The sequence below is a fragment of the Pseudomonas entomophila genome, from assembly GCF_029193575.1.
GTDB lineage: Bacteria > Pseudomonadota > Gammaproteobacteria > Pseudomonadales > Pseudomonadaceae > Aquipseudomonas > Aquipseudomonas entomophila_G.
In genome coordinates, this window is sequence record NZ_JARGCS010000022.1 from 169,631 (window position 1) to 225,692 (window position 56,062).

At 65.0% G+C, this 56,062-nt stretch carries 48 protein-coding genes, 2 tRNA genes, 2 rRNA genes and 1 pseudogene (2 of these 53 cut by a window edge); 27 read left to right on the plus strand and 26 right to left on the minus strand.

Going from position 1 to position 56,062, the window contains the following annotated elements; translation table 11 throughout:
• The 9 genes from P0Y43_RS10765 to P0Y43_RS10805 form a co-directional block, all read right to left on the minus strand.
• Positions 1–72 carry the start of a ligase-associated DNA damage response DEXH box helicase gene (locus tag P0Y43_RS10765; RefSeq protein ID WP_275637275.1) on the minus strand. The gene continues 2,379 nt to the left of window position 1, outside the view, so only the first 72 of its 2,451 coding nucleotides appear in the window; its start codon is at positions 70–72; its stop codon lies beyond the left edge, outside the window.
• 65 nt (positions 73–137) lie between these two features.
• Positions 138–1,253, minus strand: coding sequence for a succinylglutamate desuccinylase/aspartoacylase family protein (locus P0Y43_RS10770; protein ID WP_275637276.1), 1,116 nt, complete (start codon positions 1,251–1,253; stop codon positions 138–140).
• A gap of 139 nt (positions 1,254–1,392) precedes the next feature.
• Positions 1,393–3,051 (minus strand): ATP-dependent DNA ligase, encoded by a 1,659-nt coding sequence (locus P0Y43_RS10775; protein ID WP_275637277.1) that lies wholly within the window; start codon positions 3,049–3,051, stop codon positions 1,393–1,395.
• Positions 3,048–4,058 (minus strand): ligase-associated DNA damage response exonuclease, encoded by a 1,011-nt coding sequence (locus P0Y43_RS10780; protein ID WP_275637278.1) that lies wholly within the window; start codon positions 4,056–4,058, stop codon positions 3,048–3,050. The genes P0Y43_RS10775 and P0Y43_RS10780 overlap by 4 nt, the downstream gene beginning before the upstream one ends.
• A gap of 132 nt (positions 4,059–4,190) precedes the next feature.
• Positions 4,191–6,629, minus strand: a complete 2,439-nt coding sequence (locus tag P0Y43_RS10785; RefSeq protein WP_275637279.1) for a penicillin acylase family protein — start codon at positions 6,627–6,629, stop codon at positions 4,191–4,193.
• 171 nt (positions 6,630–6,800) lie between these two features.
• A complete protein-coding gene (locus P0Y43_RS10790; protein WP_029613223.1) occupies positions 6,801–6,998 on the minus strand; it encodes an SEC-C metal-binding domain-containing protein in 198 nt (65 codons plus the stop codon).
• Positions 6,999–7,004: 6 nt separating this feature from the next.
• Positions 7,005–7,478, minus strand: coding sequence for an LEA type 2 family protein (locus P0Y43_RS10795; protein WP_275637280.1), 474 nt, complete (start codon positions 7,476–7,478; stop codon positions 7,005–7,007).
• A gap of 2 nt (positions 7,479–7,480) precedes the next feature.
• Entirely contained in the window at positions 7,481–7,957 is a 477-nt protein-coding gene (locus P0Y43_RS10800) for a YchJ family protein (RefSeq protein ID WP_275637281.1), read from the minus strand.
• Positions 7,958–7,961: 4 nt separating this feature from the next.
• Positions 7,962–8,456 carry a DUF6231 family protein gene (locus P0Y43_RS10805; RefSeq protein WP_275637282.1) on the minus strand — a complete coding sequence of 165 codons (495 nt, stop codon included), beginning with the start codon at positions 8,454–8,456 and terminating at the stop codon, positions 7,962–7,964.
• Between the two features lie 159 nt (positions 8,457–8,615).
• On the opposite strand from P0Y43_RS10805, the gene P0Y43_RS10810 reads away from it, so the two are divergent.
• The 4 genes from P0Y43_RS10810 (at position 8,616) to P0Y43_RS10825 (ending at position 11,240) form a co-directional block, all read left to right on the plus strand.
• The gene (locus P0Y43_RS10810; protein ID WP_275637283.1) at positions 8,616–9,311 is read left to right on the plus strand and encodes an OmpA family protein; all 696 of its coding nucleotides are present in this window, start codon (positions 8,616–8,618) and stop codon (positions 9,309–9,311) included.
• Between the two features lie 88 nt (positions 9,312–9,399).
• Entirely contained in the window at positions 9,400–10,119 is a 720-nt protein-coding gene (locus P0Y43_RS10815; protein ID WP_275637284.1) for an OmpA family protein, read from the plus strand.
• A gap of 94 nt (positions 10,120–10,213) precedes the next feature.
• Positions 10,214–10,489 (plus strand): DUF1145 domain-containing protein, encoded by a 276-nt coding sequence (locus P0Y43_RS10820; RefSeq protein ID WP_275637285.1) that lies wholly within the window; start codon positions 10,214–10,216, stop codon positions 10,487–10,489.
• Positions 10,482–11,240, plus strand: coding sequence for a collagen-like protein (locus P0Y43_RS10825; protein ID WP_275637286.1), 759 nt, complete (start codon positions 10,482–10,484; stop codon positions 11,238–11,240). Before P0Y43_RS10820 ends, P0Y43_RS10825 begins: the two co-directional genes overlap by 8 nt.
• Before the next feature lie 52 nt (positions 11,241–11,292).
• Here the strand turns inward: P0Y43_RS10825 and P0Y43_RS10830 are convergent, their stop codons facing one another.
• Positions 11,293–11,757, minus strand: a complete 465-nt coding sequence (locus tag P0Y43_RS10830) for a CopD family protein (protein ID WP_275637287.1) — start codon at positions 11,755–11,757, stop codon at positions 11,293–11,295.
• 98 nt (positions 11,758–11,855) lie between these two features.
• Between P0Y43_RS10830 and dinG the strand changes: the two genes are divergently transcribed.
• From dinG to P0Y43_RS10860, 6 genes are all read left to right on the plus strand, one after another.
• Positions 11,856–14,000, plus strand: a complete 2,145-nt coding sequence (gene dinG / locus P0Y43_RS10835) for an ATP-dependent DNA helicase DinG (protein ID WP_275637288.1) — start codon at positions 11,856–11,858, stop codon at positions 13,998–14,000.
• An 82-nt stretch (positions 14,001–14,082) separates the two neighbouring features.
• On the plus strand, positions 14,083–16,317 hold the full coding sequence (locus tag P0Y43_RS10840) for a beta-galactosidase (RefSeq protein ID WP_275637289.1): 2,235 nt from the start codon (positions 14,083–14,085) through the stop codon (positions 16,315–16,317).
• A gap of 147 nt (positions 16,318–16,464) precedes the next feature.
• Positions 16,465–17,610 carry a serine hydrolase domain-containing protein gene (locus P0Y43_RS10845; RefSeq protein WP_275637290.1) on the plus strand — a complete coding sequence of 382 codons (1,146 nt, stop codon included), beginning with the start codon at positions 16,465–16,467 and terminating at the stop codon, positions 17,608–17,610.
• 99 nt (positions 17,611–17,709) lie between these two features.
• Positions 17,710–18,690: an OmpA family protein gene (locus P0Y43_RS10850; protein WP_275637291.1), complete on the plus strand. Its 981-nt coding sequence runs from the start codon at positions 17,710–17,712 to the stop codon at positions 18,688–18,690.
• 18 nt (positions 18,691–18,708) lie between these two features.
• Positions 18,709–19,356, plus strand: a complete 648-nt coding sequence (gene pdxH, locus P0Y43_RS10855) for a pyridoxamine 5'-phosphate oxidase (protein ID WP_275637292.1) — start codon at positions 18,709–18,711, stop codon at positions 19,354–19,356.
• 189 nt (positions 19,357–19,545) lie between these two features.
• Entirely contained in the window at positions 19,546–20,010 is a 465-nt protein-coding gene (locus P0Y43_RS10860; protein WP_275637293.1) for a glycine zipper 2TM domain-containing protein, read from the plus strand.
• A gap of 62 nt (positions 20,011–20,072) precedes the next feature.
• Here P0Y43_RS10860 and nhaA read toward each other — a convergent pair whose 3' ends face one another.
• The 8 genes from nhaA to P0Y43_RS10900 form a co-directional block, all read right to left on the minus strand.
• The gene (nhaA, locus tag P0Y43_RS10865; protein ID WP_275637294.1) at positions 20,073–21,275 is read right to left on the minus strand and encodes a Na+/H+ antiporter NhaA; all 1,203 of its coding nucleotides are present in this window, start codon (positions 21,273–21,275) and stop codon (positions 20,073–20,075) included.
• A gap of 287 nt (positions 21,276–21,562) precedes the next feature.
• A complete protein-coding gene (locus P0Y43_RS10870; protein WP_275637295.1) occupies positions 21,563–23,170 on the minus strand; it encodes an NAD(P)/FAD-dependent oxidoreductase in 1,608 nt (535 codons plus the stop codon).
• Between the two features lie 103 nt (positions 23,171–23,273).
• A complete protein-coding gene (locus tag P0Y43_RS10875; protein WP_275637296.1) occupies positions 23,274–23,948 on the minus strand; it encodes a COG3650 family protein in 675 nt (224 codons plus the stop codon).
• A gap of 248 nt (positions 23,949–24,196) precedes the next feature.
• Positions 24,197–24,898 (minus strand): ABC transporter ATP-binding protein, encoded by a 702-nt coding sequence (locus P0Y43_RS10880; RefSeq protein ID WP_275637297.1) that lies wholly within the window; start codon positions 24,896–24,898, stop codon positions 24,197–24,199.
• Complete coding sequence (livG, locus tag P0Y43_RS10885) at positions 24,899–25,666, minus strand: high-affinity branched-chain amino acid ABC transporter ATP-binding protein LivG (RefSeq protein ID WP_275637298.1); 768 nt, start codon at positions 25,664–25,666, stop codon at positions 24,899–24,901.
• The gene (locus P0Y43_RS10890) at positions 25,663–26,919 is read right to left on the minus strand and encodes a high-affinity branched-chain amino acid ABC transporter permease LivM (protein WP_275637299.1); all 1,257 of its coding nucleotides are present in this window, start codon (positions 26,917–26,919) and stop codon (positions 25,663–25,665) included. Before P0Y43_RS10890 ends, livG begins: the two co-directional genes overlap by 4 nt.
• Positions 26,916–27,839: a high-affinity branched-chain amino acid ABC transporter permease LivH gene (gene livH, locus P0Y43_RS10895; RefSeq protein ID WP_275637300.1), complete on the minus strand. Its 924-nt coding sequence runs from the start codon at positions 27,837–27,839 to the stop codon at positions 26,916–26,918. The genes P0Y43_RS10890 and livH overlap by 4 nt, the downstream gene beginning before the upstream one ends.
• Before the next feature lie 235 nt (positions 27,840–28,074).
• Positions 28,075–29,190, minus strand: coding sequence for a branched-chain amino acid ABC transporter substrate-binding protein (locus P0Y43_RS10900; RefSeq protein WP_275637301.1), 1,116 nt, complete (start codon positions 29,188–29,190; stop codon positions 28,075–28,077).
• 357 nt (positions 29,191–29,547) lie between these two features.
• Here P0Y43_RS10900 and P0Y43_RS10905 point away from each other — a divergent pair, with 357 nt between their 5' ends.
• Positions 29,548–29,853: a DUF2288 domain-containing protein gene (locus P0Y43_RS10905; RefSeq protein WP_275637323.1), complete on the plus strand. Its 306-nt coding sequence runs from the start codon at positions 29,548–29,550 to the stop codon at positions 29,851–29,853.
• Between the two features lie 201 nt (positions 29,854–30,054).
• Here P0Y43_RS10905 and P0Y43_RS10910 read toward each other — a convergent pair whose 3' ends face one another.
• Positions 30,055–32,226, minus strand: a complete 2,172-nt coding sequence (locus P0Y43_RS10910; RefSeq protein WP_275637302.1) for a hypothetical protein — start codon at positions 32,224–32,226, stop codon at positions 30,055–30,057.
• Between the two features lie 196 nt (positions 32,227–32,422).
• Here P0Y43_RS10910 and P0Y43_RS10915 point away from each other — a divergent pair, with 196 nt between their 5' ends.
• Positions 32,423–33,310, plus strand: a complete 888-nt coding sequence (locus P0Y43_RS10915) for an NAD(P)-dependent oxidoreductase (protein ID WP_275637303.1) — start codon at positions 32,423–32,425, stop codon at positions 33,308–33,310.
• On the opposite strand, the gene P0Y43_RS10920 is transcribed toward P0Y43_RS10915, so the two are convergent.
• Both P0Y43_RS10920 and rapA read right to left on the minus strand, forming a co-directional pair.
• A complete protein-coding gene (locus P0Y43_RS10920; RefSeq protein ID WP_275637304.1) occupies positions 33,210–35,474 on the minus strand; it encodes a putative bifunctional diguanylate cyclase/phosphodiesterase in 2,265 nt (754 codons plus the stop codon). The two genes, P0Y43_RS10915 and P0Y43_RS10920, sit on opposite strands and share 101 nt — an antisense overlap.
• Before the next feature lie 259 nt (positions 35,475–35,733).
• Positions 35,734–38,580: an RNA polymerase-associated protein RapA gene (gene rapA / locus P0Y43_RS10925; protein ID WP_275637305.1), complete on the minus strand. Its 2,847-nt coding sequence runs from the start codon at positions 38,578–38,580 to the stop codon at positions 35,734–35,736.
• Positions 38,581–38,696: 116 nt separating this feature from the next.
• On the opposite strand from rapA, the gene P0Y43_RS10930 reads away from it, so the two are divergent.
• The 7 genes from P0Y43_RS10930 to P0Y43_RS10955 all read left to right on the plus strand — a co-directional run bounded on the left by P0Y43_RS10930 (position 38,697) and on the right by P0Y43_RS10955 (position 43,607).
• On the plus strand, positions 38,697–39,395 hold the full coding sequence (locus tag P0Y43_RS10930) for a M949_RS01915 family surface polysaccharide biosynthesis protein (protein WP_275637306.1): 699 nt from the start codon (positions 38,697–38,699) through the stop codon (positions 39,393–39,395).
• A 106-nt stretch (positions 39,396–39,501) separates the two neighbouring features.
• Positions 39,502–39,831, plus strand: coding sequence for an aspartate-semialdehyde dehydrogenase (locus P0Y43_RS10935; protein WP_275637307.1), 330 nt, complete (start codon positions 39,502–39,504; stop codon positions 39,829–39,831).
• Between the two features lie 67 nt (positions 39,832–39,898).
• Positions 39,899–40,060, plus strand: a complete 162-nt coding sequence (locus P0Y43_RS10940) for a hypothetical protein (protein WP_275637308.1) — start codon at positions 39,899–39,901, stop codon at positions 40,058–40,060.
• Positions 40,061–40,194: 134 nt separating this feature from the next.
• Positions 40,195–40,311, plus strand: a complete 117-nt coding sequence (gene ccoM / locus P0Y43_RS26940; RefSeq protein WP_345774561.1) for a cytochrome c oxidase subunit CcoM — start codon at positions 40,195–40,197, stop codon at positions 40,309–40,311.
• Between the two features lie 233 nt (positions 40,312–40,544).
• Positions 40,545–42,533, plus strand: a complete 1,989-nt coding sequence (locus P0Y43_RS10945) for an FUSC family protein (RefSeq protein ID WP_275637309.1) — start codon at positions 40,545–40,547, stop codon at positions 42,531–42,533.
• Positions 42,520–42,726 (plus strand): DUF1656 domain-containing protein, encoded by a 207-nt coding sequence (locus P0Y43_RS10950; RefSeq protein WP_275637310.1) that lies wholly within the window; start codon positions 42,520–42,522, stop codon positions 42,724–42,726. The genes P0Y43_RS10945 and P0Y43_RS10950 overlap by 14 nt, the downstream gene beginning before the upstream one ends.
• Positions 42,727–42,737: 11 nt before the next feature.
• The gene (locus P0Y43_RS10955; RefSeq protein ID WP_275637311.1) at positions 42,738–43,607 is read left to right on the plus strand and encodes an efflux RND transporter periplasmic adaptor subunit; all 870 of its coding nucleotides are present in this window, start codon (positions 42,738–42,740) and stop codon (positions 43,605–43,607) included.
• Between the two features lie 119 nt (positions 43,608–43,726).
• On the opposite strand, the gene P0Y43_RS10960 is transcribed toward P0Y43_RS10955, so the two are convergent.
• Positions 43,727–44,455, minus strand: a complete 729-nt coding sequence (locus P0Y43_RS10960; protein ID WP_275637312.1) for an SDR family oxidoreductase — start codon at positions 44,453–44,455, stop codon at positions 43,727–43,729.
• Positions 44,456–44,556: 101 nt separating this feature from the next.
• Between P0Y43_RS10960 and P0Y43_RS10965 the strand changes: the two genes are divergently transcribed.
• Entirely contained in the window at positions 44,557–45,333 is a 777-nt protein-coding gene (locus P0Y43_RS10965) for a LysR family transcriptional regulator (RefSeq protein ID WP_275637313.1), read from the plus strand.
• Here P0Y43_RS10965 and P0Y43_RS10970 read toward each other — a convergent pair.
• On the minus strand, positions 45,330–46,088 hold the full coding sequence (locus P0Y43_RS10970; RefSeq protein ID WP_275637314.1) for an SDR family NAD(P)-dependent oxidoreductase: 759 nt from the start codon (positions 46,086–46,088) through the stop codon (positions 45,330–45,332). The genes P0Y43_RS10965 and P0Y43_RS10970 overlap by 4 nt on opposite strands.
• A 114-nt stretch (positions 46,089–46,202) precedes the next feature.
• Here P0Y43_RS10970 and P0Y43_RS10975 point away from each other — a divergent pair.
• A pseudogene (locus P0Y43_RS10975) lies at positions 46,203–47,093 on the plus strand (LysR family transcriptional regulator).
• A gap of 114 nt (positions 47,094–47,207) precedes the next feature.
• Entirely contained in the window at positions 47,208–47,528 is a 321-nt protein-coding gene (locus P0Y43_RS10980) for a DUF2025 family protein (RefSeq protein ID WP_275637315.1), read from the plus strand.
• A 105-nt stretch (positions 47,529–47,633) separates the two neighbouring features.
• Here the strand turns inward: P0Y43_RS10980 and P0Y43_RS10985 are convergent, their stop codons facing one another.
• Together P0Y43_RS10985 and P0Y43_RS10990 are read right to left on the minus strand one after the other, a co-directional pair.
• Entirely contained in the window at positions 47,634–50,201 is a 2,568-nt protein-coding gene (locus tag P0Y43_RS10985) for a bifunctional diguanylate cyclase/phosphodiesterase (RefSeq protein ID WP_275637316.1), read from the minus strand.
• 56 nt (positions 50,202–50,257) lie between these two features.
• Positions 50,258–51,334: a diguanylate cyclase gene (locus P0Y43_RS10990; RefSeq protein ID WP_275637317.1), complete on the minus strand. Its 1,077-nt coding sequence runs from the start codon at positions 51,332–51,334 to the stop codon at positions 50,258–50,260.
• 128 nt (positions 51,335–51,462) lie between these two features.
• Here P0Y43_RS10990 and P0Y43_RS10995 point away from each other — a divergent pair, with 128 nt between their 5' ends.
• The gene (locus P0Y43_RS10995) at positions 51,463–52,557 is read left to right on the plus strand and encodes an MBL fold metallo-hydrolase (protein ID WP_275637318.1); all 1,095 of its coding nucleotides are present in this window, start codon (positions 51,463–51,465) and stop codon (positions 52,555–52,557) included.
• Between the two features lie 3 nt (positions 52,558–52,560).
• Here P0Y43_RS10995 and P0Y43_RS11000 read toward each other — a convergent pair whose 3' ends face one another.
• Positions 52,561–53,445, minus strand: coding sequence for a formate/nitrite transporter family protein (locus P0Y43_RS11000; protein ID WP_275637319.1), 885 nt, complete (start codon positions 53,443–53,445; stop codon positions 52,561–52,563).
• Between the two features lie 457 nt (positions 53,446–53,902).
• Here P0Y43_RS11000 and P0Y43_RS11005 point away from each other — a divergent pair.
• From P0Y43_RS11005 to P0Y43_RS11020, 4 genes are all read left to right on the plus strand, one after another.
• A 16S ribosomal RNA gene (locus P0Y43_RS11005) occupies positions 53,903–55,439 on the plus strand.
• 77 nt (positions 55,440–55,516) lie between these two features.
• Positions 55,517–55,593, plus strand: a tRNA-Ile gene (locus P0Y43_RS11010).
• Between the two features lie 6 nt (positions 55,594–55,599).
• Positions 55,600–55,675: transfer RNA gene (locus tag P0Y43_RS11015), tRNA-Ala, on the plus strand.
• A 237-nt stretch (positions 55,676–55,912) separates the two neighbouring features.
• Positions 55,913–56,062 (plus strand): 23S ribosomal RNA (locus P0Y43_RS11020); it runs 2,742 nt beyond the window's last position.
• The 16S and 23S rRNA genes sit together here with 2 tRNA genes alongside, the layout of an rRNA operon.

Below are 56,062 nucleotides of genomic sequence, written 5' to 3' on the forward strand. Positions count from 1 at the left end.
GCGTTGGAAGGCGAAGGGCGCCCAGCCGTGGCGGCTGAACCAGGCATTGGCGAGGTCGGAAGGTGCAGGCATGGGCGGGCGATCCTTCGAAGGCTGTGCTTCTACTGACCCGCCGTCACCGCGTTTGGTTTACCCGGTCAGTTGGCCAGCAGGTAGCCGCTGCGGCAAACCTGCTCGCCGGCGACATGGGCGATGACCATACCGGTGGTTGCCATGCGCCGCACACTGCGGGCGTAGAGCAGGCCGGCCTGGGTGTTTCGCACGGGCGTGACCCGGTCGCTGAGCGGGTCGATGACCTCGGCGATCAATTGCCCGGGCTCCAGGTACTGGCCTGGCCGGGCATGGAACACCAGCAGGCCGCCCAGCGGCGCGATCAAGGGCTCCACGGCTGCCAGCGGGGTGGCGGCATGGGGCAGCGGCGGCAGCGCCGGGGCCTGGCCGTCGATCACTCCAGCGTGGGTCAGGAAGTCGAGGATCGCCTGGCTGTCCTTACGCGCCAGGTCGTGGCTGACATCCGCCTGGCCGCGCAGTTCGACGGTCACCGAGAACGTGCCCTGGGGGATCGGGAAGCGCTTGGCGAAGCGCTGTTGCAATTGCCACCAGACCAGGCTGAAGCACTCGTCGAACGATTGCCCGCCCGAGTCGGTGGCCAGCAGGCTGGCCTGGGCCCCGAGGTAGCGCGCCAGCGGCTCGACCTGCGGCCAGGCCTCGGGGGTGGTGTAGAGGTGCTCGACGGCCTCGAAGTCGCAGTGCAGGTCGAGCACCATGTCGGCATCGCAAGCCAGGCGTTGCAAGGTCAGGCGCTGGGATTGCAGCGGCGTCCTGACCGGGTGCGCGTCCAGGCCGCGGCGCAGGTATTCGCGGATCAGCGCCAGGTTGTGGGCGGGGTCCTGGCTCAGGTGGCCCTCGACCTGGTCGCCGATGCTATCCGAAAGGTCGACGAAGTTGCGGTTGAAGTTTTCCCCGCTTTGCAGCTCGAAACGGCCCAGGGGCGCATCCAGCAGCACCTGCTCCAGGCCCACCGGGTTGGCCACCGGCACCAGGGTCACTTCGCGACGCAGCCGGCCTTGCTGGTGCAATTCGGCCAGGCGCTGCTTGAGGTGCCAAGCCACCAGCATGCCAGGCAGCTCGTCGGCGTGCAGCGAGGCCTGGATGTACACCTTGCCGGTGCCGCGCGGGCCGAAGTGGAAGCTGTGCAGTTGGCGGGCGATGCCCGGGACGGGAGACAGCAGTTCGTGGGTCGAGTGGTGCATGGTGATCCTGGTGGCTGGTGAGCGTGCGACTGAAGATAGAAGCACAAAGACCGCGTTTGTGCATGTTTGCCTTTGGTATTACCGATAACTGTGGTGAGGCCATCGCGAGGCGAGACCCTGCAGCACGCGGGCTTGCCCTTCAGGCCAGCAGCCCCTGCAACGTCGCCAGGTCGTCGGCTTCTTCGACCGGCTTGTCCTGTCGCCAGCGCAGCATCCGCGGAAAGCGCACGGCAATCCCGCTCTTGTGCCGCTTCGACAGGGCAATCCCTTCGAAGCCGAGCTCGAACACCTGCGTTGGGGTCACGCTGCGCACCGGGCCGAAGGTTTCCACCGTGGTCTTGCGAATGATCGCGTCCACTTGGCGCATCTCTTCGTCACTCAGCCCCGAATAGGCCTTGGCGAACGGTACCAGGGCGCGCCCCGGCGTGCCGGGCGGGCCGTCCCACACGGCGAAGGTGTAGTCGCTGTACAGGCTGGCACGCCGGCCATGACCACGCTGGGCATAGATCAGCACGGCATCGACGCTGAAGGGGTCGATCTTCCATTTCCACCACACGCCCATGTCCTTGGTCCGGCCCACGCCGTACAGGGCTTCGCGCTGCTTGAGCATCAACCCCTCGACGCCCAGGCCGCGTGAGCGCTCACGCTGGCGAGCCAGATCGGCCCAACCCTGGTCATCGAGCAGTGGGGAGAGCAGCAGTGGCGCCAGGGGGTGTAGCTCGACGATACGTTCCAACTGGGCACGCCGCTGGTGCTGGGGGCGGTTGCGCCAGTCCTCGCCCTGCCATTCGAGCAGGTCGTAGGCCTGCAGCACCACGGGCGCCTCGGCCAGCAGCTTCTTGCCCAGGGTCTTGCGACCCAGGCGTTGCTGCAACAGGGCGAAGGGTTGCACCGCCACGTCGCCGGCGCTGGCGCCGGGCTTCCAGACCAGGATCTCACCATCCAGCACCACGCCGTCGGGCAGGGTCTGGGCCAAGCCGTGCAGTTCGGGAAAACGTTCGGTGACCAATTCCTCGCCGCGCGACCAGATCCACAATTGACCGTCGCGCTTGACGACCTGGGCGCGGATGCCGTCCCACTTCCATTCCACCTGCCAGCCCTCGACCGGGCCGAGCAGGGCGTCGAGCTGCTCGGTGGGCGCTTGCAGGGCGTGGGCGAGGAAGAACGGGTAGGGTTGGCCGCCGCGCTGCGCGTGCTCGTCGGTGGACTCGGCGGCGATCAGCTTGAGGTAGCTCGTAGCGCTCGGGCGGTGGCTGAGGTCGGTGTAGCCGACCAGGCGCTGGGCCACGCGCTTGGCGTCCAGCCCGGCCAACTGCGCCAGGGCGCGGGTGACCAGCAGCTTGGAGACGCCGACGCGAAAGCTGCCGGTGATCAGTTTCAGGCACAGCATCAGGCCAGGTCGGTCCAGTCGCGCCCACAACGACGGCAGTTGCATGGCGATGGCCTCTGGCGACTGGCCCCGCAGCGGCAGCAGGTACTGTTCGACCCAGTGGGCCAGGCCTTCGTCGCTGGCCTGGGGGGTGTCCGGCAGCAGCAGCGAGATCGTTTCGGCGAGGTCGCCGACCGCCTGGTAGCTCTCCTCGAACAGCCAGTCCGGCAGCCCCGCCTGCCGCGTGGCCAGTTCGCGCAGCAGGCGGGTCGGCACCAGTTGGCGCGGGCGACCGCCCGCGAGGAAGTACACCGCCCAGGCGGCGTCGGCGGCGGGCGCCTGGCTGAAGTAATCCTGCAGGGCGCGCAGCTTGGCGTTGCTCGAGGTGGTGGCGTCCAGGCGCAGGTAGAGGTCGGCGAAGGCCTTCATGACGTGCCCTCGCTGGCGTCGTCCTCATCGCCGTATTCGGTGGTGAAGGCGCGCGCATCCAACCCCTGCTCGCACAGGTAGCGCACCAGCACGTTGACCGAGCCGTGGGTGACCATCACCCGCTCGGCGCCGGTCTGCGCGATGGCCCACAGCAAGCCAGGCCAGTCGGCGTGGTCGGAGAGCACGAAGCCACGGTCCACCCCGCGCCGCCGCCGCGTGCCACGCAGGCGCATCCAGCCGCTGGCGAAGGCGTCGCTGTAGTCGCCGAAGCGGCGCATCCAGGTGCTGCCTGCGGCTGAAGGCGGAGCCACCACCAGGGCCTCGCGCAGGCGTGGGTCGTTGCGTGGGATGTCGCCGGCATAGAGGGTCGGCGGCAGCGCCGCCCCGGCTTCGCGGTAGACCCGGTTCAGCGGCTCCACCGCGCCATGCACGAGGATCGGCCCGAGGCGTGCGTCCAGCCCGTGGAGGATGCGCTGTGCCTTGCCGAAGGCGTAACAGAACAGCACGCTGGCCTTGCCCAGGTCGCGGTTGGCTCGCCACCAGCCGTTGACCTCGGCCAGCACCTGCGCCTGGGCGGGCCAGCGGTAGATCGGCAGGCCGAAGGTCGACTCGGTTATGAAGGTATGGCAACGCACTGGCTCGAACGGTGCGCAGGTGCCGTCGGCCTCGACCTTGTAGTCGCCCGAGGCGACCCACACCTGGCCCTGGTATTCCAGGCGCACCTGGGCCGAGCCGAGCACGTGGCCGGCTGGGTGCAGGCTCAAGGTGACGCCGTGGTGCAGCAGGCGTTCGCCGTAGGGCAGGGTTTGCAGGTCGATGTCTTGGCCCAGGCGGCTGCGCAGCACCCCGGCGCCGGGCGCGGCGGTGAGGTAGTGGTGGTTGCCGCGGCGCGCATGGTCGCCGTGGCCATGGGTGATGACCGCGCGCGCGACGGGGCGCCAGGGGTCGATATAGAAGTCTCCGGGCGGGCAGTACAGACCTTCGGGGCGGGCGATCACGAGGTCCATGGCGCGGCGCTGGCTGATGGGGTTACAAGGTAGGAGCGCGACGGCGGGAGGAAGTTCGGGTGGGGTGAGTCAGGCCCCACGCCATCGCGGGCTTGCCCCGCGATGGCGTCGGTAGGTTCAACGCAAGGGCGCTTATTTTCCCGGCACCAGGGTCAAGCGCTGGCTACCGTAGGCCCGCCCGAAGTTCTGCGGTTGCAGCGGCAGGCTCATGAAGCTGCCCTTGAACCAGGCATCCAGCCCATTGCCGTACTGGCGGCTGGCCGGGTTGCCGGACTGGCCGCTGCTGGTCAGCACCTGCAAGGGCTCGGCCTGGCCGAAGTCGACGACCATGCGCGCCGAGGCCGGCAGGCTGGTGTCGAAGCTGCTGCCCCAGGCGTACGGGGTCAGGGCCAGGGTGCTGAAGTCGCCGCCGGCGGCCATCGGCGCGCGGCTGAGGCTGTCGCCCAGGCCGGCGTAGCCGGGGGCTGGCCAGCGGTACTGGTGCAGCTTGCCCCACTGCCAGGCGCGGCGGTCGGCGCCCAACTGCGCCACGCCGGCATCCACGGCGGCGGCCAGGCTGCGGGCGAGGATCGCCGGTTTATCTTCCTTCTGCGGCGTGCCGCGGTCGTCCCAGAACGGGCTGTCTTCGCGGCCAAGCAGGTGGTCGGCCTGGGCCGAGTACGACAACCGCGCATCGCTGACGAACGCTTGCCAGGCCGCACCGGACTCCGGCCCCAGCTCGTCGAGGAAGGTTTGGCGGGTCACTTCCTGGAGGAACAGCTCATACAGCGCGGCGTCGGCCGACACCGGGCTCAGCCGGCCATCGAAGGCCTTGAGCCTGGCCAAGGCTTCGCGGGCCTTGTCGCGCTGCGCTGCGGGCAGGGCGTCGATGGCCTGCTTGAGCGGCTGGGCCATGCCGGGGGCGTCGAACATCTGCTTGAGCTTGGCCGCCAGCAGGGTGACTTGGTCGTTCTGCATGGCCATCACGCTGCGTGCGTCGTGGCGGCCATTGCCGGCCAGTTGCGCCAGGCGCTCGGCACGCTCGGGGTAGTACCAGGTGCTGGACAGCTGCATGCCATACCCCTTGGGCAGGCTGCGCTGGTTGGCGTGGCCGATCCAACCAGTGGTCGGGTCCTGGTCGTAGGGGTGGAGCATCGGGTCGGCGTAGCCATCCCAGTCGTAGCGGCTGTCCCAGCCCGGCGAGGGCAACAGGCCCTGGCCTTCGCGGCGGTTGGGGTAGCGGCCGCTGACCTGCCAGCCGATGTGCTCGGGCTCGGCGAACACGAAGTTCAGCGCGGCGGCGCCGACCTCGCGGGTGCTGTCGAAGGCGCGCTCCAGGGTGCTGGCGCGGGTCAGGTCGAACAGCGCATCCAGGCTCTTGTCCTCCTTGAGCTGCGGCAGGTGCAGGGCCAGGCCGTAGCCGTTGTCGGGCTGGCCGAGCAGGGTGCCGTGGCGGGTGTCGTACATCACCTCGCGCTGCGGGCGCTGGCCGCGCACGAAGAACGTCTCGTTGCGCGCCCGCGCGGGCTGCCACTTGCCGTCGGCCAGGTAGCTGAGCTGGCTGCCCTGACGGCGCAGTTGCTCGAGGAACAGGTCCTGGTTGTCGGCCATCACCGCGCTGCTGCTCCAGGCCAACTTGCCGTTGTAGCCGGCCAGCACGATGGGCAGGCCCGGCAGCGACAGGCCGGCGACCTGGTACTTGCCTGTGTGCACCTGCACTGGGCTCAGTGCCCAGGCGGCGCGGCTGTCGCTGGCCAGCAGGCTCTTGCCGCTGCGGCTGCGCTGCGGGCCGAGGGCCCAGTTGGCCGAGCCGGGGCTGCCTAGCAGGCCAAGGTCGGCGAGTTTCTGGCTGGCGGCGGCCAGCGGGGCGAGGCCGGGGAGCTGGGTCGAAAGGTTGATGCCCTTGAGCTTGTCGGTTTCGGCCTCGGCCAGCGGTTCGTCTGGCGCGCCCGGCAACAGCCAGGCGAGCTTGTCGCTGCCGACCTTTTGCGCCAGGGTCAGGGCGGCCAGCTCTTCTTGCAGGTTCACTGATTGGCTGAAGGCATACAGGCTGAAGACCAGCGCCGAGTCCTCGGGCTTCCAGTATTCCGGGCGGTAGCCGCTGCGGGCCAGTTCGCCCGGCAGCTTGTCGCGGTAGCGGAACAGGTAGGCGTTGACCCCGCGGGCGTACACCTCGAAGAACCGCTTCAGGCGCGGGGAGGCGTCGGCGTACAGCTGGCCAGCGGTCTGCTTGAGGTTGGCGGCGCGCATCAGGCGGTCGATGTCCAGCGCGTCGGGCCCGGCCAGCTCGGCCAGGCGGCCCTGGGCCAGCAGGCGCATGGCGACCATCTGTTCGATGCGGTCGCCGGCGTGCACGTAGCCGAGGCTGAACAGCGCGTCATGGAAGCTGCTGCTTTCGATCAGGGGCACGCCCATTGCGTTGCGCCGCACCGAGACGTTCTGCGCCAGGCCCTTGAGCGGTTGCACGCCGGTGGTCGGCGGCACGCTGTCCTGCAGGCCGCCCATCTGGCAGCCGGCAAGCGTGAGCATGCCGAGCAGCAGGGCGCTGGCGCCGAACCGGGGACGGAAGGGAGGGAGGACGGGGGCGGCCATTGAAGAGGCTCCTGCGAGGCGTGGCGAGGGTTGGAAAGGCGCTAAGGTAGTTAGCGCGCGGGCGCCGTGCAAGTGCCAGGTATCATGCGGAGCGCTTCGAGCTGCAAGAAGAGGTGGGCCATGCAGGCCTTGCTTTCTCTCATTGCTTGCAACTCGTCGCTTGCGGCTAGGTCAAGCCCCGTGGCACTTCTTGAATTTCTTCTCGCTGCCACACGGGCAAGGGTCGTTGCGACCGACGTCCTTCAGGGCGTTGCGCACCGGCTCCTGGTGGCCATGGTTGCAGTGCGGGCCGTGCACATGGCCGTGGTCGTGGTGGTGATCGTGACCGTGGTCGCAGTCGGGGCCATGGACATGGGGTTGCTGGGTCATTACGGGTTACTCCGGTTGAAGATCGCCGGGGATTATCTCACCACTGCGCGACAAGTGCAGGCCCCGGTGGACGATCAGCCCGGTATTCAGCTCGGCCTGCAACCGGTAGCGCAACGGTTCGCCGCTCTTGAGCAGCTTGGCCAGCGGCTTGAGGTGCTGCCACAGGTTGGTCCGCGCGGTGATCTTGAAGGTGCGTTGGGCATGCCCGCCGACGCTGCGCCAGAGGCTGGCCTCGTCTTCGGCAAGCAGCAGGTCGTTCAGGCGCACCGAGTAGGCCACATTGCGGATGAACAGGCGGCTGTCGTTGGGGTTGTCGACGCGCAGGTGCAGCACGAACTCCTGCTGGTGCAGGCGCGCCTTGACCGTTTCCACCCGTACCAGGTGCACCTGGGGCTCCTGCCAGTCGCCACCCCAGCCCGCGCAGCCCGCCAGCACGCCCAGCAGCGCGCTGAGCAGGAACACGCGGGCCAGGGCGCTCATGCTCAACTACCCAGATAACTGGAGCAGCATTTCTTGAACTTCTGCCCGCTGGCGCAGGGGCAGGGGTCGTTGCGGCCGGCATCCAGGCCCACGGTCGGGTCGATGAAGTACCAGTGACCGCCGTGCTGCACGAACGCCGAGCGCTCGCGGTGCTGGTGGTCGCCCTCGCGGTCGTGCCAGCGCGCGGTAAAGGTCACGAAGGCATGCTCCGGCTGGCCACCGAACACCTCGGCGCTCTCCACGTCCAGACCCAGCCAGGTGCTTTGGGCGCTCCAGGCCTGGATACCGGCGCGGTCGAGGCCGGCCTGCTGGGCCGGCAGGGTGGTCGTCACCAGGTAGTCCACCAGGCCCAGCACGTAGGCGCTGTAGCGCGAACGCATCAGTGCCTGGGCATCTGGTGCCGGGGTGCCGGCGTGATAATGCCCGCAGCAGGCGTCGAGCAGGTTGCCGCTGCCGCAGGGGCAAACCGAGACACTCATGTCATCACCACCAGTACTTGCCAAAGTTTTCCGGGTTGGCCCAGAACTTGGCGTTCAGCCAGTCCGGGACCTGCTTGTAGTCATGTAGATCATAGGTGAACAGGCTCAGCACCTGCGCCTCGCGCTGGAATTTCTCGCTGGCCGACAGGGCCAGGGCGAAGAAATCGGTGTCCTGCCAACCGCAGGCGGCGAGGTCGGCCAATACCGCGACCCTGTTGGCATTGAGATTGCGGATGCCGCCGAGCAGTTCCAGCCCGCCGCGTCGGGGCAGGTGCTCCAGGCAGTCCACCAGCATGGCCAGGTCGAAGCGTTGCGCGGCCAGCTCGGCCGGCAACGGGCCGGGTGGTGCGACCTCGATCACGCTGTCCGGGTGGGCCTGGGCAAAGGCCTCCAGGGCTGGGAAGCGCGTGCCGACCAGCAGCAGGCGCCGCGGTGCGAAGCGCTCCAGCAGGGCCGCCAGGGCCTGCTGGGGAGTACGTTGGGAAAAACCGTCGGTCATTGCCAATCCTCGTTCAGGTCGCTCAAGACTAACGGTCCCAAGGCTGTGGGCAAAGAGGCGCGACGCCACGCCATGGCTTATTGCTGGCAGAGAGGGAAGACGCGGTCTTTACTCCCAGAGCATCGGTTTTGCACCGATCCCCCTAGGAGAAGCAACAAGATGAGCATAGTACGCACAGCGTTACCCCTGGTTCTGCTCACCAGTGTGTTGACTGGTTGTGCAGGTTTGCAGAAAACCGACTGGCCGAAGTGTGCTGCCGTCGGGGGCGTAGGCGGCGCTGCCTTGGGCGCCATCGAGAGTTCCAGCTGGACCGGTTGGGGCGCTGTGGTCGGTGGCACCATGGCAGCCGCCTACTGCTGGGTCCATGGCGATGGCGACGAAGACGGCGATGGCGTGCCCGACAGCCGCGACAAATGCCCAGGCACTCCGCGCGGCGTGCAGGTCGATGCCAATGGCTGCCCGCCCGAGCCGGTCGCGGTGGTCGAGGAAGTGGCCGTGGTCGAGAAGGAAGAGGTCATCGTCATTCGTGACGTGCACTTCGAGTTCGACTCCGCGCGCCTGACCGCCACTGACAAGGAACGCCTGAACACCATCGCCACGCGCTTGAAACAGGAGGCGTCAAGCGCCCGCCTGAGCGTAACCGGGCACACCGACAGCGTCGGCTCCGACAGCTATAACCAGAAGCTCTCCGAGCGCCGTGCGCATTCGGTGACCGATTACCTGGTCAGCAGCGGCGTGCCACGCAGCAGCTTCGTGTCGGTGGTCGGTGCCGGTGAAACCCAGCCGGTGGCCGACAACGCCACTGCCGACGGCCGTGCGATGAACCGGCGCACCGAGATCAAGATCCAGCGTTGAGCCCGCGCGCCCACGCCTTGAGAAGTGGCGTGGGCGCGTCTTTACTCCTGTGTGACCGGTAGTGGCCGGTGACACAGGAGCATTCACCATGAGTGTTTTGTCGAAGACCGCGCTGCCGCTGCTGATGGCCTCGAGCCTGCTGGCCGGCTGCGCCACCCATAGCGACGGAAGCGCCCCCCTCAACCAGCGCACCTGGCCCCTCTGCAGCCTGCTTGGCGGGTTGGTCGGCGGTGGCCTGGGCGCCATCGAGAGTTCCAGCTGGGCCGCCGGTGCCGGCGTGGCCGGCGCGATCGCCGGTGGCTTGATCTGCTATGCCCAGGACGGCGACGAGGATGGCGATGGGGTCTTCGACCGCCGCGACCGCTGCCCCGACACGCCCAAGGGCACGGCGGTCGACCACATGGGCTGCCCGCTACCGCAGTATCCGCCGTCCACGCCCAGGGCCGAAGCGCCGGTGGTGGCCGAGGTGATCACCCTCGACGACCAGGGCCAGGTGCTGTTTGCCTTCGACTCTGCCGCGCTTTCAGCCGGTGCCCAGCAACGCCTGCAAGCACTGATGCCCAAGCTTGGCGACCCGAGCGTGGTCAGCGTCAAGGTCATCGGCCATACCGACAGCGTCGGCTCCGACAGTTACAACCAGGCGCTGTCCGAGCGCCGCGCCGCCAGCGTGGCGCAGTACCTGATCAGCCAAGGCCTGACGCCGAGCAAGGTGACCAGCCAGGGCCGTGGCGAACGCGAACCGGTGGCCGACAACGACACTGACGCCGGTCGTTCGCAGAACCGACGGGTGGAGCTGCACCTCAACTGATCCCCTCTGGCGCGCGCCCTGGCGGGGCGTTACTGTTGCTGCGCGGCCCGCTCGAACGGGCCGCGCCAACATAACAAGACAGTCGGGGGCGGGTATGAAGTTCATCCTGGGTCTGGGCAAGGCCCTGACCGTGGTTTTCTGGTGGGTGGTGCTGGTCAATCTGCTGATGCCGCAGCCACTGCCGTTCAATCTGCTGATCAACGCCGCGGGCATTCTCTTGCTGGGCCTGCATGCGCTGGAAGTGCTGTTCTTCAACGCCAGCCTGCGGGGCCGCAGCCACCGCTGGTTCGACCGCTTGCAGATCCTGCTCACCGGCATCTTCCATGTCATGTCCATTCCCCGTCCTCAAGAGGCCCCGCGCCATGCGTAAACTGATGTTGCTGGCCGCGTTGGCCACGCCCCTGGCCCAGGCCGAAAGCCTGGACGTCGCCGCCCATTCGATGCTGCGCCTGCCGAACAAGTCCGCCAGCGTGCACCTGGAGCGCCTGCAGGTGGCCGACTCGGCGACCCTGCTGCTGCCGGCCACGCTGACCGAATTGACCATCGACCAGCTGGAGCTGGGCCGTGATGCGCGCATCGCCATCGCCCCGGCCGAGCGCCCGCTGGTTATCCAGGCGACACGTGCGCAACTGGGGGAAGGCAGTGAAATCAGTGCGCCGGGCGCGCCGGGTACCTACGAGCGCGCGGCGCGCCCCGGTCGTGACCTGGAGCTGCGCCTGCAAGCGCTGGATGCCTCACAGCTTTCGATCGACGCCCGTGGCGGTGCCGGTGCGCCAGGCTATGTCGGGCTCGATGGCGCGAATGGCAAGCCGGGCGGTTGCACTTGGGGGCAAGCCAGCCGCGGGGCCAATGGTGACAATGGTGGCAACGGTCACGACGGCGCCGCAGGCGGGCGCGTCCGCCTGGCCGTGCCGGCGGGCTTCCCGCAGGAGCGCATTCAGGTGCGCCTGGATGGCGGCGCCCCAGGGAAACCGGGCGCGGCCGGCAAGGCAGGGCAGGGCGGTGCGAGCAAGGGGTGCCTGGTCTACCACACCGAGTCTGGCGACAAGGGCCGCGATGGCCTGCCGGGGCAGGCTGGGTTGGCGGGCGCGGCGGGAGAGTTGATCCTGCAGCGGCTGTGAGTATTCGGGCCTCATCGCGGGCTTGCCCCGCGATGAGGCCGCCGCTGTCCCCTCAGGCCAGCACCCGCGAGCTGGCCACCGCCACCACCCCGATCCCCAGCAGCAGGTTGATCCCGACCATCCGTCGAATCCTGCCCAGCACCCCGGCCCCCGCGGCCCAGTCCTCTGCCTGGACCGCCGCCTTCAACTCCGGCAGCAACAACGCCTGAATCCGCATGAACAGCGCGAACATCGCGATCCCGCCGCCGATCATCACCTGCACATAGCGCGGCGCCGTCTCAAAGCCGCTGAAGCGCAGGTGCAACATCCCGATACCACTGATCGCCAGCACCGCCACCGCCAGCCAGACCCAGCCGAAGAAGCGTCGGAAAACTTCCACCCACAGGCGTAGCCGGGCAGGCCCCTCCAGCGCTGCGACCGCTGCTGGGCGCAGCACCAGCCAAGCGAAGAACATGCCGCCGACCCAGACAAGGGCGGCCAGTACATGCAGTGTGTAGGGTAGGGCAAAGGCGAGCATCGGGATCTCCATGCGGCACAAAGGGCAATAGCGGGGTATGATAGCCGCCCCATGCGAAACACTGAAAATATATCCAGCCCTCCGGGCGCCCGCAGACCATGATCAGCAACGAACTCAAAGCCACCATCCAGGGCGCCTACTCGCGTTTTCTCGAAGCCAAGAGCCTCAAGCCGCGCTATGGCCAGCGCCTGATGATCGCCGAAGTGGCCAAGGTGCTCGGCGACATCGCCTGCGACGACGAAGGCCGCCGGGCGGGTGAGCCTGCCGTGGTGGCGGTCGAGGCCGGTACCGGTACCGGCAAGACGGTCGCCTACAGCCTGGCCGCGATCCCCGCCGCCAAGGCCGCGGGCAAGCGCCTTGTGATCGCCACCGCCACCGTGGCCCTGCAGGAGCAGATCGTCTTCAAGGACCTGCCCGACCTGATGCGCAACAGCGGCCTGAACTTCAGCTTCGCCCTGGCCAAGGGCCGTGGCCGCTACCTTTGCTTGTCCAAGCTCGACATCCTGCTGCAGGAAGGCCATGCCCAGTCGGCCACCGCCCAGCTGTTCGAGGAGGAAGGTTTTCGCATCGAGGTCGACGAGAAGAGCCAGAAGCTGTTCAACAGCATGATCGAGAAGCTTGCCGGCAACCGCTGGGACGGCGACCGCGACAGTTGGTCCGAAGCCCTGGAAGACCAGGACTGGGCACGCCTGACCACCGACCACAGCCAATGCACCGGCCGCCATTGTCCGAACTTCCAGCAATGCGTGTTCTATAAAGCGCGTGAAGGCATGGGCAAGGTCGACGTGATCGTCACCAACCACGACATGGTGCTCGCCGACCTCGCCCTGGGTGGCGGCGCCGTGCTGCCCGACCCGCGCGACACGATGTACGTGTTCGACGAGGGCCACCACCTGCCGGACAAGGCCATCGGCCACTTCGCCCACTATTCACGGCTGCGCTCCACCGCCGACTGGCTGGAGCAGACCGCCAAGAACCTCACCAAGCTGCTGGCCCAGCACCCGCTCCCTGGAGACCTGGGCCGCTTGATCGAACAGGTGCCGGAGCTGGCGCGCGAGGTGCGCACCCAGCAGCAGTTCATGTTCACCCTGTGCGAGCAGGTCGCGGATTTCCGCCCCGGTGAAGACATGGAGGGCCGTGACCGCCCCCGCTACCGGTTCGAGGGTGGGGTGGTGCCCGAGCAGATCCGCGAGGTCGGCATCGAGCTGAAGAAAGGTTTCTCACGGCTGAACGACCTGTTCACCCGCCTGGCCGACCTGCTCAAGGAAGGCATGGACGGCGAGGTCAACATCGGCATCGCCAGCCACCAGGCCGAGGAGTGGTACCCGTTGTTCGGCAGCCTGGTGACCCGTGCCCAGGGCAACTGGGAGCTGTGGACCGCCTTCACCGCCGAAGACCCCGAGGACAGCCCGCCCATGGCGCGCTGGCTGACCTTGGCCGAAAGCGGCGCACTGTTCGACATCGAGGTCAACGCCAGCCCCATCCTCGCCGCCGAGATGCTGCGCCGCACCTTGTGGAACGTCGCCCATGGCGCCCTGGTGACCTCGGCCACCCTGACCGCGCTGGGCAAGTTCGACCGCTTCCGCATGCGCTCGGGCCTGCCGCGCGACGCGGTCACCTGTGTGGTGCCCAGCCCATTCGTGCATGGCGACGCAGGCCTGTTGCGGGTTCCCGACCTGGGCGCCGACCCGCGCGACGTGCCGGGGCACACCGCAGCGATCGTGCGCGAGTTGCCGAACATCCTGGAAGACGCCCGCGGCGCGCTGGTGCTGTTCTCCTCGCGCAAGCAGATGCAAGACGTGTTCGACGGCCTGGACCGCGACTGGCGCAAGCTGGTGCTGATCCAAGGCAATCTGTCCAAGCAGGAGACCCTGAACAAGCACAAGGCCCGGGTCGACGACGGCCAGCACAGCGTGCTGTTCGGCCTGGCCAGTTTCTCCGAGGGCGTCGACCTGCCGGGTGCCTACTGCGAGCACGTGGTCATTGCCAAGATTCCGTTCGCCGTGCCAGACGACCCCGTGGAAGCCGCCCTCTCGGAATGGATCGAAGCCCGTGGTGGCAACCCGTTCATGGAAATCGCCGTACCCGATGCCTCGCTACGCCTCATTCAGGCCTGTGGTCGCCTGCTGCGCACCGAGCAGGACCGAGGCGTGATCACCTTGCTCGATCGGCGCCTGGTCACCCAGCGCTACGGCAAGGCTATCCTCAACGCGCTGCCGCCGTTCCGGCGGGAGATCGAATAAAGGTCGGAGCACGAAGCGCCGGCCCTGTTGTCCATTACTCGGTCACGGGCCCATGAGGGCCCTGAAGGAGAACCCCCGCCCCATGATCCGTCGCACCTTGCCCGTCCTCGTTACCTTGCTGTTCAGCTCGCCACTGCTGGCCGGGCAGCAGACGCTTTTCAGCTTCGTGCGCCCTGCCTCGGTGGTCAACGTCACCACCGAGGACGCCGGCATGCCGCAATACAACGCGGAGCAAACGGCCGAAGGCGAGGTGTTGCGGCGTGTGGTGTTCAACCCGGCTCCGCGCCCGACCCTGCGCCTGAGCCCGCAAAGCGGTGCCTGGGACTGGTCGGCGGGGCAGTTTCTCACCCTGCGCCTGCAAAGTGCCATGGATTGGGCGCTGACCGTCGATGTCACGGTGCAGGGCAGCGATGGCCGCACGCTGAGCAGCCGCGTCGACCTGCCGGCGGGACCGGCGCAGACGGTGATGGTGCCGCTCAAGGCCAGCTCGCCGCTGGCCCAGGGCATGCGCGCCGGTCCACCCATGCCGTGGACCTACGATGGGCAACGATTGCTGCTGACCAGCAGCACCGGCGAGGTCGACCTCAAGCAAGTGATCGCCGTAAGCCTGAGTATTCCCGCGCCTAGGGCGGCGCAGAGCCTGTTGATCGAGAAGGTGGGCCTGCAGGATGACGAGCAGGCTTTCAAGGCTGCCTACAGCGGGCTGATCGATGCCTATGGGCAGTCCACCCGCAGCCAGTGGCTGGAGAAGGTCAGCAGCGACGAGCAGCTCAAAGCCGCCGACAACCGCGAACAGCAACAGCTCAAGGCTTGGCTGGCCGAGCGTGGCAAGTACAAGTTCGATCACTACGGCGGCCTGCTGGCTGGTCCGGCTTTCGAGGCCAAGGGTTTCTTCCGCACCGAAAAGCGTGACGGCCGCTGGTACCTGGTGACCCCTGATGGGCACCCGTTCTATTCCCTGGGTGTCAATGCCGTGGCCGCCGACGGCGGGCAGAGCTACGTGGAGGGGCGCGAAGGCATGTTCAAGGCGTTGCCTGCGCAGGGCGAGGCATTGGCCGCGTTCTACGGCAAGGGCAACAACGACGACGGCAATGCTTCGTCGCAAGGCCGCGGCTTCAAGCAGGGGCGCTGGTTCGACTTCTATGCCGCCAACCTCCAGCGAACCTACGCCAAGCCCTGCCCGGCCGCGCCCGAACCGTGCCCCGCGGCGCGCCTGGACGCTGCGCGTTGGCAGGCGCATACCCTGGACCGCTTGCAGGCCTGGGGCTTCAATACCCTGGGCAACTGGAGCGAGCCAGCCCTGCTGCAGGCCAAGCGCATGCCTTACACCCTGCCGTTGTCGATCGTGGGTGACTACGCCAGCATCAGCACCGGCATGGACTGGTGGGGGCGCATGCCCGACCCCTTCGACCCGCGCTTTGCCATGGCTACTGAGCGCGCCGTGGCCATCGCCGCTCGCGACCACCGCGACGACCCTTGGCTGATGGGGTACTTTGCCGACAACGAACTGGCCTGGGCGGCGCCGGGCGATGACCCCAAGGCCCGATACGGGCTGGCCTACGGCACGCTGCGCCTGACCACCGACGTGCCGGCCAAGCGCGCGTTCCTCAAGCAATTGCGCGACAAGTACCGTAACCAGGAGGGCCTGTCCAAGGCCTGGGGCATCGACCTGCAGGCCTGGGAGCTGATGGAAGACCCCGGCTTCGAGGCGCCGCTGCCCAACCCGGAACACCCGGAGATCGAGCGCGACTACCAGCATTTCCAGCAGGTGTTCGCCGAGACCTACTTCAAGACCATCTCCGATGCGCTGAAATGGCACGCGCCCAACCACCTGCTGCTTGGCGGTCGCTATGCGGTCAGCACGCCAGAAGCGGTCAAGGCGTGCGCCGAGTTTTGTGATGTGCTGAGTTTCAACCTCTATACCTTGAAGCCCGAGGATGGCTATGACTTCGCCCGCCTGGCCGAGCTCGACAAGCCAGTACTGGTTTCGGAGTTCCAGTTCGGCTCGCGTGACCGCGGGCCGTTCTGGCCAGGGCCGTTGGAGGTTGCGCGGGAAGAGGACCGTGGCCCGGCCTACGGCAATTTCCTCAAGGCAGCCTTGGCCCAGCCAATGATCGTTGGCGCGCACTGGTTCCAGTACCTCGACCAGCCCGCCAGTGGCCGTCTGCTCGATGGCGAAAACGGTCACCTGGGGCTGGTGGCCATCACCGACATCGCCTATCCGGGTTTCGTCGAGGCTGTGCGCCGCAGCAACCTGTTGGTCATGGAGCAACTGCGCAAGGCTCTGGGCGCTTCCGCAGATTCAGCGCAACCCTGAGCCCGGCGTTGCGCTGCGATAGGGCCGCAGCGCGGCCCCTGCCGTGAACTTTTTGCCACGACCGCTCAGACTTATTCAGTTTGCAAAACCGCCAACTACTGAAACAATGCACGCCTTTGTGGGAAAGGTCGTACGGAGAGCAGGCGGGTGCAGATTCAGGGTCACTATGAGCTGAAGTTCGAGGCGGTGCGCGATGCCTTCGCCGGGTTGTTCGAGGAACCCCAAGAGCGTGGAGCGGCACTGTGCATCCAGGTCGGCGGGGAAACCGTTGTCGACCTGTGGGCCGGCAGCGCCGACAAGGACGGTCAGCAGGCCTGGTACAGCGACACTCTCGCCAACCTGTTCTCCTGCACCAAGCCGTTCGCCGCCGTTACCGCCTTGCAACTGGTGGGCGAGGGCAAGCTGGCGCTGGATACCCCGGTAGCGCGGTACTGGCCCGAGTTCGCCCAAGCCGGCAAGGACACCGTCACCCTGCGCCAACTGCTCAGCCACCGTGCCGGCCTGCCCGCTATACGCGAGCTGTTGCCGGCCGAAGCCCTCTATGACTGGCAGGCGATGACCACTGCCTTGGCCGCCGAAGCGCCCTGGTGGACACCGGGGGCCGAACATGGCTACGCAGCGATCACCTACGGCTGGTTGGTCGGTGAACTGATCCGTCGTGCCGATGGCCGTGGCCCCGGCGAATCGATCGTCGCGCGTACCGCCAAGCCGCTGGGCCTGGATTTTCATATCGGCCTGGCCGATGAAGAGTTTCACCGCGTGGCGCACATCGCGCGCGGCAAGGGCAACCCTGGCGACGCTGCCGCCCAGCGCCTGTTGCAGGTGACCCTGCGTGAACCCGAAGCCCTGTCGACCCGGGCCTTCACCAACCCGCCGGCGATCCTCACCAGCACCAACAAACCCGAATGGCGCCGCATGCAACAGCCAGCGGCCAATGGCCACGGCAACGCCCGCAGCGTGGCGGGGTTCTATGCCGGCTTGCTGGACGGCAGCCTGCTGGAGTCCGAACTGCTCGACGAGCTGACCCGTGAGCACAGCCTAGGCCAGGACCGTACCCTGCTGACCCAGACCCGGTTCGGCCTGGGCTGCATGCTCGACCAGCCCGAGGTCGCCAATGCCACCTTCGGCCTCGGCGCCCGCGCGTTCGGTCATCCGGGGGCGGGCGGCTCGGTGGGCTTCGCCGACCCTGAGCACGATGTGGCGTTCGGTTTCGTCACCAATACCTTGGGCCCATACGTGTTGATGGACCCCCGTGCGCAGAAGCTGGTGCGGGTGCTTGGCGGTTGCCTTTGATCGGGTAACGCGGGTGTTGCCTGGGCCCTTTGACTATCCTCAATGCCAACGCCTGATGTGTGTGGGCAAAATTTCTTTTTAATTCATGGTGTATCGCTGATGTCTTCACAAAAAACCTTAGCACTCGCTCTGTGCCTGGCCATGACCGGCTGCGCCAGTCAGTCCCCGGATGCCGCGAAGGAAGGCGGTCACAGCTGGTGGCCGTTCGGCTCGGACAAGGTTGCCGAGCAGGAAGTGAAGGAGGCCGTGACCGAGAAGGTGGCCAAGGCCGATGCCAAGTCCGAGAGCGGCAGCCGCTGGTGGTGGCCGTTCGGTGACGCCGAGAAGAAGGCCGGCACTGCCCCGGCCGTGCCGAAGATCGACCAGAAGGCCACCCAGGCCTGGCTGGACCAGTACGAGCCGAAGCTGCGCGAAGCCGTCAAGGACAGCAAGTTCGAGGTCGAGCGTCGCGATAACGTGTTGGCGGTCACCATCCCGGTCGATGGCGCCTACAACCCGGATCGTCCGAACATGCTGCTGCCGGTAACCCTGGGGCCGATCACCCGGGTCGCCAAGGTAGTCGAAGGCGACCCGAAGACTGCCGTGTTGGTACTGGGGCATGCCGACAGTAGCGGCGCTGCCGTCGCCAACCAGAAACTGAGCCTGGAGCGAGCTGCCTCGGTGTCGGCGATCTTCCGCCTGAGCGGCTTGCAGCGTGATCGCCTGACCCTCAAGGGCATGGGCTCGGTGATGCCGCGTGCGGCCAACGACAGCAACGAAGGGCGCGCCCTCAATCGTCGTGTGGAAATGCTGCTGACCCCGCAGGAAACCATGGTTGCGCTGCTGGCCAAATACCAGCAGGCCGCCCCGGCGCCAGCACCGATGGTCGCGGTCCAGGATGCCAAGGCACCTGTCGCCAAAGCTGCCGAAGCCAAGCCCGCGTCCAAAGCTGCCGCCAAGCCTGCTGCGAAGAAGCCTGCCGCCAAGGCCAAGGCGCCGGCAAAAGCCACTGCCGCGAAGAAAGCCCCGGCCAAGCCAGCGGCGAAGAAACCCGCCACCGACAAGAAAGTGGCCGCCAACGCCCCGGCGAAGACCAACTGACCGTCAAGGACTCGCAGCATGACCCAATCCCTGGCCGATATGCGCCGTGACTACACCCGAGAGGGGCTAGCCGAGGCCCAGGCCCCGGCCGAGCCGTTCGCGCTGTTCCACCAGTGGTTCGGTGATGCGGTGAAGACCGAGCAACCGCCGGTGGAGGCCAACGCCATGACCCTGGCCACCGTCGACGGCGAGGGGCGTCCGCATTGCCGGGTGCTGCTGCTCAAGGGGCTCGATGAGCGCGGTTTCACTTTCTTCACCAACTACCAAAGCGCCAAGGGCCAGCAGCTGCTGGCCAACCCCTTCGCCGCCATGACCTTCTTCTGGCCGGCACTGGAGCGCCAGGTACGTATCGAAGGGCGGGTGGAGAAGGTCTCGGCCAAGGAGTCGGACGATTACTACCAGGTACGCCCGCTGGGCAGTCGCCTGGGCGCTTGGGCTTCGCCGCAGAGCCGGGTGATCGCCAATCGCGAAGAGCTGGAAGGGCTGGTCAAGGCCACCGAGGCGCGCTTCTCCGACACCCAGCCGCATTGCCCGGAACACTGGGGCGGCTATCGCCTGCTGCCGGAGCGCATCGAGTTCTGGCAGGGCCGTTCGAGCCGATTGCACGACCGCCTGAACTACCGCTTCGTCGACACCCAGTGGCAGCGCGAGCGCCTGGCCCCCTAAGCAACGGATGTGCCTGCAAGGGAGCGTTACGCACGACGCTCCCACCATCCCTGACTATCCTTGAGTTCACGCTTGTGCTCTGACCCTCTCTGTACCCTGGCTGAATGAAAACAATTTTATAACGTATGTGTCGTGACACTCGTGAACGCACGGAGTCTAATGGGAACCTGTCTTATGGAGATTCAACCCATGCGTAAGTCCGTTTTGCTGGTGGCCAGCTTCACCACCCTGTCGTTGCTGCTCGGCGGTTGTGCCTCGAGCCTGACCGGTGACAGCTATTCCCGTGATGAGGCCCGCCGCGTGCAGACCGTGCGCATGGGCACCATCGAATCCCTGCGTCCGGTGAAGATCGAAGGTACCAAGACCCCGATCGGTGGCGGCGCGGGTGCCATTGTCGGTGGTGTCGCCGGCAGTGCCGTCGGCGGTGGCCGTGGCAGCATCGTGGCCGCGGTGATCGGTGCCGTTGCCGGTGGTCTGGCGGGCTCGGCCGCCGAAGAGGGCCTGACCCGTACCCAGGGCGTCGAGATCACTGTGCGTGAAGACGACGGCAGCATGCGCGCCTACGTGCAGCAGGTGCAGCAGAACGAGATCTTCCGTGTCGGCGAGCGTGTGCGCATCATGACCGTCGATGGCACCAGCCGCGTCACCCACTGACCTGGCGAAAAACAAAACCCCGACTCGGCTAGGCCGGTCGGGGTTTTTTATTGCCTGGCGTTTCAGTGCTTGCTCGCGACGCCTGCGGCAAGTGGGGTGGACTTGCGGCTGGCCACGGCGGTAACCGTGTAGCCAATCAGCGCAGCGAAGAACGAGCCGGTGAGGATACCCATGCGGTCCATGCCGGCGTAGTCGCTGCTGCCGGGCACGAAGGCCAGGGAGCCGACGAACAGGCTCATGGTGAAACCAATGCCGCAAAGGATCGCCACCCCCAGCACCTGGCCCCAGCTGGCGCCAGCCGGCAGCGCCGCCATGCGCAACGTGACGGCAAGCCAGGTCAGACCGAACACGCCTACTGTCTTGCCCAGCAGCAGGCCGATGGCAATGCCCATCGGTACCGGGTGGGTGAAGCTTTCCAGTGTGACACCGGCCAGCGACACGCCGGCATTGGCGAAGGCGAACAGCGGCAGGATGGCGTAGGCCACCCAGGGGTGCAGGGCGTGTTCGAGGGTCAGCAGTGGCGGAGCCTGTTTCTTCGACGCGGTACGCAGCGGAATGCAGAACGCCAGGGCCACGCCGGCCAGGGTCGCATGCACGCCACTCTTCAGTACGCAGACCCATAGCACCAGGCCCACCAGCAGGTAGGGCGCGAGCCGGACCACGCCCAGTCGGTTCATCGCCAGCAGGGCCAGGAGGCAGGCACCGGCGAGCATCAGAGACAGGCTCGACAGGGTGCCGGAGTAGAACAGCGCGATAATGACGATCGCGCCCAGGTCATCGATGATCGCCAGCGTCATCAGGAACAGCTTCAGCGACACGGGTACGCGCTTGCCGAGCAGGGCCAGTACGCCGAGGGCGAAGGCGATGTCGGTGGCGGTGGGAATCGCCCAGCCGGCCATGCTGGCGGGATTGTCGCGGTTGATGAACCAGTAGAGCAGGGCGGGCACCAGCATGCCGCCGACCGCCGCAGTGGCGGGGAGGATCACTTGCGAGGGTTTGGACAGGTGGCCGTCGACCACCTCGCGCTTGACCTCCAGGCCGATGAGCAGGAAGAACAGGGCCATCAGGCCGTCATTGATCCACAACAACAGCGGCTTGGCGATTTGCAGCGCGCCGACCTGCACCGCGACAGGGACGTCGAGGAAGGCACCGTAGAGGTGCGACAGGGGCGAGTTGTTGATGATCAGCGCGAGCACTGCCGCGGCGATCAGCAGCAGGCCGCTGGCGGCTTCCAGCTGGAGGAAGCGATTGATTAGGTTACGCACGGGCAAGAGCCTCTCCTGTACGGTATTCAAATGGAAACGGCGTACACCCTAACGTGCGGGGATATTCTTTAGAACAAAAACTATATTCTATTTTGTTATATAAGGTTGCCGAAGGGATGCGAGAGTCTAGAGGGGGCAGGGCATTAGGGGGTTGGGGCGATTCTGACTGATGGGTCGGATATTTCTGGTGTTTTCGTGGGCCCTATCGCGGGACAAAGCCCGTTCCTAAAGGGATCACGCTGTCCCTGCAGGAGTGGGCTTGTATCGCGATAGCTTCGCTACAGCCTTCAGAGGCCGAGCATGTCTCGCGCCACCGCCTCGGCGATACGAATGCCATCCACACCGGCCGAAAGAATGCCCCCGGCATACCCAGCCCCTTCACCCGCCGGGAACAGCCCCTTCAGGTTCAGGCTCTGGAAGCTCGCATCACGGGTGATGCGCAGCGGCGACGAAGTACGCGTCTCGATACCGGTCAGCACGGCGTCGTGCAGGTTGTAGCCCTTGATCTGCCGGTCGAACGCCGGCAGCGCTTCACGGATCGCCTCGATCGCGAAGTCTGGCAGGCTCGGGGCCAGATCGCCGAGGGTCACGCCCGGCTTGTAGGACGGCTCGACGCTGCCCAGCGCGGTCGATGGGCGACCGGCAACGAAATCACCGACCAACTGCGCCGGTGCCTGGTAGTTGCTGCCCCCCATCACGTAGGCGTGGGCCTCCAGGCGCTCTTGCAACTCGATGCCGGCCAGCGGGCCGCCTGGGTAGTCGCGCTCGGGGTCGATGCCGACGACGATGCCTGAGTTGGCATTGCGTTCGTTACGCGAGTACTGGCTCATCCCATTGGTCACCACCCGGCCCGGTTCGCTGGTGGCGGCGACCACCGTGCCGCCTGGGCACATGCAGAAGCTGTAGACCGAGCGGCCGTTCTTGGCATGGTGCACCAGCTTGTAGTCGGCGGCGCCCAGCTTGGGGTGACCGGCGTACTTGCCCAGGCGCGCCTTGTCGATCAGCGATTGCGGGTGTTCGATACGGAAACCGACGGAGAACGGCTTGGCCTCCATGAACACGCCCTTGGCGTGGAGCATGCGGAAGGTGTCTCGGGCGCTGTGGCCCAGCGCCAGGACGACATGCCGCGAATGCAACTGCTCGCCGTTTTCCAGCACCACGCCGGTGAGCTGTTCGCCCTCGACCAGCAGGTCGGTGACCTTCTGTTGGAAGCGCACTTCGCCGCCCAGGGTGATGATCTCCTCGCGCATCTTCTCGACCATGCTGGTCAGGCGGAAGGTGCCGATGTGCGGCTTGTTGATGTAGAGGATTTCCTCAGGCGCGCCGGCCTTGACGAACTCTTCCAGCACCTTGCGGCCATGGTGGTTCGGGTCCTTGATCTGGCTGTACAGCTTGCCGTCGGAGAAGGTGCCGGCGCCGCCCTCACCGAACTGCACGTTGGACTCGGGGTTGAGCACGCTCTTGCGCCACAGGCCCCAGGTGTCCTGGGTGCGCTGGCGCACTTCCTTGCCGCGCTCCAGCACGATCGGCTTGAAGCCCATCTGTGCCAGCACCAGCCCGGCGAAGATGCCGCACGGCCCAAACCCCACGACGACCGGGCGCTCGGTCAACCCGGCTGGGGCCTGGCCAACGAACTTGTAGCTGACGTCGGGTGCGACGCTGATGTTGCGATCGTCGGCGAACTTGAGGAGAAGCTGCGCTTCATTGTTGGCTTCGAGATCGATGGTGTAGATGAACAACAGTTCGCTGTTCTTCTTGCGTGCGTCGTAGCTGCGCTTGAACAGGGTAAAGCCGAGCAGTTGCTCGTCGCTGATGCCCAGGCGCTGGACGATAGCCTCGCGCAGGGCTTCGTCGGAATGGTCCAGGGGCAGCTTCAGTTCGGTGATTCGTAGCATGGCAGGGTCCAGTATCCCGGCCATGGGCGGCCGGCGGCTTTACACAAACCGCCAAGTATAAGCTGTTCGCCACCCTGACTGGCAGGTTAAACGCATACGGCGATCAGTTGCCGCGTGCACCACCGTAATAGGCGCAGCCCTGCAGGGTCTGGCCGTCGATGCGCAGCTCGGCGCTGAGGTGGCGCATGGCGCCGGTGGTGCGGTCGATACAGCGTTGCGGTGCCACCCACAGTTCGACGCGCTGGTTGTTGGCTTCGCTGGTCAGGCTCAGGCCGCCGCCGGGCAGCTGTTCTTCGAGGAATGGCAGCGGCAGTGGCTCCTTGCCTTCGCGGTTGATCACCATGCCCTTGCCGCTGGCCTTGATGTCCCATTCCGGGCCGTGGCCTGCGGCGCGCAGGGTCAATTGCTTGAAGTTGGGGTCGGCGCACGCCTGGCTGGAAGATTCCACACGGTACAGGCGCGACACGTCCAGCTGACCGTCGCTGCCGGCCTGCTTGCTGCCGCTCAGGCGGCCACGCAGGTCGGCGAACAGGATGTCCTTGGGGCTGTCGGCGAGGTTGGCGGCTTCCTGCAGCACGCCGGTGCCTGCGGCGTCCTTGATCACGAAACGACGGGCTTCGCTGCATGGTTTGAACAGCAATTGGCCGCCGCTGGCGCTCAGTTCACCCTGCATGCGTGTGGTGCCGATGTTTGGGTCGCTGGGCGGCTCGCCGAGCGTCTGGCAGCCGGCGAACAGGGGCAGCAGGGCGGCAAGCAGCAGGGAAGGGGTGAGGCGCATCGGTGGGGCTCCGGGGTCGCGGCGGGTTGAAGTGGGCCACGTTACCCAGCGGGAGGCGGCTTCACAAGGGGGGAGGCCGCAGGAACAGTACTGGCCCTTGCGCGAGTAAACCCGCCCCACAGGTACACCGCTGTATTCAACATCAACCGGGTCCTGTGGGGGGCTTGCTCCGCGATAGGGCCGGTACTGCCACCCTCCATCCACAGACATGAAAAAAGGCCCGAAGGCCTTTTCTCTTTACCGCAGGCTCAACCGCCCAGGTACGCGTCGCGCACCTTCGGGTCGGTCAGCAACGCTTCACCGGTCCCTTGCATCACCACTCGCCCGTTTTCCAGCACGTAGGCACGGTCGGCGATCTTCAGCGCCTGGTTGGCGTTCTGCTCCACCAGGAACACCGTCACGCCATCACGGCGCAGTTGCTCGATGATGTCGAAGATCTGTTGGATGATGATCGGCGCCAGGCCCAGCGACGGCTCGTCGAGCAGCAGCAGCTTGGGCTTGCTCATCAGGGCACGGCCGATGGCCAGCATCTGCTGTTCGCCGCCGGACATGGTGCCGCCACGCTGCACGTAGCGTTCCTTCAGGCGCGGGAACAGTTGCAGGACCTTGTCCAGCTGTTCCTGGTAGTCGCCCTTGTCGGTGAAGAAACCGCCCATGGCCAGGTTCTCCTCGACGGTCAGGCGGGCGAACACGCGGCGGCCTTCCGGCACCACCGCGATGCTCTTGCGCATGATGTGCGAGGAGGGTTGGCCGACCAGCTCTTCACCCAGGTACTTGATGCTGCCGCTGTGCGCCTGCGGCGAGCCGCACAAGGTCATCAGCAGGGTCGACTTGCCCGCGCCGTTGGCGCCGATCAGGGTGACGATCTCGCCCTGGTTGATTTCCACGTTGACGCTGTGCAGCGCCTGGATCTTGCCGTAGAAGGTGGAAACGTTTTCGAACTTCAGCATTTACGCCTCCCCCAGGTAGGCCTTGATCACATCAGGGTTGCCGCGGATCTCTTCCGGCGTGCCATCGGCCAGGGGCGTGCCCTGGTTGATCACCACGATGTGGTCGGAAATGCTCATGACCAGCTTCATGTCGTGCTCGATCAGCAGCACGGTCACGTTGTGCGATTCACGCAAGTAGCTGATCAGCGCCTTGAGGTCTTCGGTTTCCTTGGGGTTCAGGCCGGCGGCCGGTTCGTCGAGCATGATGATCCGCGGTTGGGTCATCATGCAGCGGGCGATTTCCAGGCGGCGTTGCTGGCCGTAGGCCAGGGTGCCTGCGGTGCGGTTGGCGAATTCGGTCAGGTTGACCCTCTCCAGCCAGTACTGGGCACGCTCCATCGCTTCCTTCTCGCTGCGGCGGAAGGCTGGGGTCTTGAACAGGCCGGCGAAGAAGTTGGTGTTCAGGTGGCGGTGCTGGGCGATCAGCAGGTTTTCCAGCGCGGTCATTTCCTTGAACAAACGCACGTTCTGGAAGGTCCGCACCACGCCCTTGCGGGCGATCTGATGGCCGGCCAGGCCCTGGATCGGCTGGCCGTCGAGCAGGATGGTGCCACCGCTGGGCTTGTAGAAACCGGTCAGGCAGTTGAACACGGTGGTCTTGCCGGCGCCGTTCGGGCCGATCAGTGCCACCACCTGCTTTTCCTTGACGGTCAGGCCCACGCCGTTGACCGCCAACAAGCCGCCGAAGCGCATGCTCAGGCCGCTGACTTGCAGAATTTCGCGGCTCATCGAGGCAGCTCCATGTGTGGACGTTGCATAGGCAGCAGGCCTTGCGGACGCCAGATCATCATCAACACCATCAGCGCACCGAACATCAGCATCCGGTATTCGCTGAACTCACGCATCAGCTCGGGCAGCAGGATCATCACGATGGCCGCGAGGATCACGCCCAACTGAGAGCCCATGCCGCCGAGCACGACGATGGCGAGGATGATCGCCGACTCGATGAAGGTGAACGACTCCGGCGTCACCAGGCCTTGGCGCGCGGCGAAGAAGCTGCCGGCGAACCCGGCGAAGCTGGCGCCCAGGGTGAAGGCCGACAGCTTGATCACGGTCGGGTTCAGGCCCAGCGCGCGGCAGGCGATCTCGTCTTCGCGCAGCGCTTCCCAGGCACGGCCGATCGGCATGCGCAGCAGGCGGTTGATGACGAACAGCGCCAGCAGGGCCAGCAGCAGGGCGACCAGGTAGAGGAAGATGACCTTGTTGATCGAGTTGTATTCCAGGCCGAAGAACTCGTGGAAGGTCTGCATCCCCTCGGCGGCGCGGCGTTCGAAGGTGAGGCCGAAGAAGCTCGGTTTCTCGATGTTGCTGATGCCGTTGGGGCCGCCGGTCCAGTCGGTGAGGTTGCGCAGGAACAGGCGGATGATCTCGCCGAAGCCCAGGGTCACGATCGCCAGGTAGTCACCGCGCAGGCGCAGCACCGGGAAACCTAGCAGGAAGCCGAAGGTGGCGGCCATCAGGCCGGCGATCGGCAGGCACACCCAGAAGCTCCAGCCCAGGTAGTGCGAGAGCATCGCGTAGCTGTAGGCGCCGACCGCGTAGAAGCCGACGTAGCCCAGGTCGAGCAGGCCAGCCAGACCGACCACGATGTTCAGGCCCAGGCCCAGCAATACGTAGATCAGGATCAGCGTGGCGATGTCGACCGCGCCGCGCGAGCCGAAGAACGGCCACACCAGGGCGACCACGATCAGGCCGAGGATCACCCAGCGCTGGGTCTTGGGCAGGGTCAGGAAATTGCTGACCGATGCCGGCACGAGCTTACGCTCCGAGCGGCTGCCCATCACCGAGCTCCACTGCTTGTCGAACAGCACGCGCAGGAACATCAACACCGAGCACACGGCGATGATGCTGAGGGTGAAGCTGCCCTGGCTATGGACGATCAGGCTGATGCCGTCGATGCTCAGTTTCAGGCCCAGTACCGGGAAGGCCACGGCCCAGACCAGCAAGGCGCTGAAGAACGCCTGTTTGAGATTTCTGTTCATACTTTTTCAACCTCCGGACGGCCCAGGATGCCGGTCGGCCGGAACAGCAAGACGAGAACCAACAAGCCGAATGCCACCACGTCCTTGTATTGGTCGCCGAAGATATCGGCACCGAACGCTTCGGCCACGCCCAGCACCAGCCCGCCGAGCATGGCGCCCGGGATGCTGCCGATGCCGCCCAGTACCGCCGCGGTGAAGGCCTTCAGGCCCACCAGGAAACCGGCGTTGGGGTTGATCACCCCGTACTGCATGCTCAGCAGCACGGCCGCCACCGCCGCCAGGGCGGCACCGATGACGAAGGTCAGGGCGATGATGTTGTTGGTGTTGATACCCAGCAGGTTGGCCATCTTGATGTCCTCGGCGCAGGCGCGGCAGGCGCGGCCCAGGCGGGAACGGGAGATGAACAGGGTCAGGCAGGTCATGGCCACCAGGGTGACCACGAACACCAGGATCTGCATGTAGGACACCAGCACTTCCTCCGCACCGCCCGGGCCGAAGGAGAAACCGCCCGGGATCAGGTTGGGGATGGACTTGTCCTTGGAGTCCTGCGAGAGCAGCACGGTGTTCTGCAGGAAAATCGACATGCCGATGGCGGAAATCAGCGGAATCAGACGGTTGCTATTGCGCAGCGGCCGGTAGGCGACCCGTTCGATGCTATAGCCATAGGCACTGGTGACGAAGATCGTTGCGACGAAGGCCACGGTCATCAGGATCGGCAACGAATGGATACCCATCATGGCCAGGCCCGCGAGGGCGATGAAGGCCACGTAGGAGCCGATCATGTACACCTCGCCGTGGGCGAAGTTGATCATGCCGATGATGCCGTACACCATCGTGTAACCGATGGCGATCAAGGCGTAGGTACTGCCGATGGTCAATCCGTTAACCAGTTGTTGTAGGAAATGGTAGATCTCAGGCATTACAGCGCTCCTAAAAACCTGATTTGCATTTCTCTGGCGGGGGATGACCCCGGCCCTTGTTCTCGTGGTCTTCGCCACGTGATCTTGATTGGGCACGGCCAGGAAACCGCGGGTGACGGTTTTAAGATTTTCAGGTAGACCAGCCCCCGGATCGCGGGAATCAGGTCCATGAACCTCGTAAAACAAAGCCCACTGCTCGCACAGTGGGCTTCTCGGTCAGCTATTAGTCACGCAGTTACTGAGGGGAGACTTCGGTCTTCGGTTTGCCGAAGTGCCATTCGTAGACCACGAACTTGAAGTCCTTCAGGTCGCCTTTGGCGTCGAACGACAGGTCGCCGGTCGGGGTCTTGAAGGTGCCGGCGTGGATGGCCTCAGCCACCTTGGCGGTGTCTTCGGACTTGGCGGCCTTGATGCCTTCGGCGATCAGCTCGACAGCCGAGTAGGCCGGGAACACGAACGGGCCACTCGGGTCCTTGCCGTCCGCCTTGATGGCGTCGACGATGGCCTTGTTCGCAGGGTCGGCGTCGAACGACTTCGGCAGGGTGACCAGCAGGCCTTCGGAAGCGCCCTGGGCGATCTGCGAGATGGAGTCGTTGCCGACGCCTTCCGGGCCCATGAACTTGGCTTTCAGGCCCTTCTCTTGCGACTGGCGCAGGATCAGGCCCAGCTCTGGGTGGTAGCCGCCGTAGTAGACGAAGTCGACGTTGTTCTGCTTGAGCTTCTGGATGATCGAGGAGAAGTCCTTGTCACCGGCGTTCAGGCCTTCGAAGACGGCAACCTTGGTGCCTTTCTTCTCGAGGGTCTGCTTGACCGCGGTGGCGATGCCTTCACCGTACTGCTGCTTGTCGTGCAGGACCGCGACCACTTTCGGCTTGACGTGGTCGGCGATGTAGTTGCCGGCGGCCGGACCCTGGGCGCTGTCCAGACCGATGGTGCGGAAGATCAGCTTGTAGCCACGGGCGGTGATTTCCGGGCTGGTGGCGGCGGGGGTGATCATGATCACGCCTTCGTCTTCGTAGATATCGGACGCAGGCTGGGTGGAGCTGGAGCACAGGTGGCCGATCACGAACTTGACGCCATCGTTGACCACTTTGTTAGCGACCGCCACGGCCTGTTTAGGGTCGCACGCGTCGTCGTATTCCTTGGCTTCGAGCAGCTTGCCGTCGATGCCGCCCTTGGCGTTGATGTCCTTGATGGCCTGCTTGGCGCCCACGAATTGCATGTCGCCGTACTGGGTGACCGGACCGGTCTTCGGGCCGGCGATACCAATCTTGATGGTATCGGCGGCAAACGAATGGCTGGCAACCCCGGCCAGGACCATTGCGGCGAACAGCTTGGAAATCTTGATCATAGTGCTCCACTCATTCTGTTGTAATTCTTATAGTCCTGGTGCCAGGGCTACAGACCGGGCGGGATCCTCGACATGGCCACGCCATGCCGCAAGCCCACCTTCCCCCGGAACATGTCCCGGAACTGTACCGGTACAGTGTAGAGCGCCGTCCGAGCGCTTGAAAAGCGGGCGAAAAGCGCCTGTCTCCGCGGTTGTCGCGTGGTCGACATAAAGATACAGAAAAGCGCCATCACTTTGCTGCCATCCCTGGTCCAGCCCTACCGGTTCGGGACCGATCGACCAAATTACATATTTGAAACCAGGTTTTTCTGCAAAAATGCCGGCCTTTTCATTGGCCGCCGTTGCGCAGGAAAACCCATGACTGATCAAACAAGCACCCTCTATGCCAAATTGCTCGGCGAGACCGCGACCATCGAGTGGAAAGCCTTGGAGCGTTTCTGGGCCAAGGGTGACCTGATTTGGGTCGCGCCCAGCCTCGATCTGATCGCGGTTGCCGAAGCGATGGCCGAGAATCGCAGCGAAATCTTCGCCAAGTGGCGCAGTGATGGCACTGTCGCCGCCCTTAGCGCAGAGCAGGCGCTAGACATTCAGGCGCGTGACCCCGAGATCTGGGCGGTGGTGGTTTCGCCGTTCGTGGTGATGCAGGAAAAACAGACGGTCTGATTTGGTGCGCGAAAACGCACAGCTGCATCTATTTGGTGCGCGATGGCGTGCAGCGTGGGGTGGCTGTTGGTAACAGTCGGGTGAGTGATTTGGCTGCGCGGTAACAGTTTACGTAAGCGTAATGGGCTGCTGTGCAGCCCAATCGCGGGGCAGGCCCGCGCCCACCACTACACCGCCGTGCTCAGTGGAAGCGGCGAGCCTTCAATAATCAACGCGGCCCGTATGCTGGTTCAGCGAGATCACCCGGGTCTTGCCGATACGGTGACGGAAGATTTCGCGCAGGTACTTCACCGCCTTCTTCACACATTCGCGCGACAGCCGGATATCGTTGATCGATACAAAGCGGCTCTTGTCGTTGATCAGCTCGCGATACTTCTTCTCGTACATCGGCTTGATGGCGTACCAATTGGTGTCAAGGATCTTGGCCGGGTTCTCGAACTCGTTGAGCAGATCGTCGATGCGCGCCTCGTCGAACCGCTCGCTGGTAATGAACTCGAGGATGGCATTGTCCAGCGTGTCGTCGAAGCGGTACGGAGTGCGGGCGAAGCAGCGCTTGATGAAGGCCACGATCAGCGTCAGGAAATCGTCCGACAGGCACGGGCTCTTGGCGATCAAGGTGGTCAGCGACAGGTTGGCCGAGGCGCCGATCACCAGGGCGTAGCGCTTTAGCGTGGTGTTGGGGAACAGGCTGTTGAGGTGGGTCTTGAGCCGGTTCAGGTCCATGTACGACAGCTTGTAGTCCTTGGGCAGCGAGACGATCGACACCACCGACGAGCAATTCTTGAAGAAGTGCAGGTCGTGCAGGGCCGCGGCGTCGTAGCCCGAGGCCTTGTACTGCTCCAGGGCCGCGCGGTAGCGGCGCGACTCGATCGGCAGCAGGCTGATGCCCTCGATGGCCTGGGTCTGCTTGTTGAAGTGCGGCAGGTCGATGGAGCGGAAGAACAGGTCGTCGATGTCCAGCCGCGGGGCCTCGCGCTCGAACACCTTGAACTTGTCCGAGCCAGGCGCGGGGATTTCCGGTACCACCGACTCGGCGTAGGCGATGGCCACGGGGCCGGCCAGGCTCATGAACAGGTCGTTGGCGTCCAGGCGGATGGTCTCGCCGATGTCGATGCCGGCACGGCGGAAGTAGTTCTGGTCGTAGTCGGTGGTGACCGCCTGCGCAGTCAAGATGTTGAAGATCTGCTGGGAAATGTACTGGTTGGCGTGCTTCTCCATGGCGTTGACGTCGATATTGTGGATCGTGCCGTCATCGCTTTCTTCGGCGTAGCGCATGATGTCGTTGGAGATCAGCATCATCGCGTTCCAAGGCCGGATGCGTCCCATCACACTGGCTTCGCTGCTGTCTTCGTTGTCGAAGTTGTACGAGAAGTCCCATTCCTCCGACAGGTACTTGCACAGCAGGCGACCGGCGTTGATGTGCAGGGCTTCGGACATTTCGCTGCGATGGTCGGAGATGTTCGGCAGCACGCAGATGCCGCTGGTGAAAATCGGCTCGAAGACGAACGAGTGCCCGCTCTTGCCGTCGTTCTCGTCGGCCGGCTTGGTGTCGAAGGTCTTGTTCATGTACGAGTACTGCTGCGCCAGGCCGAACTCCGAGGCCATCCCTGAGCCGGTGCCGCCGCCAGCGCTGAAGATGTAGAAGTACAGGCGCGACTGGTTGGCCTTGATGCCGCAGGAGTCGATCAGGTACGAGTGGATCAGTTTCCAGTCGGCGCTGGAGAAACGCTGGGTGTCCTTGTTGAGGATGATCTTGGCCAGGTACTGGCCGAGTATCGGCGCGTTGCCGGCGCCGCCCGCATGCACCTCGGACAGGTCCATGATCTTCATCTTGCTGTAGTCGCGCAGGAAACCGCCGCGCTCACCCTTGCGCGAGAAGCGGATGCGCCCGGCAATGTCCTTGTCCAGGTCGCCGAGCATCACCAGCGGCTCGACCAGGAACACCGGCTTGGCACCCTTGTTCTGCACCAGGCGCAGGTTCTGACGGATCCAGCGCGCCGGGCTGTAGCTCGGTTCGCCTTTGTTGCGGTCTTCGTTGTTGAACTCGTTGAGGAAGAAGGTGCGCGCGTTGTACACCAGCTCCGCCACGTCCAGGGCGATGTTCGAGCCACAGCGGCCCAGGCCGATCAAGCACACCGAGGGGAACTGCTGCTCCAGGCGCAATTGGCTTTCGTCCTCGACGTGCAAGCCTTTCGGGAACACGAGGTCACGCAGGCCGTCGAGGTTGTCGAGGATGCGCTGGATGTCGTTCTCGGTGTAGTACAGGTACTGCGCCGGAACGCTGCGGGCGACCTGGTTGACCCCGAGGGTCAGCGGGGTTGGGCTGATCACGGACTCGGGCACTGCATTGGCAGAAATGTTATTGGAGGTCATAGTGCGCCATTTGCCTGGGGTGGTGGGTCGCCGGACGGTTATGTCACCTAGCCATTACGGAGAAATTTCGCGACTGTATCAGTGCGGCTTTCACGTATGCGATAGGGGTTTACCTGACCCCTGCTAGGGTTTTTGCTTTCGCATGAGCACTGCATCGTCCGAACCCTTGCCTTCTTTAATATGTCGGGAGTCGTTGATGAGTACTGCATTGCCTTCGCTGGGGTTTGCCGGGATCGGCTTGATGGGCCTGCCGATGTGTCGCCGCTTGTTGGCGGCGGGTTACCCGCTGACCGTGTGGAACCGCAGCCCGGAGAAGTGCGCCGGGCTGGTCGCCGCTGGCGCGCGCCTTGCCGAGAGCCCGGCGGCGCTGGCCCAGGGCTGCGACCTGGTGCTGCTGTGCCTGGCCGACACCGCCGTGGTGCGTGAGGTGGTGTTCGGTGAGCAGGGCATCGCCCAGGGCGGGCGGGCAGGGCAACTGCTGGTGGACTTCTCTAGCCTGGAGCCGACCGCCACCCGCGAGATGGCCGCCGAGCTGGCGGCCCTGTGTGGCATGGCCTGGTTGGATGCGCCGGTGTCCGGCGGCACGCCAGGGGCCGAGGCTGGCACCCTGGCGATCATGGTCGGTGGCGAGGCCGAGGACCTGGCGCGGGCGCGCCCGGTGCTGCTGACCCTGGGCCAGCGGGTGACGCACATGGGCGGCGTGGGGGCTGGGCAGGTGACCAAGGCTTGCAACCAGATGATCGTCGCCTGCAATGCGCTGGTGATCGCCGAAGTGGTGGCCTTGGCAGAGCGCTCAGGAGTGGATGCGACGCTGATCGCCGAGGCCCTGGCCGGTGGTTTCGCCGACTCCAAGCCGCTGCAGATCCTTGCCCCGCAGATGGCCGAAAGCCGTTTCGAGCCGGTCAAGTGGCACGTGCGCACCTTGCTCAAGGACCTCGACACCGCCGTGAAGTTTTCCCGCGAGCAGGGTTCGGCGACGCCGCTTAGTGGCCTCGCCGCGCAGATGATGCGCCTGCATGGTAGTCAGGGGCATCTGCAAAAAGATCCCGCGACCCTGGTAACCCTGTATCGCAACAAGGGCTGACCTCGCGCTCCTGGCGCTCGAGCCGTTCCAGGATCGGGCGCAGCTCGCCCAGCGGCACCGGGCGGCTGAGCAGGTAGCCCTGGATGTAGTCGCAGCCATGGGCGGCCAGGAATTCATGCTGTTCGACGGTTTCCACGCCCTCGGTGACCACCTGCAGGTGCAGGGTGTGGGCCATGATGATGATCGCCTGGACGATCTCGCGGTCCTTCTGGCTGGCGGGCACGTCCTGGATGAACGAGCGGTCGATCTTCAACACGTCCAGCGGCAGGCGCTTGAGGTAGGCCAGTGATGAATAACCGGTGCCGAAGTCGTCGATCGACAGCGCCACGCCCTGGGCGCGGATGCGCTTGAGCAAGCTGATGGTGCGATGGATGTCGCCCATCAGGGCGTTCTCGGTGACCTCCAGCTCCAGTTGGCGCGGCGCCAGGCCCGCCTGGAATAGCGCCAGTTCCACTTCGTTGGCCAGCTCCTCGCGGCCCAGGGTCAGGGCCGAACAGTTCACCGTCACCTTCAGCCCGTCGTAACCGTGGCGGCCGAGCTGGGCGAGGTCTTCACAGGCGCGGCGCAGCACCCACAGGTCGAGCTCGGCGATCAGGCCATTGGCCTCGGCGATGCCGATGAAGCGATCCGGGCTGAGCAGGCCGTGCTGCGGGTGCTGCCAGCGCACCAGGGCTTCGAGCTTGGCAACCTGGCCGCTGTGCAGGTCGAAGATCGGCTGGTAGTGCACGCACAGGCCGCGCTCTTCGAGCAGGGCCACGCGCAGCTCTTCTTCCAGTTGCAACTCCAGGGTGGCGCGGGTCTTCAGGCTGCTGGCGAAGAAATTCAGGTTGTTGCGCCCGCAGCCCTTGGACTGGTAAAGCGCCAGGTCGGCGTTCTTCAGCAGTTCTTCGGCGCTGCGGCCATCGTCAGGGAAGATGCTGATACCGATGCTGGTGGTCATGACCATGCGCCGGCCGCCCACATCGATGGGTTCCTTCATCCGTTGCATGATGCGCTGGGCAAGGTGGCGGGCCTCGTCGCGGTTATGCAGGCTGGTGACGATGCAGAACTCGTCGCCACCAAAGCGCGCCACCACGTCGTGGCTGCGGGTCGCGGCTTTTATATGGGCGGAGATTTCCTTGAGCAGTTCGTCGCCAGCCGCGTGCCCAAGACTATCGTTGATCCGCTTGAAATGGTCGATGTCGAGGAACATCACCGCCAACATGCCGTCGTTGGCGGTCTGTTCGGCCAGGCGTTCGGCGAACACCTGGTTGAAGCCACGGCGATTGACCAGATTGGTCAGCGCATCGTAGTGCGCCGCCTGTTGCAGTGACACGCGCGCCTGGTCGAGTTGGCTGAGCAGTACGTTGACCCGGCGCAGGTCGTGCTCCTTGCTTTGCAGTTTCTTGTCCGACAGCGCCGCGCTGATGCTGCTGCCGCTGATCAGCAGGGTGATGAAGGCGATGGTCAGTGCCAGTTGCAGGCTGTTGTTGCCCGAGGGCAGGTGCAATGGCGCGTCGCCGGGAATCACCAACGACATGGCGGCCATGCCGGTGAAGTGGGTGCCGACGATGCCAGCGGCCATCATCAGGCTGGCGCCATATTTCATCAGCAGGTGCAGGGTGCCGCTGCCGGTGCGAAAGTGCCGGGCCATCAGCAGCGCCACCAGGCTGGTGGCGATGGCCACGCCCAGCGAGGCGACCAGCAGGCCCGTTTGGTAGTACTGGTGGGCGCCGGTCTGCAGCGCGGCCATGCCGATGTAGTGCATGCCGGTGATGCCGAAGCCGATGGTCAGTGCCGCTTGCAGGTAATGTCGCGGGCGCATCACGCTGCGGTTCAGGCTGTTCATCGCCAGCCAGGCGGCGAGCAGGGCGATCATCAGCGACAGCGCGGTCAACGGCATGTCGTAGTGCACGTCCAGTGGGGCCTGGAATGCCAGCATGCTGATGAAGTGCATGGCCCAGATGCCACTGGCCAGGCAGCAGGCACCGAGCACGCGCCATTGCCGACGGGCGGTGCGCTCCTCGCTGTGGCTCTGGCGTTCGGCCATGTCCAGGGTGGCGAAGCACGCGGCACAGGCCACCAGATAGGCGAGCAGCACCAGGAAGGGGTTGTGGCGGCAGTCGAGGACGATCTGTCCAGTCGTCGGCAGCTCGGCGAATAGTTGCAGTCCCAGCCACTCCATTGCTTGCCTCATCGTCGAGTTCGCACTCTGGTCCCCAACAACGGCCTTGGAGACTGTATGAAGCTGGAGTATAGGAAGGCGTGCTTAAGCCTTCCTGATTAATGGCACTTTGGGTTCTACGATTTGGATATTGGATTGATAGCGAAGGGGCATAAACGCATCGCGGGGCAAGCCCGCACCCACAAGGATCGCGCCGTCCCAGTGATGGACGCGTCCTTGCAGGAGCGGGCTTGCCCCGCGATGGTATCGCTGCGGTCGCTTAACCAGCCACCAACACCCGGATCGCCTCCAAGCGCAACGCCGCCTTGTCCAGCATCGCCAACCCGTCTTCGCGCTGCTTGCGCAGGGCGTCGATCTCGCTGTCGCGCACGCTTGGGTTAACCGCCTTGAGTGCGGTCAGGCGCGCCAGTTCCTCGTCGGTCTCGGCCGCCAGGCGTTGCTTGGCTTCGGCGACGCGCGCCTCATGCACCGGCAGGACCTTGACCTCACCCGCGGCGATGCGCGTGGCCAGCACGTCGCGCTGGGCCTGGATGAACTTGTTGGCGCTGGCCTTGGGCACGCTTTCGAGCTGGTCGTTGAGGGTCTCGAAGGCCACCCGTGGCGCCAGGTCGTTACCGTTGGCGTCGAGCAGGCAGCGCAGTGCCGCCGGGGGCAGGAAGCGGCCCAGTTGCAGGCTGCGCGGGGCCACAGCCTCGCTGACATAGAGCAGCTCCAGCAGCACGGTGCCGGGCTTGAGCGCCTTGTTCTTGATCAGTGCCACGGCGGTGTTGCCCATCGAGCCGGACAGCACCAGGTCCATGCCGCCCTGGACCATCGGGTGTTCCCAGGTGAGGAACTGCATGTCCTCGCGTGACAGCGCCTGGACGCGGTCGTAGGTGATGGTCACGCCTTCCTCGTCGCCCAGGGGGAAGCTGGCGTCGAGCATCTTCTCGCTCGGCTTGAGGATCAGCGCGTTCTCCGAATGGTCCTCGCTGTCGATGCCGAAGGCGTCGAACAGGGTTTCCATGTAGATCGGCAGGGCGAACTGGTCGTCCTGTTCGAGGATCGCCTCGACCAGTGCCTGGCCCTCGCCAGCACCGCCGGAGTTGAGCTCCAGCAGGCGGTCGCGACCACTGTGCAGCTCGGCTTCCAGGCGTTCACGCTCTGCGCGGGCTTCGGCCACCAGCGTGCTCCACTGGGTGCTGTCGCCGCCGTCGAGCTGGGCCAGCAGGCGCGGGCCGAACTGGTGTTGCAGGGCGTTGCCGGTCGGGCAGGTATTGAGGAAGGCGTTCAGGCCCTCGTGGTACCACTGGAACAGGCGCTCCTGCGGGCTGTCCTGCAGGTACGGGACGTGCAACTCGATGGTGTGCTTCTGGCCGATCCGGTCGAGGCGGCCGATGCGCTGCTCGAGCAGGTCGGGGTGGGCCGGCAGGTCGAACATCACCAGGTGGTGGGCGAACTGGAAGTTGCGGCCTTCGCTGCCGATCTCCGAGCAGATCAGCACCTGGGCGCCGAACTCTTCATCGGCGAAGTAGGCTGCGGCACGGTCGCGCTCGAGGATGCTCATGCCTTCGTGGAACACCGTGGCCGGGATGCCGGAACGCACACGCAGCGCGTCTTCGAGGTCCATGGCGGTTTCGGCGTGGGCGCAGATCACCAGCACCTTGGTGCGCTTGAGCATCTTCAGGGTGTCGATCAGCCAGTCGACGCGCGGGTCGAAGCGCCACCAGCGCTCGTCCTCGGCCACCTCGCCCTGGGCTTGGAAGGCCACTTCCGGGTACAGCTCGGCGCGCTCGCCACTGGGCAGTTCGCGGTAGGGCTCGGGGTTGGCCAGCGGGTAGGGGTGCAGTTGGCGCTCGGGGAAGCCCTGGACCGCCGCGCGGGTGTTGCGGAAGAGCACGCGGCCAGTGCCGTGGCGGTCGAGCAGCTCGCGGATCAGCCGCGCGCTGGCCTGGCTGTCGCCGTCGCTGACCGCGGCCAGCAGCGCCTCGCCCTCGGCACCGAGGAAGCCCTCGATGGTGGCATGCGCCTTCGGCGAAAGCCGGCCTTCGTCGAGCAGTTCCTGCACCGCCTCGGCCACCGGGCGATAGTGCTCGCTCTCGGCGCGGAACGCGGCCAGGTCGTGGAAACGGTTGGGGTCGAGCAGGCGCAGGCGGGCGAAGTGGCTGTCCTGGCCGAGCTGCTCGGGGGTAGCGGTGAGCAGCAGCACGCCCGGGATGACCTGGGCCAGTTGCTCGACCAGGGCGTATTCGCTGCTGGCCTGTTCCTCGTGCCACACCAGGTGGTGGGCTTCGTCGACCACCATCAGGTCCCAGCCGGCGGCGAACAGCGCGTCCTGCGCCTTCTCGTCGTCCACCAGCCACTCCAGGGCGACCAGCGCCAGCTGGGCATCCTCGAACGGGTTGCTGGCGTCGCTCTCGATGAAGCGCTCGGCGTCGAACAGCGCCACTTGCAGGTTGAAGCGTCGGCGCATCTCCACCAGCCATTGGTGCTGCAGGTTCTCCGGCACCAGGATCAGCACGCGGCTGGCCCGCCCGGTCAACAGCTGGCGGTGGATCACCAGGCCCGCCTCGATGGTCTTGCCCAGGCCCACCTCGTCGGCCAGCAGTACCCGCGGCGCGCTGCGGTCGGCCACTTCACGGGCGATGTGCAGCTGGTGGGCGATCGGTTGCGCGCGGCAACCACCCAGCCCCCAAAGCGCCGACAGCTGCTGCTTGCTGGTGTGCTGCAGGGTGTTGTAGCGCAGTGAGAACCAGGCCAGCGGGTCGATCTGTCCGGCGAACAAGCGGTCGCTGGCCAGGCGGAACTGGATGAAGTTGGACAGCTGCGTCTCGGGCAGCACGCGCGGCTGGTTCTGCTGGTCGAGGCCGTGGTAGACCAGCAGGCCCTCGGCGTCCTCGACCTCGCGCACGGTCAGCTTCCAGCCCTCGAAGTGGGTGATCTGGTCGCCGGGCGAGAAGCGCACGCGGGTCAGCGGCGCATTGCGTAGCGAGTACTGGCGGGTGTCGCCCGTGGCCGGGTAGAGCACGGTCAGCAGGCGGCCATCCTGCGCCAGGATGGTCCCCAGGCCGAGCTCGGCTTCGCTGTCGCTGATCCAGCGTTGCCCCGGTTGATACTGCTGCGCCATACTGCCTGAACTCCCGCCATGAAAAGCGGACTATCTTAACGGATAGCCCCGGCGGACCAAAGCGTCACGCCACTTCATCGACGAATACCCGCTTGCCACGAGAGCCACGTGCCGACATGCCTTTCACGCGCCACTGGTTGACCGCCTCCCTGGGCCTGGGCAGCTTGCTGCTGCTGGCCGCCTGTGAACAGAAGACCTTCGAGACCCTGCCGCCGATTCCGGTCGAGCAGTTGGAGGTGCTCGGCGTGCAGACGCCAATCAAGAGCGTGCACTTCCATGACCGCGACGGCGAAGGCCTGCTGGTGCTCAGCCGGGTCGACGGCCAGGCCACCGACGCCGAGAGCGAACAGGAGGTCGACAAGGTGGTACTCAAGGCCATCCTCTATGGGCGCCAGGCCGACAGCGAGCCGTTCAAGCCGCGCTGGCAGATCGACCAGGAGACCACCTGCCCGGGGCTGGACCTGGACGTCGACTTCTATGCCGACGTCAGCGATGTCAGCGACCTGAACAAGGACGGCATCGCCGAGGTCACCGTGGCCAGCCATGCTTTCTGCGGCGGCGGCATCGACCCCCACGACATCGCCATCGAACTGCGCGAGGGCCAGGCGATCTACAGCATCACTGGCCAATCGTTGATTACGCCGGCCGGCGAAGAGCCGCTCGGCGGTGAGCGCGACGACAGCGCCTCGCTCAAAAATGCACCGCAGGTGCTGCGCGAGCACATGGACGCGGTGTGGCAGCAGGTCTACAAGCGCCCGTGGAGCGAGACCAGCCCCTCGGCGGATGACGAGGCGGACGACGAAGACGCCGAGTAGCTGCGGGCTATACTCACCTGCGGCGGCGTGACGTACCGCACATAACCCCCTCGGGCGCTCAAGGCGGCTGATCGCCAGCCGATACAAGGGCCACAGGAGAAAACCTATGCTGCCGCCGATCATCCCGCTCAGTGCCCCCCCCGTGACCTCGCAACACGACCCGGTCAAGCCGACCCCGGATATTCCCCCGGTGGTTCCGGCACAGCCGACCTCCAGCGATGGCACCATCGACCTCAAGCACCAGCGCGACCCCGAAGAGCAGGCCATGCTGCTGCGCGAACAGCAGCGCCGCCAGCAGCAGAAGCGCCGGCGGCAGGAGCAGGAAGAACTGTACAGCGCCATGCCGGGCGACGAACTCAACGCCGACAACACCGTGCCGGTGGCACCGCTGGGCGAGCGCCAGCGCCAAGGGTTGCTGGTCGATATCGAAGTCTGACGCGGGGCTGTTCAGCGCCGGCGTCTGCCTGCATCATGGGCGCATCCGCTGTCCGTCGAGCCCAACCATGAGCCAAGACAACCTGATCGATTTCGGCGCCGAGCGCGCCAAGCGCATCCACGACCTCAACGACAAGCGCCTGGACGAGATGCGCCAAGCGTTCGAGCAGGCCATGCCGCTTGCTGCGTCGAAGAAGAAAAAGCCCAAGGGCAAGCCCAAGAAGCGCTGAAAACTGATGCAGGTCAACCCTGCACCCCCTCCCAAGCCCGGTCCTGGGCAGCCATTGACCCTGGTCAATTTTCCCTCCCGCCTGATTCGTTACCTTGTGCACATCGGACAACGGCAACGAATCGGGAGGCCGACATGTTCTTCGACAACGTGGTTATCGCCGGGGTGGTAACGGTCGGGTTGATGTTGGTGTTCTTTGCCGGTCTGGGACTTTTCATCTGGAAGGATTCGCACAAGCGCAAATCGCGCTGATTCTTCCGGGTTCATGGGCACGCAAGGCATTTAGGGCGACTTCGGTCGCCCATTTTTTTGCCTGGGGTTTTTGTGATGGCCATTGTGGCCCTGTCGCGGGGCAAGCCCGCCCCCACAGGTACCCCTGTGCATTCCCAGTCGACGCTGTACCTGAGCGGGCTTGTCCCGCGATAGGGCCGCAACGGCCACCGTTGTCTATCTTCTATGCATCACCCCGCCTCAAGGTCCGTTTCGTGCCCATTACCTTCCAGGCCCTGTTTGCACCCAGCACCCTCGCCGTGAAATTCGCCCTCAAGACCCTCCTGGGCGGCGGACTGGCGTTGTGGCTGGCCCTGCGCTGGGGCCTGGAACAACCCGCCTGGGCGCTGATGACTGCGTTCATCGTCGCCCAGCCGCTCTCCGGCATGGTGGTGCAGAAGGGCCTGGCGCGGCTCGCAGGTACCCTGGTCGGCACCTTCATGTCGGTGCTGTTCATTGGCCTGTTCGCCCAGACCCCCTGGTTGTTCCTGCTCACCCTGGCCCTGTGGCTGGCCCTGTGCACCGCCGCCTCCACCCAACTGCGCAGCGCCTGGGCCTATGCCTTCGTACTCGCCGGCTATACCGCCGCGATCATCGCTCTACCCGCCGTCGACCACCCTTTGCAGGTGTTCGACCAGGCCGTGGCGCGTTGCACCGAGATCAGCCTGGGTATCGTCTGTGCCACCGCCAGCAGCGCGCTGCTCTGGCCGCTGCGTGTCGAACAACAGCTTGGCGGCCAGGCGCGCCAGGCCTGGAGCAATGGCCTGCAAGCGGCCAGCGCCATGCTCGGTGGCGAGGATGGCGCGCGTGAAGGGTTGCTGGACATCCTCGGGCGCATCGTTGCCATCGACGCCCAGCGCGAACACGCCTGGTTCGAAGGCCACCGTGGGCGTCAGCGCGCCCGAGCGATCCGCGGGCTGAGCCAGAAGCTCATGGTGCTGCTGCGCATTTCCCGCTCGGTGCGCCGTCAGTGGCGCCAGCTCGACGACGCCGAGGCGCGCCATCTGGCGCCTTGGCTGGACGAGGTGCGCGCCCAACTGGCTGCGGTCGACCCGCCGGGTCAGTTGCTGCTGCGCCAGCGCATCTGGGATGCCGCCCACGACGAACGTATCAGCCCCGCCGAGCACTATTGCCTGGCGCGCCTGGCCCTGCTGCTGGACGTCGCCATGGCTGCCACCCAGGCCCTGCACGACGTCGAGGCGGGCAGGGCGCCGAAGGACGTGCCGCAAGGCCTTGCTGCCCACCGCGACCTGCCGCTGGCGCTGTTGTTCGGCTCGCGCAGTGCCCTGGCGTTCCTGGTGATGAGCAGCTTCTGGCTGGCCACCGCCTGGCCCTCGGCGCCAGGCGGCCTGGTGTTGACTTGCGTGGTCTGCAGCCTGTTCGCCAGCCGCGAGAATGGCGCGCAGATCGGCTTGAGCTTCCTGCGCGGGATTTTCCTGGCGATTCCGGTGGCGTTTCTCGTCGGGCAGATCCTCCTGCCGCAATGGAGCAGCTTCGCCATGCTTTGCCTGGGCATGGGCGTGCCGCTGTTCTTCGGCGCCCTGGGCATGGCCCACCCTCGCACCGGGCCGACTGCCACCTCGTACTGCCTGCATTTGATCGTGCTGGTTGCGCCGCTCAACGCCATGCACTTCGACGTCGCGGTCATGCTCAACAGCGCCCTGGCTATGCTGATCGGCGTCGGTGCTGCGGTGCTGGCCTTCCGCTTGGTGGTGCTGCGCCGCCCAGCCTGGCTCGGTCGGCGCCTGCGTGCCGCGACCCAGGGCGACCTGGTGCGCCTGACCCGCCGCGACCTGCGCGGCGCCGACAGCTGGTTCGGCGGGCGCATGGCTGACCGCCTGATGCAACTGGCGCGGCACGCCAGTGAACTGCCGGAGGCCGAGCGCAAGCGTTGGGACGACGGCCTGCACGGACTGGACATCGGCGACGAACTGGTGCACCTGCGCATGTGCCTGGCGGTGGCCCAGCTGCCGATGGCCGGGGCCGAGCGTCGGTACCTGCAGCAACTGGAGGCGGTGCTGGCCAGCGGCCCGGCGCCCGGTCGCGGGCAGCGTCTGGATGCCGCCAGCGCGCAGTTCATCGAAGCCTTGCGCCAGCAACCGGCCAGCGACCCGCTGCGCCTGGCCATCGGTGCGGTACTGCAATTGCAGAAAAGCTGGGGCAAGTGGTGCCGCTGGCAGGAGGAAACCCATGGGGTTGCGTGAATGGGCGCTGGGCGGGGTGCTGCTCAGCCCGTTCCTGGTCTATGTGCTGATGGCCCTGGCCCTCACCGGCGTGCTGCGCTTGTTGGTGCAGGCCACGCCTCTGGGGCGCTGGATCTGGCACGAGGCATTGTTCGATGCCGCGTTGTTCGTCTGTGTGCTGTCGTTGGTGGTGCATCTACTCGGACCTTTATAAGGAGTCAGTCCATGCGTACAGCCGTGCGTACCTTGGTCACCTTGTGCGTGGTGGCGATCGCCGTGTTCGCCGGTTATCACCTATGGCAGTACTACATGCTCACCCCCTGGACCCGCGACGCCCGAGTGCGTGCCGACGTGGTGGTGATCGCCCCGGACGTGTCCGGCTGGGTGCGCGAACTGAAGGTGCGCGACAACCAATTGGTCAAAGCCGGTGACGTGCTGATGAGCATCGACCGCGAGCGTTTCCAGGCCGCCTACGACCAGGCCGGCGCCGTCGCCGAGACCCGAGCGCAGCAGCTGCGCCTGCGTGAGCGCGAGGCGGCGCGGCGCACCGCGTTGGGCCCCGAGGCGATCAGCGCCGAGTTGCGCGAGAACGCCCAGATCAACGCGGCCATCGCCCGTGGCGAGCTGCACGAGGCCGAGGCGCAGTTGCAGGTGGCGAAGATCAACCTGGCGCGCAGCGAGCTGCGCGCCCCGCGTGGCGGGCACATCACCAACCTGCGCCTGGCCCAGGGCAACTATGTGAACACCGGGCAGGCGGTGATGGCGCTGGTGGACGATGCCACCTTTTATATCCAGGCGTACTTCGAGGAGACCAAGCTGCCGCGCATTCGCGTCGGCGACCCGGTGAAGGTGTGGCTGATGGGGGCGGGGGAGTCCATCCAGGGGCAGGTGGAGAGCATCAGCCGGGGCATCACCGATCGCAACAGCACGCCTGACAGCCAGTTGCTGCCGGAGGTGGAGCCGACCTTCAACTGGGTGCGGTTGGCGCAGCGTATTCCGGTGCGCATCCGTCTGGAGACGATTCCCGAGGGGATGACCCTGAGTGCGGGGATGACGGCGAGCGTGCAGGTGCACGAGGGGCAGGGTGGGCGGTGAGCGTTCGGGCCGCCTCGCGGGGCAAGCCCGCTGCCATAGGTACTGCGCAGCCCTGGGGGAGAGTGAACTACCTGTGGCGGGCTGGTCCGGCGATGGGGGCGCAGCGCGCCCCCGCGACATCACGGTTGCTGAGCGGTAGCCGCCAGCACGATCTCACGAATGCACACGTGCTGCGGTTGCTGGTACGCCCAGACGATTGCCCCGGCCACATCCTCCGCCGCCAGCACCACGCCACCCATGTCGTTGGCTTTCCACGACTCGTAGTCACGCTTGATGCCTTCATCGGTGGTGTGCCCGAGCAGTTCGGTCTCCACCGCCCCTGGGGCGATGGTCACCACACGCACGTTATGCGGCGACAGCTCCTCGCGCAGGTTTTCCGACAAACCATGCACCGCGAACTTGGTGCCGACATACGCCACATGGTTGGGGAAGGTCTTGCGCCCGGCCACGGAGCTGACGTTGATCAGCGTGCCCGCACGTCGTGCGACCATGCCGCCGGCCAAGGCATGCACGCCGTTGAGCAGGCCCTTGATGTTGATGTCGATCATCCGGTCCCACTGCTCGGGGTCCTGCTCGCTCACCTGGCCCAGCAACATCACGCCAGCATTGTTCACCAGCGCGTCGGCCGGGCCGTAAAGCGCTTCGGCCTCGGCCACGGCGGCGACCAGTGCGGCACGCTCACGGATGTCCACCGCGCGACACAGGCAGTTGGGCAGTGCCAGCGCTTCCAGGCGCTCCAGGCGCCGGGCGATCAGCAGGAGGGGGTGGCCGGCTGCGGCGAACTGGCGGGCGGTGGCTGCGCCGATACCGGAGCTGGCACCGGTAATGATGATCAGGGGTTTGTTCATGGCTGCCTCCCAGGCATAATCGTTTTCGATGGCCTGAATTCTAGACAGGGTTCGGTACCTTGAAAAACGGCTTATTCCTCTGGCTGGCATCGGTTTTTTCTATGGATATTCGTCACCTTAAAGCGTTCATCGCGGTCTTCGAAGAGCGCAACATCACCTGCGCCGCGCAGCGTCTGTGCGTGGCCCAGCCAACCTTGTCGGTGACTATCCGGCAACTGGAGGAAGACCTCGGTGTGAGCCTGTTCCTGCGTCAGGCCCGTGGCGTCGATGTGTCCGAACACGCGCGGGCGCTTTACCCGCAGGCGTGCCGCATGGTCGCCGAGGCCGAGGCCCTGCGCCTGCGCTTTCGCCAGGAACAGGCGCGGGTACCGTTGGCGCTGGGTGTCGAGGCGGATATCGCGCCGGCCCAGGTCGAGGCCTGCGTGCGCCTGGCCAGCCAAGCGGTGCCAGGTTTGCAACTGAACCTGCTGGACGGCTGCGACGGCGATGCGCGCCTGGCCGATGAGGCCCAGCGTTGCGAGGACGAACTGTTCCTGCCGCTGTGGGAGGAAGCTTTCGTCCTTGCCATGGCCACCGGCAGCCAGGCCGACGGGCGCTGGGTCACCTGCCCGCAACACCTGTCGCACCAACGGTTGATGGGGCTGTATGGCGAGGGTGAACAGGTCGCCCAGGCCGGCTCGTTGCAACTGGCGTTGGCGCTGGTCGCCGCCGGGGTGGGTGCCGCCTGGCTGCCGCAGTCGCTGGTCGAGCGCCATCCTGGCATCTACTGGCAGCCGGGCTCCGGCCCTGCGCTCAGGCGCCGGGTCGGCCTGTGCTTCCCAGCCCAGGCCTTGGCGATACCGGCGCTGGCCAGCCTGCAGCAGGCGCTCGCCAACTAGAGGAACATTCCCCCGGAAAACTCGATGCGTTGCCCGGTGATCCAGCCGTTGCCCTCTTCGAGCAGCAGGGCGATGGCCGCACCGATGTCGTCGGGCAGGCCGACTCGGCCCAGCGCTGTGTTGCTGGCGACGAAGTCGTTCACCTGGCGGTTGTCACGCACCGTGCCGCCACCGAAGTCGGTCTCGATGGCGCCGGGCGCCAGGATGTTCACGCGGATGCCGCGCGCGCCCAGTTCCTTGGCCTGGTAGCGGGTCAGGACCTCCATCGCGCCCTTCATCGCCGCATAGGCGGCGTAGCCGGGCAGTGCAAAGCGCGCCAGGCCCGTGGAAACATTGACGATGCGGCCGCCGTCCACCAGGCGTGGCAGCAGGCGCTGGGTCAGGAAGAACGGGCCCTTGAACTGGATATTGAGCAACTGGTCGAACTGCGCTTCGGTGGTTTCGCTGAAGGCCGCGTGCAGGCCGATGCCGGCGTTGTTCACCAGGAAGTCGAAATCCTCGCGGCCGAAGTGCCGTTCCAGGGTCTGGCCCAGGCGCTCGGCGAAGTCGGCGAAGCGGCTGCTATCGCCGACGTCCAACCGCAGCATGGCGGCGCGCACACCGGCCTGCTCCAGGCTGGCGGCCACCGCTTGGGCCTCGTCGGCCTTGCTGTGGTAGGTGCCGATGACGTCGATACCGCGCGCGGCCAGGTGTTCGGCGGCATTGCGGCCCAGGCCGCGGCTGGCGCCAGTGATCAGGGCGATCTTGCGGGTCATGTCGATTACCTCGTGGGTGGAAAAGTGGCTACAGGTTATTGGTCGGCAATTTGCTGTTAAATCCGCTGAATCTGGAAATACTGTTCGATATAAACGAACTGTATGGAGCCCTCGATGAACAAGCTGGAGTTGCTGCGCACCTTCGTGCGAGTCACCGAGCTTTCGAGTTTCACCTTGGCCAGCGAAAGCCTGGGGCTGCCGCGTTCGACGGTCTCGGAGCAGGTGCGCGCCCTCGAGACGCTGCTCGGCGCCCGCCTGTTGGAACGCACCACGCGGCGGGTGCAGGCGACCCAGGACGGCCTGTTGCTGTACGAGCGCAGCAAGGACCTGCTGTCAGGCATGGACGAGATCGAGGGCCTGTTCCGCGCCGACGCCAGCGCGCTCAGCGGGCGCCTGCGCATCGACCTGCCGACGATGATGGCGCGCAAGGTGGTTATCCCGGCCTTGCCTGGTTTTCTCGATCGCCACCCGAACCTGGAGCTGGAGATCAGTTGCACCGACCGTCAGGTGGACCTGTTGCGCGAAGGCTTCGACTGCGTGGTGCGGGTCGGCGAGCTGCGCGACCTGGATGTGGTGGCGCGGCCCTTGGGGCGGTTGGCCATGCGTAACTGCGCCAGCCCCGCCTACCTGGCGCGTCAGGGCGTACCGCAGAGCCTTGAAGACCTGGCGCAACATCGGTTGATCCACTATGTGTCGCGGCTCGGCGCGCGCAGCCCGGGGTTCGAATACGAGTGCGACGGCGAGCTGTGTTTCCAGGCCATGGGCGGAGTGATCACGGTGAACAACGCCGAGGCCTATTCCGCCGCCTGATTGGCGGGCCTGGGGCTGATCCAGGCGCCCGCGACCGGGGTCGAGGAGCACCTGCGGCGGGGCGAACTGGTGGCCGTGCTCGATGCCTGGCCTGCGCGGGCGATGCCGGTGTCTCTGCTGTATGCCCGGCAACGCCATGTGCCGCATCGTGTACAGGCCTTCATGAGTTGGTTGCAGGCGTTGCTGGTGGCATGAAACCTTGGCGATCAGGGGCTCGGTTGCGCTAGGCTGCACCTTGCGCGTTGCCCGCCAGAGGCAACCGTTCCCGCCCGGCGTGCGTTCCTTCCGAATTTTTTGCGAGGTAACGTCATGGCCATCACTTCCCAGGACATCTGCGGCGCCGCCGACCAGCTCAAGGGCTTCGTCGGTTTTCATGGCAAGCGCGGCAGCCATATCGTGCGTTTTTCCGAGGACTCGTTCGGCATGGACGTGGCCGACGACAGCATCGTGCCGTGCAGCGAATTCGTCTGGCGGCCTGAGGCCGGGCGGCGCATGGCGCTGTGCCGGGAGCGGTTGGCGCTGCTGCTGGCACAGCATGTGGACGAGCGCCTGAACATCGGCGAGCCGTTGCGTTTGTACCTGCGGCGCACCGATTTGCCGGAGATCGTGGCTGAGCGGAATCGCTGTTGAAGCCATCGCGGGGCAAGCCCGCTCAGGTTCCCTGCTGATTTCGACAGCGGCGCGGTACCTGTGTGGGGCTTGTCCCGCGATAGGGCTGGCGCGGGCACCACCTGCTCACGAAACCCCAGGCCGCACCTGCTGCTCGGCCAACAGTGCCTCGAACTCCTCCCGGCCCACCGGCCGGCTCAGGTAGTACCCCTGCACCTCATGGCAGCGCTCCTTGCCCAGCGCCATGAGCTGCTGCTCGGTCTCGACCCCTTCTGCCGTCACCGTCAGGCCCATGGCCTTGCCCAGGTTGATGATCGCCTGCACCACCGCACGGTCGTTACCGCTCTGGCTGCTGAGCCCGGCGATGAAGCGCTTGTCGATCTTGATGCTGTCGAACGGATAAGTGCGCAGGTAGCCCAGCGACGAGTAGCCGGTGCCGAAGTCGTCCATGTTCAGCCGCACGCCGAGTTCCTTTAGCGCGAGCATGGTGCCCAGGGCGCCCTCGATGTCGTTGAGCATCACGTTCTCGGTGATCTCCAGCTCCAGGCGCTGGGCCGGGAAGCCGGTCTCCAGGAGGATCTCGCGCACGTCGGCGACCACATCGCTGCGTGAGAACTGCGCGGGTGACAGGTTCACCGACACCAGCAGCCCGTCAGGCCAGTCGCGGGCCGTGCGGCAGGCCTCGCGCAGCACCCAGCGGCCAAGGACGACGATCAGCTCGCTCTGTTCGGCCAGGGGGATGAAGGTGTCCGGGGCGAGCATGCCTTCCTCAGGGTGCTGCCAGCGCAGCAGCGCCTCGACCGAGACGATGGACAGGTCCTCCAGGCGATAGCGTGGTTGGTAATGCAGCACGAACTCTTCCTGCTTGAGCGCCCGACGCAGGTCGTTCTCAAGCTGGCGACGGTACTGGATCTGCTGGTTCATCTCCGGCGAGAAGTAACGCCAGGTGTTCTTGCCATCGTGCTTGGCCTGGTACAGGGCGATGTCGGCGCAGCGGATCAGCTCGCCGGCGTCGAAGCCCTGGGCGCGCGCCTGGGCCACACCGATGCTGGCGCCGATGTGCATTGGCTGGTCATCGAACAGGATAGGCTGTTGCAACAGGGTGATCAGGCGCGCGCAGAAGCGGTCGATCTCGCTGCGGTTGTCCATCCCGCCCAGTACCAGGACGAACTCGTCACCCCCCAGGCGCGCCACCAGATCGCCGTCGCGGGTGGTGTCGCGCAGGCGCGTGGCGACCTCTTGCAGCACCGCGTCGCCCGCTGCGTGGCCAAGCGAGTCGTTGATCGGCTTGAAGTTGTCCAGGTCCAGCAATAGCAGGCTCAGCGGCGGCGAATCGCTGCCGCGCAGCAGGGCCTGCTCAAGGTGGCGCGACAGTTTGTTGCGATTGGCCAGGCCGGTGAGCGCGTCGTGCATCGACAGGTGCTGGATGCGTGCGTGGGCGGCGACCTCGTCGGTGATGTCGCTGGCGGTGCCGCGAAAGCCGGCAAGCGTGTGGTCATAGAGGATTGCCCGCGCCGAGAGGCGACAGAAGCGGTTTTGCCCCTTGGGGTCGCGGTAGCTGCAACGCAGGTTGGCCAGTTGTTGCGGGTCGCTGTCGGTCTGGCTGTCGAGCCAGGGTGTCAGGGGCGTGGTATCGCAGGCCAGCAGTTGGTTGATCGGTTGGCCCAGCCAGTCTTCGACGCGGTAGCCGGTGACGCTGGCGAAGCGCTGCGAGAGGTAGGTGAGACGGTGGTGGCGATCGGTTTCCCAGATCCAGTCGGAGGCGGCTTCGGCCACCGCGCGGAAGCGCTGTTCGCTGGCTTCCAGTGCGCGATTGCTCTGTTGCAGGTGTTGCAGGGTAACGTCCACGGCGTTCGAACTGCGCAGGGCGTGGCGAAACAGGTAGAGCATCACCACGCCCAGCACCAGCAGCACGCCGAGCAAGGGCGGCAGCACCGCCCACAGCAGCTGGCGCCCCGGCTGTGGGCTGGACCAGGCCAGGCGGTAGCCGGTATCGCCTAGTGCGATGCGTGGCTGGCCGCGGGCGTCGACCTCGTTCCTCTCGAGGTGCATGTTTTCCAGCCCGGCGCCTTCGCCGAGGCGGGCGAGCTTTTCCTCGGTCAGTTGGTCGACGAACAGCATCACGGGGGTCTTGCCGACGTCGATGTCGAGTACCTCGCTGTCCGGGCGCACGGCCGCGGCGCTGAGCACCGCGGGCCAGCCGTTCAGGCGTACGAAATGCGTCACTTGTTCGCGGGCCGCGGCCACCTGGCGGGCTTGGGCGATGATCGGTGCCAATGGCGTGTCGATGAACGCTGTGGCCGGGGCGTCGCTGGGCTTGCCCTTGAACAGGGCATACGTGGTGCGCTGGTCGCTGACCACGAACACGCCTTCGTAGCCACTGGCGCTGTACAGCGACTCGCCGACGTTCTTTTCTTCGTATGCCCACTGCCAGTCGACCTCGCTGGCAAGGTGCTGGTAGGCGGCATCCCACACGGCGTAGCTGGAAAGGAACTGGCGCGAGGCCAGTAGGCGTTGCTCCAGGGCCTGGGTGGCGTGGAACTGGCTACGGCTCTGTTCCTGCTGGTCCAGGGTGGCGGCGATGTTGAACAGGGCGCCGAGGGCGATCAGGCAGGCGATGCCGAACAGGGCGCAAAAGCCTCCGATCAGGCGGCGGACCTGCAGGCGAGGGGTAGGACTGGCGGGCATGTCCATGCTCGAACGACTCCTTCATGACTGCTCGCCTTCCGCCGGGCAGCCTGGAGGAAGGTTCAGTCAGGATAGGCCAGCTTGAGCGTGGCGGCCTCGCTGCGGGAGAAATTGACCTGGTTGCGGCCCTGGTGCTTGGCGGCGTATAGCGCCTTGTCGGCGTCTTCCAGCCATTGCTCGGGGGTGGCCATGCCGGGGGCGAAAGCCGAGAGACCGATGCTCAGGCTGATGCGCAGCGCTGGCAATTGCGGATTGCGGTAGGCGCCGACCTGTTCACGCAAGCGTTCCATGGCTTGGCAGGCCTGGGCCAGCTGGGTGCCGGGAAGAATCAGGCAGAACTCGTCGCCGCCGTAGCGTCCGGCCAGGTCGTCTTCGCGCAGGTTGCGTTTGAGCTCCGCGCTCAGTTGCCGCAGCACGCAGTCGCCGACCACGTGACCGAAAGTGTCGTTGATGCTCTTGAAGTGGTCGATGTCGATTAGTGCGATCACTGCTGGGGCCTGCTGCTGACGGCAGATCTGGAAGCGCAGCAGCAGCAGGTCTTTCCACGAGCCGTGGTTGAGCAGGCCGGTGAGACTGTCGGTGCGACTCAAGGCGCTCAGGCGACGCTTGTGGTCGGCGAGCTTGATCGCCAGTTGGTAGCAGACCCAGCCCAGCGCCAACGGGTAGAGGGTCAGCATCGGCAGACAGGCATACACTTGCAGGGTGCTGGCCTGCAATTGCAGGCCTGGGCCGAGCAATGCAGTGGCCAACAGCATCCCGCCCAACTGCGCCAGCAAGCCGCGCAGGACCAGGCGCTTGCCGCCGGCGGCGACGTTGTTCATGGTCATCATCGACAGGATGGTGACGCTGGGGAGCGGGTTGAAGTGGATCGCCGCGGCCCAGAAGCCGCCGCTCAGCGAGTCGAGCAGCAGGTTGCGCTGCTCGGCCTGGTAAGGCGTCGGCGAGCGTAGCGCCCAGTGATAGGCCAGGTGCGGCCACGCCAGGCCGTTGAGCAGCATCAGTCCCCAGACCCAGGTCGGCGGGTGCAGCGGGGCGATCGCCGCCATCACGCTGAGCAGGCCGATGCCCATGCCGAGGGTGCGTGGCAGGTAGATGCGCCTGACGAATGAGCGGCCCTTGCCGCTTTGGTTGTCGATCATGGTTCTGGTTCTTTATCTTCAGGCGCCGTTTATCGCATAAGTTGCGTGAATATTGTTGAACAATGATTCATGGCGGAAAAATGACCTTACAAGCCAATTCACGGTTGATGCGATCACTGTGGGGTAACATGAAGGCTTTCCTCTTGCTCGGAGTGTTCCTGCTCATGGTTGCCATGGCTTCACCCGCCGCAGAGCCGGCGCCGCATCGGGATGGACGCTTTCACAACCAGGCCACGTTGCCTCGGGACGGGGTGCTGAAGAAGCTGCGCATTGGCCTGAAGTACCTGTTCCTGCGCAAGCCCCCCGAGACCCGTCCTGCCACGCCGCCGAGCGTGCAGGCGATGACCCGCCAGCAGGTGCTGGATGCCCCGGACCACAGCCTCTGGCGCCTGGGGCATTCCACGGTATTGCTGAAGTTGCGCGGGCGTTTCTTCATCACCGACCCGGTATTCGCCGAGCGCGCCTCGCCGGTGCAATGGGCCGGGCCTCAACGCTTCCACGCGCCACCGCTGGCGCTCAGCGAACTGCCGCCGTTGGCCGCGGTGATCCTCTCCCACGACCACTTCGATCACTTGGACGAACAGTCGGTGCGCAGCCTGGCGCCCAGTACCGACTATTTCCTCGCGCCGGTGGGTGTGGGAGACCGCCTGGTCGCCTGGGGGATACCGGCCGACAAGGTGCGCCAACTGGACTGGTGGCAGGAAACCGAAGTGGACGGCGTGCGTTTCGTCGCGACCCCGGCGCAACACTTCTCCGGGCGCGGTTTGTTCGACAGCAACAGTACCCTGTGGGCTTCGTGGGTGGTGATGGATGACGACCTGCGCCTGTTCTTCAGTGGCGACACCGGCTATTTCGACGGATTCAGGCAGATCGGCGAGCGCTTCGGGCCGTTCGATCTGACACTGATGGAGACCGGCGCCTATAACGTGGCCTGGCCCAACGTGCACATGCAGCCCGAGCAGAGCCTGCAGGCGCATTTGGATTTGCGTGGGCGCTGGATGCTGCCGATCCACAACGGCACCTTCGACTTGTCGATCCATGGCTGGCAGGAACCGTTCGAACGCATCGTGGCCCTGGCCGCGGCGGCGCAGGTGTCGCTGAGCACGCCGCAGATGGGCGAGCGGGTCAGCCTCGATTCGCCTCATGCCGGGCAGAACTGGTGGCAACCCCGACCGCTACGAAAGCGTAGCAAGGCTGCGGAGCAGGCGGTGGTGGCGCGCTGAAGGTCAGTCGGCAGGTTTGCGCGGTGGTGGGGTGTCCTTGAACAGCTTCGACGGCGGCTTGCCGCTGTCGCTGCGTACTTGGGCGTGGCTGATCAGCGCAAAGATGAAACTGCCGCCGACGATGTTGCCGGCCAAGGTCGGCAAGGCGAACGCCAGCCAGAAGGCCCGCCAGGTTTCATCGCCGGCCCACACCAGGTACGAGACTTCCACCGAACCGACCACTATATGGGTGAAATCCCCCAGCGCCATCAGGTAGGTGATCATCAGGATGATCCAGATTTTGGCGTGTTCCATCGAGGGGATCATCCAGACCATGGTGGCGATCATCCAGCCCGAGACGATGCCCTTGGCGAACATCTGGCTGATGTCGTTCTGCATCACCTTGCGGCCCACATCGAGGAACGCCACGTCGGTCTTGCTGTCGAAAATCGGCAGTTCCAACATCACCCAGGCCACTAGCAAGGTCCCCGCCAGGTTGCCGAGCAGCACCACGCTCCACAAGCGCAGCAGCCGGCCAAGGTTGGCCAGGGTAGGGGTGGTCATCAGTGGAAGTACCGCGGTGAGGGTGTTCTCGGTGAACAATTGCTGGCGCGCGAGAATCACCGCGAGGAAGCCTGCACTGTAGCCGAGGCTGGCGATCACCTGGCTGCTGCCACCTTCGGGGAGGCGTGCATAGAGCAGCCCCATGGCCATCAACGACAGGCCCATGGTCAGTCCAGCGGCCAGTGCCGACCACCACAGGGCGGCGAGGGTGCGCTCCAGCTCCTGGTCGCCCTGGGCGCGGATGATCTCGTGCAGTACTGCGGCTCGGGGCGGTTGGTTGTGGCTGACTTCCTGTTCTTCGTCTGCCGAGAGGCCGGGGGTCTTGTCGCTTTGCGTTTCGCTCATGACGGCTCCACTCCGCGGGGTGTTTCTCTACAGATCAATGGCGCTTCGAATAGTTGCTGGGTCGATGCATCGGGTCATCTCAAATTTTTTTGGGGCAAAGTGTTGACTCCAATTTCAAACCACGTATTATTCGCCTCCTCGCAGCGATGCACGCAGCGAGGCAGGCGGTAAGTGTTTGAAGTTGAAAGCTTTTGAAAGAAAGCGAAATCGAAAAAACTTCAAAACAACGCTTGACACGAAGTAAGGCTGCTGTAGAATGCGCGGCCTCGGTTGAGGCGAAACGCTCTTAGCCAAACGCTCTTTAACAAATTGAATCAAGCAATTCGTGTGGGTGCTTGTGAGTATGGACTGATCGTCGCCAAGATTATCGGCATCACAAGTGGCCATGCGAGAAATCACATAGTCATTTGAGATTGCTGAGCCAAGTTTAGGGTTTCTTAAAAACCCAAGCAGTATTGAACTGAAGAGTTTGATCATGGCTCAGATTGAACGCTGGCGGCAGGCCTAACACATGCAAGTCGAGCGGATGACGGGAGCTTGCTCCTGGATTCAGCGGCGGACGGGTGAGTAATGCCTAGGAATCTGCCTGGTAGTGGGGGACAACGTTTCGAAAGGAACGCTAATACCGCATACGTCCTACGGGAGAAAGCAGGGGACCTTCGGGCCTTGCGCTATCAGATGAGCCTAGGTCGGATTAGCTAGTTGGTGAGGTAATGGCTCACCAAGGCGACGATCCGTAACTGGTCTGAGAGGATGATCAGTCACACTGGAACTGAGACACGGTCCAGACTCCTACGGGAGGCAGCAGTGGGGAATATTGGACAATGGGCGAAAGCCTGATCCAGCCATGCCGCGTGTGTGAAGAAGGTCTTCGGATTGTAAAGCACTTTAAGTTGGGAGGAAGGGTTGTACGTTAATACCGTGCAATTTTGACGTTACCGACAGAATAAGCACCGGCTAACTCTGTGCCAGCAGCCGCGGTAATACAGAGGGTGCAAGCGTTAATCGGAATTACTGGGCGTAAAGCGCGCGTAGGTGGTTCGTTAAGTTGGATGTGAAAGCCCCGGGCTCAACCTGGGAACTGCATCCAAAACTGGCGAGCTAGAGTATGGTAGAGGGTGGTGGAATTTCCTGTGTAGCGGTGAAATGCGTAGATATAGGAAGGAACACCAGTGGCGAAGGCGACCACCTGGACTGATACTGACACTGAGGTGCGAAAGCGTGGGGAGCAAACAGGATTAGATACCCTGGTAGTCCACGCCGTAAACGATGTCAACTAGCCGTTGGAATCCTTGAGATTTTAGTGGCGCAGCTAACGCATTAAGTTGACCGCCTGGGGAGTACGGCCGCAAGGTTAAAACTCAAATGAATTGACGGGGGCCCGCACAAGCGGTGGAGCATGTGGTTTAATTCGAAGCAACGCGAAGAACCTTACCAGGCCTTGACATGCAGAGAACTTTCCAGAGATGGATTGGTGCCTTCGGGAACTCTGACACAGGTGCTGCATGGCTGTCGTCAGCTCGTGTCGTGAGATGTTGGGTTAAGTCCCGTAACGAGCGCAACCCTTGTCCTTAGTTACCAGCACGTAATGGTGGGCACTCTAAGGAGACTGCCGGTGACAAACCGGAGGAAGGTGGGGATGACGTCAAGTCATCATGGCCCTTACGGCCTGGGCTACACACGTGCTACAATGGTCGGTACAGAGGGTTGCCAAGCCGCGAGGTGGAGCTAATCTCACAAAACCGATCGTAGTCCGGATCGCAGTCTGCAACTCGACTGCGTGAAGTCGGAATCGCTAGTAATCGCGAATCAGAATGTCGCGGTGAATACGTTCCCGGGCCTTGTACACACCGCCCGTCACACCATGGGAGTGGGTTGCACCAGAAGTAGCTAGTCTAACCTTCGGGGGGACGGTTACCACGGTGTGATTCATGACTGGGGTGAAGTCGTAACAAGGTAGCCGTAGGGGAACCTGCGGCTGGATCACCTCCTTAATCGAAGACATCAGCCTGCTGATGAGCTCCCACACGAATTGCTTGATTCATTGTCGAAGACGATCAAGACCCTATATAGGTCTGTAGCTCAGTTGGTTAGAGCGCACCCCTGATAAGGGTGAGGTCGGCAGTTCAAATCTGCCCAGACCTACCAATATGCGGGGCCATAGCTCAGCTGGGAGAGCGCCTGCCTTGCACGCAGGAGGTCAGCGGTTCGATCCCGCTTGGCTCCACCACTTTCTGCGGTACCTTGATCAGAACCTAGAAATGAGCATTCGCTGTTGAATGTTGATTTCTGGCTTTTGTCAGATCGTTCTTTAAAAATTCGGATATGTGATAGATAGACTGATGGCCAGTTTCACTGCTGGTTAATCAGGCTAAGGTAAAATTTGTGAGTTCTGCGCGAGAGCGCAACATGCGAATTTTCGGCGAATGTCGTCTTCACAGTATAACCAGATTGCTTGGGGTTATATGGTCAAGTGAAGAAGCGCATACGGTGGATGCCTTGGCAGTCAGAGGCGATGAAAGACGTGGTAGCCTGCGATAAGCTTTGGGGAGTCGGCAAACAGACTGTGATCCAGAGATCTCTGAATGGGGGAACCCACCTAGGATAACCTAGGTAT

What these genes read in the sequence shown, in the direction of transcription:
- P0Y43_RS10770 (WP_275637276.1), bottom strand. Translation starts at nt 1,253, where the DNA reads ATGCACCACTCGACCCACGAACTGCTGTCTCCCGTCCCGGGCATCGCC.
- P0Y43_RS10775 (WP_275637277.1), bottom strand. Translation starts at nt 3,051, where the DNA reads ATGAAGGCCTTCGCCGACCTCTACCTGCGCCTGGACGCCACCACCTCG.
- P0Y43_RS10780 (WP_275637278.1), bottom strand. Translation starts at nt 4,058, where the DNA reads ATGGACCTCGTGATCGCCCGCCCCGAAGGTCTGTACTGCCCGCCCGGA.
- P0Y43_RS10785 (WP_275637279.1), bottom strand. Translation starts at nt 6,629, where the DNA reads ATGGCCGCCCCCGTCCTCCCTCCCTTCCGTCCCCGGTTCGGCGCCAGC.
- P0Y43_RS10790 (WP_029613223.1), bottom strand. Translation starts at nt 6,998, where the DNA reads ATGACCCAGCAACCCCATGTCCATGGCCCCGACTGCGACCACGGTCAC.
- P0Y43_RS10795 (WP_275637280.1), bottom strand. Translation starts at nt 7,478, where the DNA reads ATGAGCGCCCTGGCCCGCGTGTTCCTGCTCAGCGCGCTGCTGGGCGTG.
- P0Y43_RS10800 (WP_275637281.1), bottom strand. Translation starts at nt 7,957, where the DNA reads ATGAGTGTCTCGGTTTGCCCCTGCGGCAGCGGCAACCTGCTCGACGCC.
- P0Y43_RS10805 (WP_275637282.1), bottom strand. Translation starts at nt 8,456, where the DNA reads ATGACCGACGGTTTTTCCCAACGTACTCCCCAGCAGGCCCTGGCGGCC.
- P0Y43_RS10810 (WP_275637283.1), top strand. Translation starts at nt 8,616, where the DNA reads ATGAGCATAGTACGCACAGCGTTACCCCTGGTTCTGCTCACCAGTGTG.
- P0Y43_RS10815 (WP_275637284.1), top strand. Translation starts at nt 9,400, where the DNA reads ATGAGTGTTTTGTCGAAGACCGCGCTGCCGCTGCTGATGGCCTCGAGC.
- P0Y43_RS10820 (WP_275637285.1), top strand. Translation starts at nt 10,214, where the DNA reads ATGAAGTTCATCCTGGGTCTGGGCAAGGCCCTGACCGTGGTTTTCTGG.
- P0Y43_RS10825 (WP_275637286.1), top strand. Translation starts at nt 10,482, where the DNA reads ATGCGTAAACTGATGTTGCTGGCCGCGTTGGCCACGCCCCTGGCCCAG.
- P0Y43_RS10830 (WP_275637287.1), bottom strand. Translation starts at nt 11,757, where the DNA reads ATGCTCGCCTTTGCCCTACCCTACACACTGCATGTACTGGCCGCCCTT.
- dinG (WP_275637288.1), top strand. Translation starts at nt 11,856, where the DNA reads ATGATCAGCAACGAACTCAAAGCCACCATCCAGGGCGCCTACTCGCGT.
- P0Y43_RS10840 (WP_275637289.1), top strand. Translation starts at nt 14,083, where the DNA reads ATGATCCGTCGCACCTTGCCCGTCCTCGTTACCTTGCTGTTCAGCTCG.
- P0Y43_RS10850 (WP_275637291.1), top strand. Translation starts at nt 17,710, where the DNA reads ATGTCTTCACAAAAAACCTTAGCACTCGCTCTGTGCCTGGCCATGACC.
- pdxH (WP_275637292.1), top strand. Translation starts at nt 18,709, where the DNA reads ATGACCCAATCCCTGGCCGATATGCGCCGTGACTACACCCGAGAGGGG.
- P0Y43_RS10860 (WP_275637293.1), top strand. Translation starts at nt 19,546, where the DNA reads ATGCGTAAGTCCGTTTTGCTGGTGGCCAGCTTCACCACCCTGTCGTTG.
- P0Y43_RS10870 (WP_275637295.1), bottom strand. Translation starts at nt 23,170, where the DNA reads ATGCTACGAATCACCGAACTGAAGCTGCCCCTGGACCATTCCGACGAA.
- P0Y43_RS10875 (WP_275637296.1), bottom strand. Translation starts at nt 23,948, where the DNA reads ATGCGCCTCACCCCTTCCCTGCTGCTTGCCGCCCTGCTGCCCCTGTTC.
- P0Y43_RS10880 (WP_275637297.1), bottom strand. Translation starts at nt 24,898, where the DNA reads ATGCTGAAGTTCGAAAACGTTTCCACCTTCTACGGCAAGATCCAGGCG.
- livG (WP_275637298.1), bottom strand. Translation starts at nt 25,666, where the DNA reads ATGAGCCGCGAAATTCTGCAAGTCAGCGGCCTGAGCATGCGCTTCGGC.
- P0Y43_RS10890 (WP_275637299.1), bottom strand. Translation starts at nt 26,919, where the DNA reads ATGAACAGAAATCTCAAACAGGCGTTCTTCAGCGCCTTGCTGGTCTGG.
- livH (WP_275637300.1), bottom strand. Translation starts at nt 27,839, where the DNA reads ATGCCTGAGATCTACCATTTCCTACAACAACTGGTTAACGGATTGACC.
- P0Y43_RS10900 (WP_275637301.1), bottom strand. Translation starts at nt 29,190, where the DNA reads ATGATCAAGATTTCCAAGCTGTTCGCCGCAATGGTCCTGGCCGGGGTT.
- P0Y43_RS10905 (WP_275637323.1), top strand. Translation starts at nt 29,548, where the DNA reads ATGACTGATCAAACAAGCACCCTCTATGCCAAATTGCTCGGCGAGACC.
- P0Y43_RS10910 (WP_275637302.1), bottom strand. Translation starts at nt 32,226, where the DNA reads ATGACCTCCAATAACATTTCTGCCAATGCAGTGCCCGAGTCCGTGATC.
- P0Y43_RS10915 (WP_275637303.1), top strand. Translation starts at nt 32,423, where the DNA reads ATGAGTACTGCATTGCCTTCGCTGGGGTTTGCCGGGATCGGCTTGATG.
- P0Y43_RS10920 (WP_275637304.1), bottom strand. Translation starts at nt 35,474, where the DNA reads ATGGAGTGGCTGGGACTGCAACTATTCGCCGAGCTGCCGACGACTGGA.
- rapA (WP_275637305.1), bottom strand. Translation starts at nt 38,580, where the DNA reads ATGGCGCAGCAGTATCAACCGGGGCAACGCTGGATCAGCGACAGCGAA.
- P0Y43_RS10930 (WP_275637306.1), top strand. Translation starts at nt 38,697, where the DNA reads ATGCCTTTCACGCGCCACTGGTTGACCGCCTCCCTGGGCCTGGGCAGC.
- P0Y43_RS10935 (WP_275637307.1), top strand. Translation starts at nt 39,502, where the DNA reads ATGCTGCCGCCGATCATCCCGCTCAGTGCCCCCCCCGTGACCTCGCAA.
- P0Y43_RS10940 (WP_275637308.1), top strand. Translation starts at nt 39,899, where the DNA reads ATGAGCCAAGACAACCTGATCGATTTCGGCGCCGAGCGCGCCAAGCGC.
- ccoM (WP_345774561.1), top strand. Translation starts at nt 40,195, where the DNA reads ATGTTCTTCGACAACGTGGTTATCGCCGGGGTGGTAACGGTCGGGTTG.
- P0Y43_RS10950 (WP_275637310.1), top strand. Translation starts at nt 42,520, where the DNA reads ATGGGGTTGCGTGAATGGGCGCTGGGCGGGGTGCTGCTCAGCCCGTTC.
- P0Y43_RS10955 (WP_275637311.1), top strand. Translation starts at nt 42,738, where the DNA reads ATGCGTACAGCCGTGCGTACCTTGGTCACCTTGTGCGTGGTGGCGATC.
- P0Y43_RS10960 (WP_275637312.1), bottom strand. Translation starts at nt 44,455, where the DNA reads ATGAACAAACCCCTGATCATCATTACCGGTGCCAGCTCCGGTATCGGC.
- P0Y43_RS10965 (WP_275637313.1), top strand. Translation starts at nt 44,557, where the DNA reads ATGGATATTCGTCACCTTAAAGCGTTCATCGCGGTCTTCGAAGAGCGC.
- P0Y43_RS10970 (WP_275637314.1), bottom strand. Translation starts at nt 46,088, where the DNA reads ATGACCCGCAAGATCGCCCTGATCACTGGCGCCAGCCGCGGCCTGGGC.
- P0Y43_RS10980 (WP_275637315.1), top strand. Translation starts at nt 47,208, where the DNA reads ATGGCCATCACTTCCCAGGACATCTGCGGCGCCGCCGACCAGCTCAAG.
- P0Y43_RS10985 (WP_275637316.1), bottom strand. Translation starts at nt 50,201, where the DNA reads ATGGACATGCCCGCCAGTCCTACCCCTCGCCTGCAGGTCCGCCGCCTG.
- P0Y43_RS10990 (WP_275637317.1), bottom strand. Translation starts at nt 51,334, where the DNA reads ATGATCGACAACCAAAGCGGCAAGGGCCGCTCATTCGTCAGGCGCATC.
- P0Y43_RS10995 (WP_275637318.1), top strand. Translation starts at nt 51,463, where the DNA reads ATGAAGGCTTTCCTCTTGCTCGGAGTGTTCCTGCTCATGGTTGCCATG.
- P0Y43_RS11000 (WP_275637319.1), bottom strand. Translation starts at nt 53,445, where the DNA reads ATGAGCGAAACGCAAAGCGACAAGACCCCCGGCCTCTCGGCAGACGAA.